The organism is Pseudacidovorax sp. NFM-22 (genome assembly GCF_021401245.1).
Lineage (GTDB): Bacteria > Pseudomonadota > Gammaproteobacteria > Burkholderiales > Burkholderiaceae_C > Xenophilus.
The window spans coordinates 1,062,274-1,118,753 of sequence record NZ_JACBFY010000002.1 but is presented as its reverse complement, the minus strand read 5'-3'; the positions used below and the strand labels follow the sequence as shown (position 1 = coordinate 1,118,753).

50 protein-coding genes (2 of these 50 only partly in view) are annotated in these 56,480 nt (G+C 71.3%); 13 read left to right on the top strand and 37 right to left on the bottom strand.

The annotated features are described in order from the left end of the window. The 11 genes from L0984_RS10725 to L0984_RS10675 form a co-directional block, all read right to left on the bottom strand. On the bottom strand, positions 1–465 hold the 5' portion of the coding sequence (locus L0984_RS10725) for a HutD/Ves family protein (protein ID WP_234193666.1). The gene continues 111 nt to the left of window position 1, outside the view; the window shows 465 of its 576 coding nt (coding positions 1–465); its start codon is at positions 463–465; the stop codon falls past the left edge of the window. Positions 466–771: 306 nt separating this feature from the next. Next, positions 772–1,437, bottom strand: coding sequence for an amino acid ABC transporter permease (locus L0984_RS10720; RefSeq protein WP_234193665.1), 666 nt, complete (start codon positions 1,435–1,437; stop codon positions 772–774). Positions 1,438–1,463: 26 nt separating this feature from the next. Further along, positions 1,464–2,213, bottom strand: a complete 750-nt coding sequence (locus L0984_RS10715) for a transporter substrate-binding domain-containing protein (protein WP_234193664.1) — start codon at positions 2,211–2,213, stop codon at positions 1,464–1,466. A gap of 85 nt (positions 2,214–2,298) precedes the next feature. After that, positions 2,299–3,060, bottom strand: coding sequence for an IclR family transcriptional regulator (locus L0984_RS10710; RefSeq protein ID WP_234193663.1), 762 nt, complete (start codon positions 3,058–3,060; stop codon positions 2,299–2,301). 117 nt (positions 3,061–3,177) lie between these two features. Next, positions 3,178–4,908 (bottom strand): urocanate hydratase, encoded by a 1,731-nt coding sequence (gene hutU, locus L0984_RS10705; RefSeq protein ID WP_234193662.1) that lies wholly within the window; start codon positions 4,906–4,908, stop codon positions 3,178–3,180. A gap of 40 nt (positions 4,909–4,948) precedes the next feature. Then, positions 4,949–6,496: a histidine ammonia-lyase gene (hutH, locus tag L0984_RS10700; protein ID WP_234193661.1), complete on the bottom strand. Its 1,548-nt coding sequence runs from the start codon at positions 6,494–6,496 to the stop codon at positions 4,949–4,951. Positions 6,497–6,554: 58 nt separating this feature from the next. Continuing rightward, entirely contained in the window at positions 6,555–7,340 is a 786-nt protein-coding gene (gene hutC / locus L0984_RS10695; protein ID WP_083715921.1) for a histidine utilization repressor, read from the bottom strand. Continuing rightward, a complete protein-coding gene (locus L0984_RS10690) occupies positions 7,337–7,657 on the bottom strand; it encodes a hypothetical protein (RefSeq protein ID WP_234193660.1) in 321 nt (106 codons plus the stop codon). The genes hutC and L0984_RS10690 overlap by 4 nt, the downstream gene beginning before the upstream one ends. A gap of 714 nt (positions 7,658–8,371) precedes the next feature. Then, a complete protein-coding gene (locus tag L0984_RS10685) occupies positions 8,372–9,175 on the bottom strand; it encodes an ABC transporter ATP-binding protein (RefSeq protein ID WP_234193659.1) in 804 nt (267 codons plus the stop codon). Further along, complete coding sequence (locus L0984_RS10680; RefSeq protein ID WP_234193658.1) at positions 9,172–9,987, bottom strand: ABC transporter permease; 816 nt, start codon at positions 9,985–9,987, stop codon at positions 9,172–9,174. Before L0984_RS10680 ends, L0984_RS10685 begins: the two co-directional genes overlap by 4 nt. Beyond that, positions 9,988–10,953, bottom strand: a complete 966-nt coding sequence (locus L0984_RS10675) for an ABC transporter substrate-binding protein (RefSeq protein WP_234193657.1) — start codon at positions 10,951–10,953, stop codon at positions 9,988–9,990. Positions 10,954–11,363: 410 nt separating this feature from the next. On the opposite strand from L0984_RS10675, the gene recQ reads away from it, so the two are divergent. Beyond that, a complete protein-coding gene (gene recQ, locus L0984_RS10670; RefSeq protein WP_234193656.1) occupies positions 11,364–13,304 on the top strand; it encodes a DNA helicase RecQ in 1,941 nt (646 codons plus the stop codon). Between the two features lie 140 nt (positions 13,305–13,444). Here recQ and L0984_RS10665 read toward each other — a convergent pair whose 3' ends face one another. Then, complete coding sequence (locus tag L0984_RS10665; protein WP_234193655.1) at positions 13,445–15,016, bottom strand: S41 family peptidase; 1,572 nt, start codon at positions 15,014–15,016, stop codon at positions 13,445–13,447. A 147-nt stretch (positions 15,017–15,163) separates the two neighbouring features. Beyond that, entirely contained in the window at positions 15,164–17,488 is a 2,325-nt protein-coding gene (locus tag L0984_RS10660) for an ATP-binding protein (RefSeq protein WP_234193654.1), read from the bottom strand. A gap of 181 nt (positions 17,489–17,669) precedes the next feature. Between L0984_RS10660 and L0984_RS10655 the strand changes: the two genes are divergently transcribed. The 3 genes from L0984_RS10655 to L0984_RS10645 all read left to right on the top strand — a co-directional run bounded on the left by L0984_RS10655 (position 17,670) and on the right by L0984_RS10645 (position 21,229). Next, positions 17,670–18,875, top strand: coding sequence for a threonine ammonia-lyase (locus tag L0984_RS10655; RefSeq protein WP_234193653.1), 1,206 nt, complete (start codon positions 17,670–17,672; stop codon positions 18,873–18,875). Positions 18,876–19,006: 131 nt separating this feature from the next. Continuing rightward, positions 19,007–19,159, top strand: coding sequence for a hypothetical protein (locus tag L0984_RS10650; protein WP_017759270.1), 153 nt, complete (start codon positions 19,007–19,009; stop codon positions 19,157–19,159). A gap of 216 nt (positions 19,160–19,375) precedes the next feature. Beyond that, positions 19,376–21,229 (top strand): phosphoenolpyruvate carboxykinase (GTP), encoded by a 1,854-nt coding sequence (locus L0984_RS10645; protein ID WP_234193652.1) that lies wholly within the window; start codon positions 19,376–19,378, stop codon positions 21,227–21,229. 388 nt (positions 21,230–21,617) lie between these two features. Here L0984_RS10645 and L0984_RS10640 read toward each other — a convergent pair whose 3' ends face one another. After that, the gene (locus tag L0984_RS10640; protein ID WP_234193651.1) at positions 21,618–22,124 is read right to left on the bottom strand and encodes a hypothetical protein; all 507 of its coding nucleotides are present in this window, start codon (positions 22,122–22,124) and stop codon (positions 21,618–21,620) included. Positions 22,125–22,240: 116 nt separating this feature from the next. Between L0984_RS10640 and L0984_RS10635 the strand changes: the two genes are divergently transcribed. Further along, a complete protein-coding gene (locus L0984_RS10635; RefSeq protein ID WP_234193650.1) occupies positions 22,241–23,224 on the top strand; it encodes a LysR family transcriptional regulator in 984 nt (327 codons plus the stop codon). 66 nt (positions 23,225–23,290) lie between these two features. Here the strand turns inward: L0984_RS10635 and L0984_RS10630 are convergent, their stop codons facing one another. Then, positions 23,291–23,464, bottom strand: coding sequence for a hypothetical protein (locus tag L0984_RS10630; protein ID WP_234193649.1), 174 nt, complete (start codon positions 23,462–23,464; stop codon positions 23,291–23,293). 145 nt (positions 23,465–23,609) lie between these two features. Between L0984_RS10630 and L0984_RS10625 the strand changes: the two genes are divergently transcribed. Together L0984_RS10625 and L0984_RS10620 are read left to right on the top strand one after the other, a co-directional pair. Continuing rightward, positions 23,610–24,437: a metallophosphoesterase gene (locus L0984_RS10625; protein ID WP_234193648.1), complete on the top strand. Its 828-nt coding sequence runs from the start codon at positions 23,610–23,612 to the stop codon at positions 24,435–24,437. A gap of 47 nt (positions 24,438–24,484) precedes the next feature. Next, the gene (locus L0984_RS10620) at positions 24,485–24,691 is read left to right on the top strand and encodes a hypothetical protein (RefSeq protein ID WP_234193647.1); all 207 of its coding nucleotides are present in this window, start codon (positions 24,485–24,487) and stop codon (positions 24,689–24,691) included. Between the two features lie 62 nt (positions 24,692–24,753). Here the strand turns inward: L0984_RS10620 and L0984_RS10615 are convergent, their stop codons facing one another. The 17 genes from L0984_RS10615 to L0984_RS10535 all read right to left on the bottom strand — a co-directional run bounded on the left by L0984_RS10615 (position 24,754) and on the right by L0984_RS10535 (position 43,883). Continuing rightward, complete coding sequence (locus L0984_RS10615) at positions 24,754–25,560, bottom strand: crotonase/enoyl-CoA hydratase family protein (RefSeq protein ID WP_234193646.1); 807 nt, start codon at positions 25,558–25,560, stop codon at positions 24,754–24,756. A gap of 165 nt (positions 25,561–25,725) precedes the next feature. Then, positions 25,726–26,616, bottom strand: a complete 891-nt coding sequence (locus tag L0984_RS10610; protein ID WP_234193645.1) for an SDR family oxidoreductase — start codon at positions 26,614–26,616, stop codon at positions 25,726–25,728. Next, positions 26,613–27,428, bottom strand: a complete 816-nt coding sequence (locus L0984_RS10605; protein ID WP_234193644.1) for an enoyl-CoA hydratase/isomerase family protein — start codon at positions 27,426–27,428, stop codon at positions 26,613–26,615. The genes L0984_RS10610 and L0984_RS10605 overlap by 4 nt, the downstream gene beginning before the upstream one ends. 2 nt (positions 27,429–27,430) lie before the next feature. Next, entirely contained in the window at positions 27,431–28,612 is a 1,182-nt protein-coding gene (locus tag L0984_RS10600; RefSeq protein ID WP_234193643.1) for an acyl-CoA dehydrogenase family protein, read from the bottom strand. 190 nt (positions 28,613–28,802) lie between these two features. Next, on the bottom strand, positions 28,803–30,365 hold the full coding sequence (locus tag L0984_RS10595; protein ID WP_234193642.1) for an acyl-CoA synthetase: 1,563 nt from the start codon (positions 30,363–30,365) through the stop codon (positions 28,803–28,805). 19 nt (positions 30,366–30,384) lie between these two features. Next, complete coding sequence (locus L0984_RS10590; protein ID WP_234193641.1) at positions 30,385–31,467, bottom strand: CaiB/BaiF CoA transferase family protein; 1,083 nt, start codon at positions 31,465–31,467, stop codon at positions 30,385–30,387. Positions 31,468–31,590: 123 nt separating this feature from the next. Then, entirely contained in the window at positions 31,591–32,505 is a 915-nt protein-coding gene (locus L0984_RS10585; RefSeq protein ID WP_234193640.1) for an acyl-ACP thioesterase, read from the bottom strand. Further along, the gene (locus L0984_RS10580) at positions 32,502–34,151 is read right to left on the bottom strand and encodes a long-chain-fatty-acid--CoA ligase (protein WP_234193639.1); all 1,650 of its coding nucleotides are present in this window, start codon (positions 34,149–34,151) and stop codon (positions 32,502–32,504) included. The genes L0984_RS10585 and L0984_RS10580 overlap by 4 nt, the downstream gene beginning before the upstream one ends. Positions 34,152–34,190: 39 nt before the next feature. Beyond that, positions 34,191–35,405, bottom strand: a complete 1,215-nt coding sequence (locus L0984_RS10575; RefSeq protein ID WP_234193638.1) for an ABC transporter substrate-binding protein — start codon at positions 35,403–35,405, stop codon at positions 34,191–34,193. Positions 35,406–35,536: 131 nt separating this feature from the next. Continuing rightward, positions 35,537–36,361: an enoyl-CoA hydratase-related protein gene (locus tag L0984_RS10570; RefSeq protein ID WP_234193637.1), complete on the bottom strand. Its 825-nt coding sequence runs from the start codon at positions 36,359–36,361 to the stop codon at positions 35,537–35,539. Between the two features lie 39 nt (positions 36,362–36,400). After that, a complete protein-coding gene (locus L0984_RS10565) occupies positions 36,401–37,408 on the bottom strand; it encodes a branched-chain amino acid ABC transporter permease (protein ID WP_234193636.1) in 1,008 nt (335 codons plus the stop codon). Positions 37,409–37,413: 5 nt separating this feature from the next. Further along, positions 37,414–38,286 (bottom strand): branched-chain amino acid ABC transporter permease, encoded by an 873-nt coding sequence (locus L0984_RS10560; protein ID WP_076505272.1) that lies wholly within the window; start codon positions 38,284–38,286, stop codon positions 37,414–37,416. A gap of 7 nt (positions 38,287–38,293) precedes the next feature. Next, positions 38,294–39,019: an ABC transporter ATP-binding protein gene (locus tag L0984_RS10555; protein WP_234193635.1), complete on the bottom strand. Its 726-nt coding sequence runs from the start codon at positions 39,017–39,019 to the stop codon at positions 38,294–38,296. Next, positions 39,003–39,845: an ABC transporter ATP-binding protein gene (locus L0984_RS10550; protein ID WP_234193634.1), complete on the bottom strand. Its 843-nt coding sequence runs from the start codon at positions 39,843–39,845 to the stop codon at positions 39,003–39,005. The genes L0984_RS10555 and L0984_RS10550 overlap by 17 nt, the downstream gene beginning before the upstream one ends. Positions 39,846–40,138: 293 nt before the next feature. Beyond that, positions 40,139–41,323 (bottom strand): acetyl-CoA C-acetyltransferase, encoded by a 1,185-nt coding sequence (locus L0984_RS10545; protein WP_234193633.1) that lies wholly within the window; start codon positions 41,321–41,323, stop codon positions 40,139–40,141. A 119-nt stretch (positions 41,324–41,442) separates the two neighbouring features. Beyond that, entirely contained in the window at positions 41,443–43,428 is a 1,986-nt protein-coding gene (locus L0984_RS10540; protein ID WP_234193632.1) for an FUSC family protein, read from the bottom strand. Then, positions 43,425–43,883, bottom strand: coding sequence for a MarR family winged helix-turn-helix transcriptional regulator (locus L0984_RS10535; protein ID WP_234193631.1), 459 nt, complete (start codon positions 43,881–43,883; stop codon positions 43,425–43,427). Before L0984_RS10535 ends, L0984_RS10540 begins: the two co-directional genes overlap by 4 nt. A 185-nt stretch (positions 43,884–44,068) precedes the next feature. On the opposite strand from L0984_RS10535, the gene L0984_RS10530 reads away from it, so the two are divergent. Then, positions 44,069–44,326 (top strand): type II toxin-antitoxin system Phd/YefM family antitoxin, encoded by a 258-nt coding sequence (locus L0984_RS10530; RefSeq protein WP_076505261.1) that lies wholly within the window; start codon positions 44,069–44,071, stop codon positions 44,324–44,326. Further along, entirely contained in the window at positions 44,323–44,739 is a 417-nt protein-coding gene (locus L0984_RS10525; RefSeq protein WP_234193630.1) for a type II toxin-antitoxin system VapC family toxin, read from the top strand. The genes L0984_RS10530 and L0984_RS10525 overlap by 4 nt, the downstream gene beginning before the upstream one ends. 15 nt (positions 44,740–44,754) lie before the next feature. Here L0984_RS10525 and L0984_RS10520 read toward each other — a convergent pair whose 3' ends face one another. Both L0984_RS10520 and fadB read right to left on the bottom strand, forming a co-directional pair. Beyond that, complete coding sequence (locus L0984_RS10520; protein ID WP_234193629.1) at positions 44,755–45,549, bottom strand: SDR family NAD(P)-dependent oxidoreductase; 795 nt, start codon at positions 45,547–45,549, stop codon at positions 44,755–44,757. Between the two features lie 62 nt (positions 45,550–45,611). Then, complete coding sequence (fadB, locus tag L0984_RS10515; RefSeq protein WP_234193628.1) at positions 45,612–47,762, bottom strand: fatty acid oxidation complex subunit alpha FadB; 2,151 nt, start codon at positions 47,760–47,762, stop codon at positions 45,612–45,614. 148 nt (positions 47,763–47,910) lie between these two features. Here fadB and L0984_RS10510 point away from each other — a divergent pair, with 148 nt between their 5' ends. The 4 genes from L0984_RS10510 (at position 47,911) to L0984_RS10495 (ending at position 53,513) form a co-directional block, all read left to right on the top strand. Continuing rightward, positions 47,911–50,583, top strand: coding sequence for a LuxR C-terminal-related transcriptional regulator (locus L0984_RS10510; protein ID WP_234193627.1), 2,673 nt, complete (start codon positions 47,911–47,913; stop codon positions 50,581–50,583). A gap of 156 nt (positions 50,584–50,739) precedes the next feature. Beyond that, the gene (locus tag L0984_RS10505) at positions 50,740–51,567 is read left to right on the top strand and encodes a crotonase/enoyl-CoA hydratase family protein (protein WP_234193626.1); all 828 of its coding nucleotides are present in this window, start codon (positions 50,740–50,742) and stop codon (positions 51,565–51,567) included. 114 nt (positions 51,568–51,681) lie between these two features. Continuing rightward, positions 51,682–52,911, top strand: a complete 1,230-nt coding sequence (locus L0984_RS10500; RefSeq protein WP_234193625.1) for a nucleoside recognition domain-containing protein — start codon at positions 51,682–51,684, stop codon at positions 52,909–52,911. 92 nt (positions 52,912–53,003) lie between these two features. Continuing rightward, complete coding sequence (locus L0984_RS10495; RefSeq protein WP_017758556.1) at positions 53,004–53,513, top strand: flavin reductase family protein; 510 nt, start codon at positions 53,004–53,006, stop codon at positions 53,511–53,513. 174 nt (positions 53,514–53,687) lie between these two features. Here the strand turns inward: L0984_RS10495 and L0984_RS10490 are convergent, their stop codons facing one another. The 3 genes from L0984_RS10490 to L0984_RS10480 form a co-directional block, all read right to left on the bottom strand. Then, positions 53,688–55,085: an aldehyde dehydrogenase family protein gene (locus L0984_RS10490; RefSeq protein ID WP_234193624.1), complete on the bottom strand. Its 1,398-nt coding sequence runs from the start codon at positions 55,083–55,085 to the stop codon at positions 53,688–53,690. A 165-nt stretch (positions 55,086–55,250) separates the two neighbouring features. Next, a complete protein-coding gene (locus L0984_RS10485) occupies positions 55,251–56,189 on the bottom strand; it encodes an isopenicillin N synthase family dioxygenase (RefSeq protein ID WP_234193623.1) in 939 nt (312 codons plus the stop codon). A 79-nt stretch (positions 56,190–56,268) separates the two neighbouring features. Next, on the bottom strand, positions 56,269–56,480 hold the 3' portion of the coding sequence (locus L0984_RS10480; protein ID WP_234193622.1) for a GntR family transcriptional regulator. Its footprint extends 508 nt past the window's final position; 212 of the gene's 720 nt are visible here — the last part of the coding sequence; its start codon lies off the right edge, out of view; the stop codon is at positions 56,269–56,271.

Sequence of the window (56,480 nt, the reverse complement as noted above, 5' to 3'; positions counted from 1 at the left end):
GAGGGGCGCCGCCGCGCCGGTGCGCCAGGTGCCCGAAACGGCCAGCAGCAGCCCGTGCGGCGCGCCGGCCAGGCGCACGGCGCCCGCGTGCACCGTCAGCGTGGCCTGCCAGCGGCCGCGCCGCGTCATCAGGTTGAAGTCGGTGGAGGTGCCGCCCAGCCGGGTGCAGGCGATGGCCGCCTCGCCGGGAAAGGCGAAGGGCTGCAGCGGCACGTCCAGCCGGTGGTCGAGGCCCTCGCCGGCGAGGTGCAGGCCGTTGCCGGCCAGCAGCAGGATGCGGCGGTCGATGCCGGCGAAGGTGGAGAAGGGGCCGTCGGCGTCGACGGTGGCCACCGAGCAGCGCCAGCCGAAGTCCTCCAGCCCGGCGCCGGGCGGCCAGCAGGCGATCTCGCGCGTGCTGCCGCCGCCGTTCTTCCACGGCATGGCGGGGAGCTGGTCGAGGGTGAAGGTGTGCAAAGTCGTCATGGAGATTGGTGATGTATCCGCGTGCGGGCCTGTCAGATCAGCTTTCCACGACGCTGTGCGCCACTCTCATCGCATGAATCTGGCGCGGTGACAACGATCGAACGGCCGCGGAGCAGGCCATGCCAGGGCACCCACGGAACTGGCTTTGCCAGGCCGTGGGGTGCGCCCCCCCTCCAAGCCGAAGGCGCCAGAGAGGGGCTGAGGGCCGCGGCTCCGAGCCTGCCTGCGCAGGCTTGGACGTGCCCGAAGAGCAGCCGCCTCTGGCGGCCGCCTTGAGCCGCGCAGCGGCATGGGGGGTGTTTCATCTCAATGCACCCCGCCCTGACGCAGCCGGCGCTCGAAATGGCGCAGCACCAGCGTCACCGTGCCGGTGAGGGCGAAGTACACGGCGGCGATGGCCAGGTACACCTCCAGCGAGCGGTAGGACACGCTGATGATCTTCTGGCCCTCGTGCATGACGTCGTGGATGGTCAGCAGCGAGACCAGGGCCGAGTTCTTGATCAGCGCGATGAACTCGTTGCCCAGCGGCGGGATCATGCGCACCACCGCCTGCGGCAGGATGATGTGGCGCATCGCCTGGACCGGCGTCATGCCCAGCGACTGGGCGGCCATGGTCTGGCCGCGGTCGATGGACTGGATGGCGCCGCGCACGATCTCCGACACATAGGCGCCGCTGTACACGCCCAGTCCCAGCACGCCGCACAGGAAGGCCGGCAGCAGCAGCCCGAAGTGCGGCAGCCCGAAGAACAGGATGAACAGCTGCACGAGCAGCGGCGTGCCGCGGATCACCGCCACGTAGGCGGTGCACACGCTGTAGAGCCAGCGGCGCTGCGGCCGCAGCCGGCCGATGCCCACCGCCAGGCCCAGCACGCAGCCCAGCAGCAGCGCGCAGGCGGTGATCTCCACCGTCACCAGCGTGCCACGCAGCAGGTCGGGCCAGCCGGCCCAGACCGGCGAGAAATCCAGATCCATCGTCGCGTCCTGTGGTCAGCCGCGCGTCACTTCGACGCGGGGAACCATTTCTGGACGATCGCGGCGTAGCTGCCGTCGGCCTTCATGCGGGCCAGGGCGTCGTTGACCGCCTTGGTGAGCTCGGGCGTGTCCTTGCGGATGGCCATGCCGTATTCCTCGGTGGTCAGTTGCTCGGGCAGCACCTTGAGGCCGGGGCGGGTGCGCACATACTGGTAGGCGGCGGGCTTGCCGGTGACGGCGGCGTCGCTGCGGCCCACTTCCACCAGGTTGAACATCTCCTGGTTCTTCTCGACCTCCAGCAGCTGGGCCTGCGGGTACTTCTCCTTGAGGAAGCTCACCGACTTGGTGCCCACCTGCACGCTCACCTTGCGGCCGGCCAGGTCGGCGGGCGACTTGACGGTGCTGTTGTCCGCCTTGGTCATCACCACCAGGCCGCCGGCGTAGTAGGGCACGGTGAAGTCGACCACCTTGCGGCGCTCGTCGGTGATGTAGATGGCCGAGACGGCCATGTCGGCGCGGCGCGAGACCAGCGCCGGAATCAGGCCCTTGAAGTCGATGTCGATCCATTCCACGGGCCGGCCCAGCTGCTTGCCGATGGCCTCGACCATCTCGGTGTCGAAGCCGGTGCGCTTGCCGTTCTCGATGTACTCCATGGGCGGGAAGGTGGCGTCGGTGGCCACGCGCAGCGGCTCGGCGGCATGGGCGGCGGTGCCGGCCAGGGCAAGGGTGCCGACGAGGGCGAGCAGCAGGCGACGGGGCAGGGGGCGGGACATCATGGAAGCACTCCGGGAACGTTGGAAGGGAGAAGAACGGAAGGCGCAAGAAAGAGGGGAAGCGGGCTCGCTGGCGGTGGGGTCCTGCTCAATGCAGCAGCAGCCGGCGCGAGATGCGGGCCGCGGCCACCACGGTCATCTGCACGAGCGCGGCCTCCTGGTGCTGCGCACGCAGGATCGGGGCCATCAGCGTGAGCACGCCGGCCGCCTGGTGCGAGGCGCCCATCAGCGGCACGCTGCAGCCCCAGACGCCGTCGTCCACCTCGCCGGCGCTCAGCGCATGGCCGGCCTGGCCGATGGCGTGCAGCTCGGCCTCGGCGGCGGCACGCTCGGCGGTGCCGGCGCCGTACTGCGCATCGAGCACTGCGGCCCGCGCGGCCGGCGGCAGGTGGGCCAGCAGGCACTTGGCCGAGGCGCCCGCGCGCAGCGGCACGCTGCGGCCCTTCTCGAAGGAGCAGCGCAGCGACTGGTGGCTCTCGACCATGTCCAGGCAGATGGCCTGGTCGTTCACCGCGACGATCAGGCCGACGCTCTCGTGGGACTGGCGGGCCAGCTCTTCCATGGTGGGCCGGGCCTGGCGCATGAGCTCTGAGGCCAGGTCGAAGCCCAGCGCCATCTGCAGGCTGAGCGGCCCCGGGGCATAGCTGCCCTCACGCTCGATCACGAAGCCCCAGCGGCGCAGGCGCGCCAGCTGGCGATAGAGGGTGCTGCGCGTGAGCCCCGTGTGGGCGATCAGTTCGGCCGCCGTGAGCGGCCGGCCCTGCCGCGCCAGCACGGCCAGCACCTGCAGCACGCGGTCGGCGGCAGGGACGGCAGCAGCAGCAGCAACGGGGGGCGCAGGCGAGGCCATGCGTCCAGTATCAAAAAAAGCCATCGCGAAGTGCACCACCCGGTCCCACGCGGTGGGACTGGGCGGCGGTTTTTGTGGCGCCGTCTTTCTTCCCGCGCGCCGGAGCGCGCCAGTCGCTCAGCGCACCATCGGCAGGTTGAGGCCGAACTTCTTCGCGGTGGCCACGGCCAGCTCGTAGCCGGCGTCCGCATGGCGCATGACGCCCGAGGCGCAGTCGTTGACCAGCACGCGCGCCAGGCGGCGCTCGGCGGCCTCGGTGCCGTCGCACACGATCACCATGCCGGCATGCTGCGAATAGCCCATGCCCACGCCGCCGCCGTGGTGCAGGCTGACCCAGGTGGCGCCGCCGGCGGTGTTGAGCAGGGCATTGAGCAGCGGCCAGTCGCTCACGGCATCGGTGCCGTCCTTCATGCCCTCGGTCTCCCGGTTGGGGCTGGCCACCGAGCCGGTGTCCAGGTGGTCGCGGCCGATGACGATGGGCGCCTTGAGCTCGCCCTTCTTCACCATCTCGTTGAAGGCCAGGCCGGCGATGTGCCGCTCGCCCAGGCCCAGCCAGCAGATGCGCGCGGGCAGGCCCTGGAAAGCGATGCGCTCGCGCGCCATGTCCAGCCAGCGGTGGGTGTGTTTGTTCTCCGGAAACAGCTCCTTGATCTTGGCGTCGGTCTTGTAGATGTCCTCCGGGTCGCCCGACAGCGCCACCCAGCGGAAGGGGCCCTTGCCCTCGCAGAACAGCGGCCGGATGTAGGCGGGCACGAAACCGGGGAAGTCGAAGGCGTTCTTCACACCCTGGTCGAAAGCCACCTGCCGGATGTTGTTGCCGTAGTCCACCGTCGGGATGCCCATGGCCTGGAAGTCCAGCATGGCCTGCACGTGCACGGCGCAGCCTTCGGCGGCGGCCTGCTTGAGCTGCGCGTGCTGGGCCGGGTCCGCCGAGGCGGCACGCCACTGCGGCACGCTCCAGCCCACCGGCAGGTAGCCGTTGATCAGGTCGTGGGCCGAGGTCTGGTCGGTGACCAGGTCGGGCCTGGGGCCGCCGGCCTTGGCGCGGCGCACCAGCTCGGGCAGCACCTCGGCCGCGTTGCCGAGCAGGGCGATGGAGACGGCCTCCTTCTTCGCCGTGTGGTGGGCGATGAGAGCCAGGGCGTCGTCGATGTCCCGGGCCTGCTTGTCCACGTAGCGCGTGCGCAGGCGGAAGTCGATGCTGCTCTGCTGGCACTCGACGGTCAGCGAACACGCGCCCGCCAGCGTGGCCGCCAACGGCTGCGCGCCGCCCATGCCGCCGAGGCCTGCCGTCAGGATCCATTTCCCCGACAGATCGTTGCCGTAATGCTGGCGGCCGGCTTCGACGAAGGTCTCGAAGGTGCCCTGCACGATGCCCTGGCTGCCGATGTAGATCCAGCTGCCAGCGGTCATCTGGCCGTACATGAAGAGGCCCTTGCGGTCCAGCTCGTGGAAGTGCTCCCAATTGCCCCACTTGGGCACGAGGTTGGAGTTGGCGATGAGCACCCGTGGCGCGTCCGCATGGGTCTTGAACACGCCCACCGGCTTGCCGGACTGCACCAGCAGCGTCTCGTCCTCGCCCAGCTTCTTCAGCGAATCGAGGATGGCGTCGAAGCATTCCCAGTTGCGCGCCGCGCGGCCGATGCCGCCATAGACCACCAGGGCCTGCGGGTTCTCGGCCACCTCGGGGTCGAGGTTGTTCTGCAGCATGCGGAAGGGGGCCTCGATCAGCCAGTTCCTGCACGACAGCTCGGTGCCGCGCGGGGCGCGCACCACGCGGCTGGGGTCCACGCGCGGATCGGCGAGAGCGGTGGCGGTGCGGGCGATGAAGTTCTCGGGGGCGTTCATGGCGGTGCTCCTTGAAAGGTCGGGGTGTCGGTCGGTCGGTTCAGGCGAGGTGGCTGGGCAGCAGCGCCAGCAGCGGGGAGGGCAGTTCGGCGGCCAGTGCCCACTGGCGCATGGCTTCGATGTCCGGCGCCAGGTAGCGGTCGCGCTCGACGAAGGCGACCTGGCGGCGGATGCGGGCGATCTCGGCTTCGACGGCGACCGAGCTGCGCGGCGTGGTGTCGTTGCGTTTCAGTTCGATGCCCTGCGCGGCGGCCATGGCCTCGATGCCGATGACGACCGCGGTGTTGTTGACCATCTCGCCCAGCCGGCGCGCCGCGAAGGTCGCCATGGACACATGGTCCTCCTGGTTGGCCGAGGTGGGCAGGCTGTCCACACTGGCGGGATGGGCGAGCGACTTGTTCTCCGAGGCCAGGGCCGCGGCCGTGACCTGCGCGATCATGAAGCCGGAGTTGAGCCCACCGTCGCGCACCAGGAAGGGCGGCAGGCCCGACAGGCCCGTGTCCAGCAGCAGCGCGATGCGGCGCTCGGCGATGGCGCCCACCTCGGCGACGGCCAGCGCGAGGATGTCGGCCGCGAAGGCCACCGGCTCGGCGTGGAAGTTGCCGCCGGAGATGACCTCGCCGGTGTCGCAGAAGAGCAGCGGGTTGTCCGAGGCGGCATTGGCCTCGGTCACCAGCACGCGGGCGGCATGCGTCAGGTTGTCCAGGCAGGCGCCCATCACCTGCGGGATGCAGCGGATGGAATACGGGTCCTGCACGCGACCGCAGTCGGCATGGCTGGGGATGATGGCGCTGCCTTCGAGCAGCGTGCGCACGGCGGCCGCCACGGCGATCTGCCCCGGCTGGCCGCGCGCGGCATGGATGCGGGCGTCGAAGGGCTTGATGGAACCCTGGATGGCCTCCAGCGACAACGCGCCCGACATCAGGGCCGAGGCGAACACGTTCTCCGCGCCGAAGAGGCCGGCGAGCGCCAGCGCCGTCGAGACCTGCGTGCCGTTGAGCAGCGCCAGGCCTTCCTTGGGGCCGAGCACGAAGGGCTCGATGCCGATGCTGCGCATGGCTTCGGCGCCGCCGACGACGCGGCCGTCCGCCAGGCGCGCCTGGCCTTCGCCGATGAGCACGCAGGCCAGGTGCGCCAGCGGCGCCAGGTCCCCCGAGGCGCCCACCGAGCCCTTGGCCGGGATCAGCGGCGTGACGCCGGCATTGAACATCGCCAGCAGCGCATCGACCAGCGCCGGCCGCACGCCCGAATGCCCGCGCGCCAGGCTCACCGCCTTGGTGGCGATCACCAGCCGCACCACCTCGGCCACCAGCGGCTCGCCCGTGCCCACGCTGTGCGACAGCACCAGGTTGCGCTGCAGCTCGGCCAGGTGCTCGTGGCCGATCCTGGTGCTGGCCAGCTTGCCGAAGCCGGTGTTGATGCCGTAGACCACGTCGTCGTGGTCCACGATGCGCTGCACGGCGGCCTGCGCGGCCTGCATGCCCGCGCGCACGCTGTCATCCAGCGCGAGCGTCAGGCCGCCCTGGTGGATGCGGCGCAGGCTGGCCAGGTCGACCTGGCCGGGATGGAGGGTCAGCAGGGGGGTCATGGCGGGTTGTCTATACAGGTTGTGGCGTGCGAAGGCGAAGCGGTTGGGCAAGGGGCGTTCAGCCCCAGCCGGGATTGCCGTCGGCGCGGAAGCGGCTGCCCAGCCGGTAGCGCGAGGCCGGGTGCAGGCAGCGCACCAGCGTGATGGGCGTGCCGCGGGACCAGGTGCGGCGGGTGAGCAGCAGGCAGGGCTCGCCCACGTCCATGGCCAGGCGCGCGGCCTGCTCGGGCGTGGGCAGCACGGCATCGACCAGGTGCTCGATCTGGTCGAAGGGCACGTGGCGCACCAGGTATTCGCTGGGCGGCATGAGCGAGAAGTCCTGGTCCAGGAAGGCCGGCACCATGCGCGGGCTCACCCAGCGGTCCTCCAGCTGCACGGGGGTGCCGTTCTCCAGGTGCAGGCAGAGGCAGTGGAAGAGCGATTCGCCCAGGCGCACGTCGAGCCAGGCGGCGATGTCGGCGGGCGCGGCGATGCGCTCGGCCGCCAGCAGCTCGAAGCCATAGTCGTGGCCGCGGCCGCGGATCTCGCTGGCGATGTTGGCGATCTGCAGCAGGGTGGACTGCGGCTTGGTCTCGGCGACGAAGCTGCCCACGCCGGCCACGCGCTTGACGCGGCCTTCGTCCACCAGCTCGCGCAGGGCGCGGTTGGCGGTCATGCGCGAGATGCCGAACTGCGCGACCAGCTCGTGTTCCGACGGCAGGCGGTGGCCGGCGGGCCATTCGCCACTCTGGATGCGGCGGACGATGTGTTCCTTGACCTGCTCGTAGAGGGCCAAGGACGGGTTGCTCGGTGGGGCGCTGACGGGGCGTCGGTCGCGCGGTGCCTTGGCGGCGGTCGTCGTCATGCGCGGCCTCCGTCGTGATGCGGCTTGCGGGTCTGGCCGCGGCTGGCGCTGACAGCGTCGATCAGCGTGTGCACGGCTTGGCGCTTGATGTTCATGCCTGTGCCTGTGCCTTCAGCGATGCCGATGCCGATGCCGATGCCGATGCCGATGCCGATGCCGTTGCCGTTGCCGCAGCGATGGTCAGGACGGTGCGCCAGAGCGGCCGGCAGCCCGTGGGCGGCGGTGCTTCGGTGGCGCGGTCGGCGCTGCGCGCCGACTCCCCTGCGGTGCTCGCGAAACCGGCCCGCGGCATAACTCGCGACGTTCACTGCGTTCACTCTGCTCGGACAAATGCCGCGAGTCAGATCACGAAGCAGGCCTGTCCTTCGGCAGGCCTGCGGCCGGCTCCGCTGCGCTCCTCGGCGCGCCACAGGCGCACCACCGCCCACGGGCTGCCGACCACTCTGGAATGGGCCGTGCGGTCGTGCACGCCGATCCAGCCGAAGCTGGCTGTTGCTCCCTCTCCCTCTGGGAGAGGGCTGGGGTGAGGGCCTGCGGCGCTGCTGAGGGTCCGACCTCAACGAGGCGCTGGGCGGCCCCTCACCCAACCTCTCCCCAGAGGGGAGAGGAGTGAAAGCCCGAGGCCAGGCCGAAGCCGAAGCCGAAGCCGAAGCCGAAGCCGAAGCCGAAGCCGAAGCCGAAGCTGAAGCCCGGTCAGAAAACCGGGCACGCGGTTCCCCTTCCCCGATACCGACGCAACGTCCCCAGCGCGCGGGGCCGGGGCCGGCTGGCGCGGGCGATTTGCGGGGTGGCGAGAAGCGCAGGCCGGGGCGAGGCACGCCTGCCGAAGGACAGGCGTGCTTCGTGAACTGACTCGTCGCAGTTGTTTGAGCGGAGCGCGCCAGCGCGTAGCGAGTTCTGCGACGCGAGCCCCGGCCGAGCATCGCAGCGGAGTCGGCGCGGCCGACCACCCCGCCATGAGCCCGCGGCAGCCGGCCCCGGCCACGCGCGCCGCCCCCGACATCACCCTGACTGCGCCGCACAACCATCGCTCAGTGCTCCGCCGCCGCCATCGACTCCGCCCGGATCTCTTCCGTCAACCGTGCCTTCAGCTCCATGAATTCCGGCGTCGTCTTGAGCGTGTAGTGGCGCGGATGCGGCAGGTCCACCGCGATCTCGGTCTTGATGCGGCCCGGCCGGGCGCTGAACACCGCCACCCGGTTGGCCATGAAGATCGCCTCGTCGATGTCGTGCGTGACGAACAGCACCGTCTTGCGCTCGGCCTCCCAGATGCCCAGCAGCAGCTCCTGCATCAGCACCCGCGTCTGGTTGTCCAGCGCGCCGAAGGGCTCGTCCATCAGCAGCATCTTGGGGTCGTTGGCCAGCGCGCGCGCGATGGCCGTGCGCTGCTGCATGCCGCCCGAGAGCTGCTTGGGATAGTGCCGCTCGAAGCCCCGCAGCCCGACCTTGGCGATGAAGTAGGCCGCGCGCTCCTTCTGCTCGGCCTCGGGCAGGCCGCGCTCGCGCAGGCCGAAGCGGATGTTCTGCTCGATGTCCAGCCACGGAAAGAGCGTGTAGCTCTGGAACACCATGCCCCGGTCCGCGCCCGGCCCGGTCACCGGCCGGCCGTCCAGCAGCACCTGGCCGCTGGTCGGAAAGTCCAGCCCCGCCACGATGCGCAGCAGCGTCGACTTGCCGCAGCCCGAGGGCCCGAGGATGGTGACGAAGTCGTTCTCGCGCACGTCGAAGTCCACCGGCAACAGCGCCTGCGTGGACTGCCCCCGCGCCCCGGTGAAGGTGCGCGAGACGCCGCGGATGGCCAGCTGCACGCCGGCTTCTTGCACGTTGCCGCTCATAGCGAAGCCCAGGCGAACAGCCGCCGGTTGACGGCCTTGAACAGGAAGTCCGACACCAGCCCGATCAGGCCGATGACGATGATGCCGAAGATGATCTGCCCGGTGTTCAGCAGCGCCTGGCTGTCGGTGATCATGTGGCCGATGCCCGAGGACGAGCCGATGAGCTCGGCCACGATCACGTAGGTCCAGGCCCAGCCCAGCACCAGGCGCAGCGTCTCGGCGATGCCCGGCGCCGCGCCCGGGATCAGCACCCGCCGCACGATGCCGCCGCCGTCGGCGCCCAGGGTGTACGCGGCCTCGACCAGGTCCTTGCGGGCGCTGCCCACCGTCACCGCCACCATCAGGATGATCTGGAACACCGAGCCGATGAAGATCACCAGCAGCTTCTGCGCTTCGCCGATGCCGGCCCACAGGATCAAGAGCGGAATGAAGGCCGAGGCCGGCAGGTAGCGGCAGAAGGAGACGAAGGGCTCCAGGAAGGCTTCCACCGGCTTGTAGGCGCCCATCAGGATGCCCAGCGGCACCGCGATGACGGCCGCCAGCAGGAAGCCGCCGAACACCCGCCACACCGTCATGCCGATGTCGCCGATGAAGCCGTACTCGGTGAACAGCAGCACGGCCTCCTTCACCATCGTGACCGGGCTGGCCAGGAAGGTGGGCGACACATAGCCGCCCAGCGTGAAGAAGGCCCACACCGCCACGAAGAGCACGAAGAAGGCCACGCCCAGCAGCCAGCGCGTGCGCGGGCCGACGGGCTCGAGCGGGGTCATGACGGAACGGCGGGGCACGGACGCGGACTCACGCAAGGGCATTTACTTGATGTACGACGCGTCGTAGGTGGCCTTGAGGTCCTCGGGCGCCTTGCGGATCACGCCGGCCTCCAGCAGGATCGGCACCGACTCCTTCATGAACTGCTCCAGCTCGCCGGAGAAGAACTTCTGGTTGGCGGCCTTGTCCTGCCAGCGCAGGTACTTGGACGAATTGGCAAACGCTTCGCCGGTCTGCTTGACCGCGGAGCCCATGATCTCGTTGGCCTTGGCGGGCTCGGCCTTGATCATCTCCAGCGCCTCGAAGTACGACGCGGTGAGCGCCTGCGCCGCCTTGGCGTTGGCCTTGAGCCAGGTGGGCGCGCAGCCCACGGTGTCCATCACCATCGGGTAGTCGAGCGTGGTCGCGAGGATCTTGCCGGACTGCGGCGCGTTGCGCACCGTCGACAGGTACGGCTCGTAGGTCATGGCGGCGTCGTTCTGGCCCGCCACGAAGGCCTGGGCGGCAGCCTGCGGCGCCAGCGTCACGGTCTTCACGTCCTTGAGCGTCATGCCGTTCTTGCTGAGCATCCAGGCCAGGCCGAAATAGGGCGCGGTGCCGGGCGCATCGACGCCGATGGTCTTGCCCTTGAGGTCGGCGAAGGACTTGACGTCATTGCGCACGGCGATGCCGTCGGCGCCGTAGGACTTGTCCATCTGGAAGATCTGCACGATGGGCACGCCGTTGGCGTTCCAGGCCACGTGCGTCTCCACCGTGGTGGCGGCGCACTGGATGGCGCCCGAGGCCAGGGCCAGGTGGCGGTCCTTCTGCGGGATCATCTTGATCTCCACGTCCAGGCCGTTCTTCTTGAAGATGCCGGCCTTGTCGGCCAGCGTGAGCGGGGCGAAGCCCGTCCAGCCGGACATGCCGAGCGCGATCTTCGTCTCCTGCGCGGCGGCGGTGCCCGCGGCGCAGGCGAGGGCGGTGGCGGCAGCCACCAGCGATGCGATCTTGAAGACGGTCTTGGCCATGGGGCCCTCCTGTGGTGTGAATGGCGGAACAACGGACATCGGTGCGGGCGACCTCGCCAGCCGGGGAGCGGGGCGCAGTCTGAGCCTGGCCGCCATACCTGTATATACAGGACAACCCGCAGCGCTGTTTCATTGGGAAGAAGACACGCGAAGGGGGAAGGTCCCGCTTCGGTGCATCGGCCTCGGCCATGCACCAAAATGCTGTCTATACAGGCAGTGGCGGACGCAAGTGCCCATCCGATTGCAGAAGGCGTGCCAGCCTCCACCGGCTTGACGCCGCCCCCGGCCCTCCCGCGTCGGCCTGAGACAATGACGCCCTGGCGCGCGGGAGGCGCGCCGCACGCGCCCCACGCCGGCGCGTCGCTGCCATCCACCCGCCCGCCTGCCCCCCGCCACCGCCCGCACCGACCGTGTCTTCCACCCATTCCATCGACTCCGGCAGCACCGCGCCCCTGGCCATCCTGCGCGAGGTCTTCGGCTACGAGGCCTTCCGCGGCCCGCAGGCGGCCATCGTCGACCAGGTCACGGCCGGCGGCGACGCGCTGGTGCTCATGCCCACCGGCGGCGGCAAGTCGCTGTGCTACCAGATCCCGGCCATCGCCCGCGCACGCGCCGGCCATGGTGTGAGCATCGTGGTCTCGCCGCTCATCGCGCTGATGCACGACCAGGTCGGCGCCCTGCACGAGGCCGGCGTGAGCGCCGCCTTCCTCAATTCCACGCTGGACTGGCAGGAGGCACTGGATGTCGAGCGCCGCACCGCCCGCGCCGAACTCACGCTGCTCTACGCCGCGCCCGAGCGCGTCAACACGCCGCGCTTCCTGGAGCTGCTGGACGGCCTGGCCGCGCGCGGCAAGCTGGCCCTGTTCGCCATCGACGAGGCCCACTGCGTGAGCCAGTGGGGCCACGACTTCCGCCCTGAATACCGGGCGCTGGCCGTGCTGCACGAGCGCTACCCGGCCGTGCCGCGCATCGCGCTCACCGCCACCGCCGATGCGCTCACGCGCGCCGACATCGTCGAGCGGCTGCAGCTGCAGGACGCGCGCCAGTTCGTCAGCAGCTTCGACCGGCCCAACATCCGCTACGCCATCGTCGAGAAGAAGGACGCCAGCACGCAGCTGCTGCGCTTCATCGAGCGCGAGCACGAGGGCGAGGCCGGCGTCGTCTACTGCCAGTCGCGCAAGCGCGTGGAAGAGGTGGCGCAGATGCTGGCCGACGCCGGCGTCAACGCGCTGCCCTACCACGCAGGCCTGGACGCCGCCGTGCGCCAGCGCCACCAGGACCGCTTCCTGCGCGAGGAAGGCATCGTCATGGTGGCCACCATCGCCTTCGGCATGGGCATCGACAAGCCCGACGTGCGCTTCGTCGCCCACCTGGACCTGCCCAAGAACATCGAGGGCTACTACCAGGAGACCGGCCGCGGCGGCCGCGACGGCCTGCCTGCCGATGCCTGGATGGCCTACGGCCTGCAGGACGTGGTCAACCAGCGCCGCATGATCGACGAGAGCCCGGCGGCCGAGGAATTCAAGCAGGTGATGCGCGGCAAGCTCGACGCACTGCTGGCCCTGGCCGAGGCCACCGACTGCCGCCGCGTGCGACTGCTGGCCTACTTCGACGAGACCTACGGCATGCCGCCCGATGCGCCGGAGGGCGAGGAGCGCGTACCGCTCATGCACTGCGGCAGCTGCGACAACTGCCTGTCGCCGCCCGCGGTGTGGGACGGCACGGACGCCGCGCGCAAGCTGCTGTCCACCATCTACCGCGTGCAGCAGCAAAGCGGCATCGGCTTCGGCGCCGGCCACATCATGGACATCCTGCGCGGCAAGACCACCGACAAGGTCAAGCAGTTCTTCCATGAACGAATCAGCACCTTCGGCATCGGCGCCGAGTACAGCGAGACGCAGCTGCGCGGCGTGCTGCGCCAGCTGATCGCCATCGGCGCGGTGGAGGTGGACGCGGAGAAGTTCAACACCCTGCGCCTGACCGACGGCTCGCGCGCGGTGCTGCGCGGCGAGGTGCCGGTGCGGCTGCGCGAATCAGTGTCGCAACCGGCCCAGCGCCGCAGCCGGCGCGAGCGCACGGGCGGCGGCGCCAGCGCCGCGGCACCGGCGGCGGCAGCGGCGCTCGACACCGCGGGACAGGCCCGCTTCGCGGCCCTCAAGGCCTGGCGCGCCGAGGTGGCCAAGGCCCACAACCTGCCGGCCTACGTCATCTTCCACGACGCGACCCTCGCCGCCATCGCCGAGCGCGCGCCCGGCTCGCTGGAAGACCTGGAAGGCGTCAGCGGCCTCGGCGCGAAGAAGCTGGAGGCTTACGGCGAGGAAGTGGTGCGGGTCATCGCGGGCGTGAGATAGAAGGAACCCCCCAAGCCGCTTCCATGCTCCGGGCGGCCGCCAGAGACGGCTGCTCTTCGGGCACGTCCAAGCCTGCGCAGGCAGGCTCGGAGCCGCGGCCATTCGATCCTGGCCGCTACGTGCAACCGGCGTGTGTTCGTCTAGAACCCGCGATCCGCCGGCAGCACGATCCGGTTCTCCAGCCAAGGGGCGCGCGGCCCCAGCACCGCCTGGTCGGGCGAAGGGCCGGTGCCACTGCCCGCGGCCGCCGAACGCGAGCTGGCCACCAGCGCCGTGGCCGGCACCGGGCAGCGGCCGTCCTGGCGCAAGGCAAGGGCCGCCGCCAGTCTTCCTTCCGCCGGATCGCCCAGCGCATGGCTGAAGTCGTCCGCCACGCTGCAGGTGGGCGCGAAGCCGTCCGCATAGTCGCCCTGGCCCTTGGCGTTGACGCCCTGGAACTGGATGGCGAAGTAGGTGGTGCCGCAGTTGTCCTGCGGATAGAAGCCGTAGGGCTTGCCGCAGGTGGCGCCGCCCACCAGCGCCACGTTCACGCCGATGCCGCGCAGGCCGTTGACCACGGACTCGCTGGCCGAGCAGGTATCGCCACCGGCCAGCACCAGCACGCGCGGCAGGTTCAGCCGCGGCAGCGGGCTGCCCGAACGCGGGCCGTACTGCGCCGTCGCATAGAAGGGCACCCGGCTGGCGGCGTCGGACGTGCCGAAGGGGTTCTTGCGGTTATAGACCAGCCGCTCGAAGGTCTGCCCCGTCGTGCTGCCGGCCGGCGCGATCATGCTGGCCAGCTCCGAGGCGATGCCCAGCAGACCGCCGCCGTTGTAGCGCATGTCCAGCACCAGGTCGGCCACGGCGGCGTCGCGCAGGCCGGCGATGGCGTCCATCAGCTGCGCCTCGGCCGCCACGCTGTGCTGGTTGAACTGCAGATAACCCACGTTGCCGCTGGCCGTGGCGATGGTCTTCACGTTCATCACGGCGCTGCTGGCGATGTCGGCGGCCGTGAGGCTGAGCGTGACGTCACTGCCGGCCAGGGTGCGCAGGCCCAGCTGGTGCACGTCGCCTGCCTTCTGGGGCGCCAGCCCGGCATTGAGGCCATCCACGTTGCTGCCGTTGGTCACGTCGATGCCGTCGACGGTGCGCAGGCGCATGCCGCGCGTCACCCCGTCCGCGGCGGCGGGCGAGTTGGGCTCCACGTAGGCCACGCGCACGTCCCGCGGCGGCACGCTGGAGAGGTAGGCGAAGTGGATGCCGTAGCCGACCTCCTGGCCGTTGTTTGCCAGGCCCTGGTAGGCGGCGGTGTCGTAGGTGAAATGGAAGCGGTCCTTGGGCTTGCCGCTGGCGGTGAGCGCCGAGGTCTTGAGCACCGCGAAGTAGTCGATGGGCGTCGCGTAGTTCGCCGCCGGGAGGGTGGGCACCTCGTCGTACCAGAGGTAGGTGTCGTCGATCCAGGAGCGCACCCAGCGCTTCTCGTCGAGCAGGGTCCCGGCCATGTCGGCGCTGCCGCTGCGGGGCTTGGCGCACCGGCCCGCCACGGAGGCCACGTCCACGATGTCCGGATCGCCGGCCTGGACGGCGGGCGTGGACGCCGGGGCCGCCGGACTGCTGGCGGGCAGAGCCAGCGGCAGCGCGCCGCCACCGCCTCCACCTCCGCCGCCGCCACAGGCACTCAACACGGTCACGATCGCGCCGGCCAGCAGCGCCCCCATCCCTCGTCGCATCATGGATCGTCCTCGGTGTGATGGGCACGCGGCCCCCCGGCGCGCATGCCGGCGTCGATGCTAGCGCCCCCGCGCGACAGTTCGCGCGCCCAGGAGGTGGGAATGAATCCGGCGGGGCCGAGCGGGCGTGGCGGGCTTGCCCGCCCCTTCTCAGTGGACGAAGCCCATGCCCCGCGCTTCGCGCACCTCGGGCTTGAGGCGGTGCTCGGCTTCCAACTGCTCCAGGAATTCCTCGGGCGTGAAGGCGGCGGCGAGGATCTCCACCTGCCGCTTCACGGCGGCGAAGTCGCCGGGGCACAGCTGGTCGAGCCGCGCCAGCCGCGCCGCGGCCTCGGGCGTGAGCGCCTCGGCCTGGCCGGCCAGCGCCTCGTTGACGAACATGCGCTCGCGCTGCTCGGCCGTGAGCGGCTTGAAGCGGATCTTGAAGGTGAAGCGCCGCAGCGCCGCCTGGTCGATGCGGTCGAGCAGGTTGGTGGTGCAGACGAAGACGCCCTGGTAGCGCTCCATGCCCTGCAGCATCTCGTTGACCTCGGTGACCTCGTAGGTGCGCTGGGCGCCGCGCCGGTCCTGCAGGAAGGAGTCGGCCTCGTCCAGCAGCAGCACCGCCTTCTCGGCCTCGGCCTCGCGGAACATGGCGGCCATCTGCTGCTCGGTCTCGCCGACGTACTTGCTCATCAGGTCGCTGGCCTGCTTGATCATCAGCGGCCGGCCCAGCGCACGGGCGATGTGCTCGGCCAGCGCCGTCTTGCCGGTGCCGGGCGCGCCGTAGAAGCACAGCGTGCCGTGGCCGCGGGCCTTGAGCGCCTCAACGATGCGCGGGATCTCGAAGCGCGTGTCGACGTTGAGCATGCCCAGGTCCCAGGTCGTCACGGCCAGCCGCTCGGCAGGCGTGCCGGGGCTGCGGCCCAGGGCCTGGTCGGCATTACGCAGTTGGCGCTCGATCAGCGCTTGGGCATCGGCGCCGCCCTCCGCCGCCAGGCCGGCGAAACGCACCGCGGTGCGGATCTGCGCCGGCGTGAGGCCGCGCCGCTCGGCCAGCCGGCCGGCAAAGGCCTCGGACACCTCGACACCGGCCAGGGCCTTGCGCACGATCTGCTCGCGCGCGCCGGGCGGCGGCGACTTCAGCTCCAGGTGGTAGGCGAAGCGCCGGCGGAAGGCCGGGTCGATCTGCTCGATGCGGTTGGTGACCCACAGCGTGGGCACCGGGTTGGTCTCCAGGATCTGGTTGACCCAGGCCTTGCCATTGACGCTGCCGCTGGCGGCCGGCGCGGCGATCTGCTCGGCGCGGGCCATGAACTGCGCCGCCTCGGTGCTGATGGGCGGGAACACGTCCTCCACCTCGTCGAACAGCAGCGCCGACTGCGCGCTGCCCTTGAGGAAGACCTGCGCGATCTGCAGCGAGCGGTAGCGGTCGCGGCCCGAGAGCGAGTTGCCGTCGCGGTCGGCGTACTCGACCTCGAACAGCTCCAGCCCCGCGGCCTGCGCCACCACCTTGGCCAGCTCGGTCTTGCCGGTGCCGGGTGGGCCGTAGAGCAGCACGTTCACGCCCGGCTCCTTGCGCGCGACGGCGGCGCGCAGCAGCGTGATCAGCATTCGGGCCTCGTCGCCGACGAATTCGAAGTCGTCCAGCGCCAGTTCGCTCTTGGTGGAAGGCCGCGTGAACACGGCCATCAGCTCGCTCTGGTCGCGGTACTCGCGCATGAGCACCGGCGGCAGCTTCTCGCTGACCTTCATCAGGTCGGCCAGGTCGGTGATGTTGTGCTCGGAGATGAGGTTCTCGACCAGGCCGATGCGCTCCAGCCGCGAGCCGGCGCGCAGCGCCTCGCCCACCTCGCTGGGGCTCACGCCGGCCACTTCGGCCAGGGCGGCATAGGCCTCGGGCGCGTTGCTGACCTTGAACTCCACCAGCAGCGAGCGCAGGTCGCGCTGGTAGCGCGCCAGCGTGCCGTAGAGCAGCAGTGCGCGCTCGGCCTTGTTCAGCTGCAGCAGCCCGGCCAGGGCGTCGATGTTCTTCTCGACCAGCGTGGACTGCTTGCGCAGCGTCTGTGCGAGCCAGTCGCGGGTCAATGCCAGCACGGCCAGCAGGTCCTTGGGCTGGTCCTTGGCGTATTCGTCGAGGTGGAAGAAAAGCGTGCCTTCTTCGTAAGGGCCGCGCCAGTGGCCGTGGCGTTCGAGCAGGGCGCGGTTGTCCAGCGTCTGCACGTCCTTCCAGACCTCGTTGCCCTCGCAGCGCCGCGCCAGGAAGGCCCGCAGCCGCTGCAATACCGACGCAGGCCACACCAGGTGGCGGCCGGTGAGCGAGAGCAGGCCGTTGAGGTCGCGCCGCACGTTGAAGCGCGGGCCCTGCTGCGCGGCCAGCGTGAGGACGAAGTGCGAGCACATCAGCTCCAGCACCGGCGCCTCGCGCAGGCCGGGCGAGGGCAAGGCGGCACCGCGCTGGGCGGTGCTGGCGTCGAGTCCTGAGCGGCGGGCCATGGCAGGGTTTCCTCGGAGATGGAGCGGCGACCATAGCGCAGTCCGATGCAATGCGGAAGTGCGGGGCCGCGAAAGCCCGGGTCGGCTGCGCATGGGCGCCGGCCCCGCTGCGGGGGCGCCCTCGGCGGCAGGCGCGCGTGCGGCGGACGCCTGCCTGCAGGGCCGCGCCACAATGCCGGCCATGGTCTCCCTCCAAGACATCGAAGCGGCCGCCCGGCGCCTCCAGGGTCAGGTGCTACGCACGCCCTGTGTGGAATCGCGCACCCTGTCGGACATCGTCGGTGCGCAGGTCTTCCTCAAGTTCGAGAACCTGCAGTTCACCGCCTCCTTCAAGGAGCGCGGTGCCTGCAACATCATGGCGCAGCTGGCCGCCGCCGACGTGCCGCCCAAGGGCGTGATCGCCATGTCGGCCGGCAACCATGCGCAGGGCGTGGCCTACCACGCGCAGCGGCTGGGCATTCCCGCGACCATCGTCATGCCGCGCTTCACGCCGGGCGTGAAGATCGAGCGCACCCGCGGCTTCGGCGCGAACGTGGTGCTGTTCGGCGATTCGCTGGAGGCGGCACGCGCCCATGCCTACGAGCTGGCCGAGCGCGACGGCCTGGCCTTCGTGCATCCCTACGACGACGACGCCATCATCGCGGGCCAGGGCACGGTGGCGCTGGAGATGCTGGAGGACGTGCCCGAACTGGACACGCTGGTCGTCTCGGTCGGCGGCGGCGGCCTGCTGGCCGGCATGACGGTGGTGGGCCGGGCGCGCCGGCCCGGGCTGCAGATCGTGGGCGTGCAGACGGCGCGCTTCCCGGCCATGGTCAACGCCGTCAAGGGCACGCAGCACATCGCCGGCACCAGCACCATCGCCGAAGGCATCGCCGTGGGCACGCCCGGCGAGCGCACCCGCGAGATCATCGCGTCGATGGTGGACGACCTGGTGCTGGTGGACGAAGGCGACATCGAGCAGTCGGTGCTGATGCTGCTGGAGATCGAGAAGACGCTGGTGGAAGGCGCAGGTGCCGCCGGTCTGGCGGCGCTGCTGCGGCATCCGGAGCGCTTCCGCGGGCGCAAGGTGGGGCTGGTGCTCTCGGGCGGCAACATCGATCCGCTGCTGCTGGCCGCGATCATCGAGCGCGGCATGGTGCGCGCCGGCCGCCTGGCGCGCCTGACGGTGAGCGCGCGCGACGTGCCCGGCATGCTGGCCCGCATCACCGCCACCGTGGCCGAGGCCGGCGCCAACATCGACGAGGTGCACCACCAGCGCGCCTTCACGCTGCTGGCGGCGCAGAACGTGGACATCGAGCTGGTGCTGCAGACCCGCGGCCGCGAGCACCTGGCCTCGGTCATCGCGGCGCTGCGCAACGCCGGCTTCGAGGCCGAGGAAATGCGCTAGTCGCGGGATAGCGCAAACCCACTGCTGGAGCGCCTCGGCAGGAGAAACCCCGAGTCCCACTCGCTTTCCTGGGAGAAGGGGTGCTTGTTAACATCTTTCTCCTTGTCCGCTTAGAAAAGAGACGCTCGCCCATGTCCACTCCCACGCCCGTCGAGCCCGGCCACGATGCCATCATCGAGAAAGACGCGGTGGAAGGCATCGTTCCGCTGATGCCGATCGTGCTGCCCATTGCTGGCGGCATCCTGATGCTGCTGCTGGCTTCGATCGCGGTGTACCTGGCCTGAGTGCCGAGGGCGTGCATGAATCCGGCCTGAGCGCCATGCCGGATTCCTCCATGCCTTCCGACGGACGCGCGGGCTTCTCGCCGCGCGCTACCCGCCGCCTGCGCCGACCGCGACCGCGGAATCCCTGACCGAAGACGTTTTCTCCAACGACGTTCACGCCGCGCGCCCCGCGACGAGCGTCGTTCGAAAAGACAGTTTTCTTTTCAGGAGTTCACCATGAGTCCCAGCAATCTGCAGGCCCCCGACTACGTCAAGAATCCCAAGCTCGTCGCCTGGGTGGCCGAGATGGCGGCCCTGTGCAAGCCCGAGCGCATCCACTGGTGCGACGGCAGCCAGGAAGAGTACGACGCCCTGTGCAACCAGCTCGTCGAGGCCGGCACCTTCAAGCGCCTGAACCCGGCCAAGCGCCCCGACTCCTTCCTCGCCTGCTCCGATCCGAGCGACGTCGCACGCGTCGAGGACCGCACCTTCATCTGCAGCGAGAAGAAGGAAGACGCCGGCCCCACCAACAACTGGATGGCCCCGGCCGAGATGCGCGCCACGCTGCAGCCCCTGTTCGACGGCTGCATGAAGGGCCGCACCCTGTACGTGGTGCCCTTCAGCATGGGCCCGCTGGGCTCGCCCATCGCCCACATCGGCATCGAGCTGTCCGACAGCCCGTACGTCGCCGTGAACATGAAGATCATGACCCGCATGGGCCGCGACGTGTACGACGTGCTGGGCGCCGAGGGCGAGTTCGTGCCCTGCGTCCACACCGTGGGCGCGCCGCTGCAGGCCGGCCAGAAGGACGTGGCCTGGCCCTGCAACAAGACCAAGTACATCGTCCACTACCCGGCCACGCGCGAGATCTGGTCGTACGGCTCGGGCTACGGCGGCAACGCGTTGCTGGGCAAGAAGTGCTTCGCGCTGCGCATCGCCTCCAACATGGGCCGCGACGAAGGCTGGCTGGCCGAGCACATGCTCATCCTGGGCGTGACCAGCCCCGAGGGCAAGAAGTACCACGTGGCCGCCGCCTTCCCCAGCGCCTGCGGCAAGACCAACTTCTCGATGCTCGTACCGCCGGCCGGCTTCGAGGGCTGGAAGGTCACGACCATCGGCGACGACATCGCCTGGATCAAGCCCCAGGCCGACGGCAGCCTGCGCGCCATCAACCCCGAAGCGGGCTACTTCGGCGTGGCACCGGGCACCAACTTCAAGACCAACCCCAACTGCATGGCCAGCCTCGACAAGAACGTGATCTTCACGAACGTCGCGCTGACCGACGACGGCGACGTGTGGTGGGAAGGCATGGAGGCCGACGCCCCCGGCAAGGCCATGCCCGCACACCTGATCGACTGGCAGGGCAAGGACTGGACGCCCCAGATCGCCCGCGAGACCGGCGCCAAGGCCGCCCACCCGAACGCCCGCTTCACCGTGGCCGCCACCAACAACCCCGCGCTGGACGAGGCCTGGGACGACCCCAAGGGCGTGAAGATCGACGCCTTCATCTTCGGCGGCCGCCGTTCCACCACGGTGCCGCTGGTGACCGAAGCCCGCAACTGGACCGAAGGCGTCTACATGGCCGCCACCATGGGCAGCGAGACCACCGCCGCCGCGGCCGGCCAGCAGGGCGTGGTGCGCCGCGACCCCTTCGCCATGCTGCCCTTCATGGGCTACAACATGAGCGACTACTTCCAGCACTGGCTGGACCTGGGCCGCAAGCTGCAGGCCTCGGGCGCCAAGCTGCCGCACATCTACACCACCAACTGGTTCCGCAAGGGCGACGACGGCAAGTTCGTCTGGCCCGGCTACGGCGAGAACATGCGCGTGCTCAAGTGGATGATCGACCGCATCGAAGGCCAGGGCCAGGGCGACGAGCATGTCTTCGGCGTCAGCCCGCGCTACGAGGACCTGAACTGGACCGGCCTGGACTTCAGCCGCGAGCAGTTCGACAAGGTCACCAGCATCGACAAGGCCGCCTGGCAGGCCGAGCTGAAGCTGCACAGCGAGCTGTTCGAGCAACTGGCCCATCACCTGCCGGAAGAGCTGCCGCAGACCAAGGCGGCCATCGAGCAGCGCCTGGCGGCTTGAAATAAAGCACCCCCCATGCCGCTTCGCGGCTCCCCCCTCCCTTGCGCCTTCGGCTTGGAGGGGGGCGCACCCAGCGGCCTGGCAAAGCCAGCTCCGCGGGTGCACTGGCATGGCCTGCTCCGCGGCCGTTTGATCTTTGGTGGCGTGTGCGGGCTCTCTCGCGGCTTCGGCTTGGAGTTGGGCGCCCGCCGTCCGGCAAAGCCAGTTCCGCGGATGCCCTGGCATGGCCTGCTCCGCGACCTTTCGATTCGGATGCCCGAGATGCTTGGCTGCGCCCGCTGTCCTGCACCCAGCGCATCAGCCCCCGCGGCAGCAGACGCAAAAAAACCGCCCGAGGGCGGTTTTTTCATGGGTGCTCGCCACCTTTGGCGGGCGGGCCAGGCTGCGCTCAGTAGTAGCGGGCCAGGTGGTTGGCGGTGGCCTGATGCACGCGCATCTTGGTCTGGGCCGGCACGGCGCTGTCGATCGCCGAGACCGACTCGGCGCGGCTGATGGCCGCCTGCAGGTCGTTCATGATGCGGGTGTCGCGGTGTGCGGCTGCCAGGAAACGCTCGTCGGCGCGGGCAGCGGCCTGGGCACGCTGCAGGCTGTTCCAGCGCTCGACCAGGCCGATGGCCAGGTTCTGCGCTGCACCGGCGGCGTACAGCGACAGGCCGCCGAACACCAGGGCCCACAGCACCATCCAGGCAGCCAGCAGGCTGCCGTCGGTGATTTCGGCGACGAAGCGCTCGGCCACCACCAGCGCAGCGGCCAGCAGGGCGGCGACGACCATCATGAGCGCGCCGCCGCGGGCCTTGAAGCTGCGGCCGGCATCGCGGATGTAGGCTGCGGTTTCCTCGGCGCGGCGCACGCCGGGGTGGGAGACGGGTTGGTCGACGTGGACGAAGGTGGTCATGGCAATCCCCTCCTAGGGAAGAAAACGGTGGGCAACAGTGCCGATGGACTGAATATTAGGGTTTGCCCCAGTGTTCTTCCACTTTATAGTGGTGATGCTCTTCATTCATTGGAATGATGAACATCAACTTTCGCACACTCGACCTGAACCTGCTGCGCGTCTTCGACGAGGTGATGGCGGAGCGCAGCCTCACCCGCGCCGCCCGCAACCTCTCGCTGACCCAGCCGGCGGTCAGCAATGCGCTGCGACGCCTGCGCGAGACGCTCGGCGACGAGCTGGTGCACCGCGCCGGCAGCGGCGTCGAGCCCACGCCGCGGGCCCTGGCCCTGTGGCCGGTGGTGCGCGACGCCTTGCGCCACATCCAGCACGCCATCGCGCCCACGGCCTTCGAGCCGGCGCAGGCGGACGACAGCTTCGTGCTGGCCATGGCCGATGCCACGGCCACCGAGCTGATCCCCGGCGCCGTGCGGCTGCTGGAGGCGGAGGCGCCCGGCGTGTCGCTGCGGGTGGTGCCCTTGAACACGCGCGATCCGCGCGGGCTGCTCGACAAGGAATCGGCGGACCTGGCCATTGGCCACTTTCCGGCCGTGATGGCCGACCTGACCGCCCGCACGCAGGCCGGCGAGGCGGTGCCCTTCGAATCGCACCGGCTGTATGTGGGCCGCTATGTGTGCGTGATGCGCAGCGGCCATCCTCTGGCCGCGCAGGAGCTGACGCTGGACGCCTTCTGCGCCGCGCGTCACCTGCTGGTGAGCTTCTCCGGCCGGCCCTGGGGCTTCGTCGACGAGGCGCTGGAGGCCATCGGCCGTCGCCGGCGCATCGTGCTGACGGTGAACCAGTTCTTCACGGCCGGCAAGGTGGTGGCCGATTCGGACCTGCTGACAGTCCTGCCGCGCCATTTCGTGAGCAGCACCGGCGTGAGCGACGGGCTGGTGGTGCGCGAGCTGCCGCTGACTCTGCCGCTGGTGCATGTGGATGCGCTGTGGCATCGGCGCATGCAGGCAGCGCCGGGCCACACGTGGCTACGCGACCTGATCGTGCGGGCCGCGGGCGACGCCTTTGCCCGCACCCTGGCGGAATACGTGCTGCCGCGGGCCTGAGCGGCGTGCAGCCGTGGCCAGTCGCCGATCCGGCTGGCGCTCATCCGGCGTACGCCGGGCGATGGCTCAGCGGACGACGCGCAACCAGGCGGAGGCGGCTTCGCGCAGTTCCTGCGCCTGGTGGGGATCCAGCCCGGCCATGGCGTCGGCCGACTCGAAGAGATCGGCGGCGGGGCTGGCGGGCACGGGCGCGGTGGTCGGTTGCATCCAACGGGACCAGAAGGTGAGCAGGGGAGACATGATGTTTTCGCGGCTCCACGCCGCGTGTGTGACGATGGGTAGAAGAATAGGGTTTTCCCTAGTTTTCACAACCTCATCTCCATGCATTCCACGCATGGTGCCGGCGCGACCGCGACATGGGCAGTGAATTTCTACACTGGTGCGCATGAAGATCCAGCTGCTGTCGGACCTGCACCTCGAGACCTATCCCGAATTCGTCGCCCATCCCGCGCCCAGTGCCGAGCTGCTGGTACTGGCCGGGGACGTGGGTTCCTACCAGCGCGGCTCGCAGCTGACCGACCGGGATTTCGGCCTCGGCCGCTTTTCCCCGAAGCGGGGCTGGCCGGTGCCGGTGATCTACGTGCCCGGCAACCACGAGTACGACGGCCTCGATTTCGACGAGACCCATGCCCGTCTGCGCGAACACTGCGAGGCGCTCGGCATCGTCTGGCTGGAGCGTGAGACGCATGTGCACGCCGGCGTGCGCTTCGTCGGCACCACGCTCTGGGCCGACTTCGATGCCCTGGCCACGCCACAGGACGACACGGTCGCCCGTGTCCGCAAGCGCGGCAAGGCCATGCGCTCCGCCGATTTCTACCTGGCCAAGGCCGCCACCACGCGCGGCGGCCAGCCCTTCATGGCGGCCGAGCTGCGTGCGCAGGCCCTGGCTTGCCAGGAGTGGCTGCGGAAGGCGCTGGCCCAGCCCTTCGACGGTGTGACGGTAGCCATCACTCACTTCGCGCCCTCGCTGGCCAGCGCCGATCCGCGCTACGGCCTGGCGCCGGGCACTGCCGGCTTCTGCAATGCGCTGGACGAACTGCTGCCCCTGGCCGACGTCTGGCTGCACGGCCATCTGCACTGCGCCTTCGACTATGTGAAGTCGGGCTGCCGCGTCGTCGCCAACCCGCGGGGCTACGAGGAGAAGGGCGAGCAGGCCGGCTTCCTGCCGCTGGGCTGCGTGGAACTGCCTGCGCAGCCGCGGAGTCGACCATGAAGCGGCCGCCACCTGCTGCCGGCCACCCTCATCCAAGGAAGCATTCGATGACCCCACGATTCGCCCCAGGCGCCCGCCCCGCTACCTTCACCCTGGCCCTGATGCTGGGCCTTGCGGTCCTGGTCACCGGCTGCGCGAGCGGCGGCGGCACCGCCAGCGGTGGCAGCACGGCCTCCACCGGCGGCAGCGGGGTGGAGGTGTTCGGCACCATCGACGCCGGCGTCAGCGGCGTGCGAAACAAGTCGGGCCGCTGAGCGGCGGGACGCCACCCTGCGGATCGGCCGGGAGCGCTCCGAGCGGCGAAGCGCGAAGGAGATCAGTCCTCGAACCTCGCCGGGCGCTTTTCCATTCCCGCACGGACGGCTTCCACCTGCTGCGGGCTGCCGATGAGCGCCTGCTGCTCGCGGGCTTCGGCCAGCAGCAGTTCCTCCGGCGTGGCGTGGGCCGTCAGGCGCATCAGCCGCTTGGCCGCGCGGATGGCGCTGGGGCTGCTGGTGGCGATCTGACGCGCCAATGCACGCGCTTCAGTCAGCGGATCGGCGCTGACCCGCGTCGCCAGGCCCAGCTCGGCGGCCTCGGCGCCGCCCACCACGCGGCCGGTGTAGACCAGCTCGCGCAGCCGGTCGCCGCGCACCAGGGGCGCCAGCAACGCGCAGCCCGCCATGTCGGGCACCAGGCCCCACTTGATCTCCAGCACCGACAGGCGCGCATCGGCCGCCACCAGGCGCATGTCCGCGCCCGCCGCCAGCTGCAAACCGCCGCCGTAGGCCACGCCGTGCACCGCGGCGATGACCGGCACCGGCAGTTCCTGCCAGCCCCAGCAGACCTGCTGGAAGCGATTGGCGATGCCGTGGGTGCGCGGCAGCAGGTCGGTGAAGCCGCCGGCGGGTTCGCCGCCCGCCATGCCGGCCATGCTGCCCATGTCCAGCCCGGCGCAGAAGGCACGGCCTTCGCCGTGCAGCACCACGGCGCGCAGGCCGGGCTCGATCTGCAGGCGCGCCAGGGCATCGAGCAGGGCGTCGAACATGGCCGGGTCGAGCGCGTTCATCTTGTCGGGGCGGGCGAGGGTCACCTCGGCCACGCCGCCGTCCATGTCGATCCGCACGCGGTTGGGGGAAGTCATCGAAAAAAGTCTCCTGTAGAAGGCCCGTCGGCGAGCCACTGCGAGTCAGTTGGCCAGGGACCGTTCGGGCTGAGCTTGTCGAAGCCTGGGCACAAGCCCTTCGACAGGCTCAGTACAGGCAGCGCAGGGCGAACGGGTGGCGGTCAGGCATTGCTGCGGCGGGCTTTACGCCGTCCGCTGCGCGCGATCCGCGGCGTTGCGGGAGGCGATGGACTCGCGCGCCTTCGCCCAGTCCTGGTCGCCCCAGGCGGCCAGGCTGGCGAAGTTGCCGCCGGTGGCCTGATATTGCCCGCCATCGATGGCAATCGTCTGTCCCGTGAGGTACTCGGCGTGCCGGCTCATCAGGAAGACCGCCAGGTTGGCCAGTTCGGGCATGCGGCCGGCGCGCTGCATGGGGTTGCCCTCGGGCTTGTGCTCGCCGCCTTGCGGATTCAGGCGCGCACTCATGCCCTCGGTGGGAAAGAGCCCCGGCGCGATGGCGTTGCAGCGGATGCCGCGGTTGCCCCATTCCACCGCCAGCGACTGCGTCATCGCATGCACGCCCGACTTGGCCATGGCCGAGGGCACGGTGAAGGCCGAGCCGTTCCACACCCAGGTGGTGAGGATCGACAACACGCTGCCGCGCTGCCCCGCCGCCAGCCAGCGCCGGCCGCATTCCAGCGTCATGTTGAAGCTGCCCCGCATCACGATGTTGGCCACGGCGTCGAAGGCGCGCATCGACAGGTCCTCGGTGCGGCTGACGAAGTTGCCGGCCGCGTTGTTGACCAGGCCGGTGAGCGGACCGCCGTCGGCCCAGATGGCGTCGAGCATGGCCTCGATGGCCTCGGGCTGTCGCACGTCGCAGGCATGCCCCGCCGCCTTGCCGCCGTGGGCCGCCATCAGCTCGCGTGCGGTCTCTTCCACCACCGGGCCGCGGCGGCCGCAGAGGTAGACCTCGGCGCCCAGCATCATGAAGGCCTCGGCCATGACGCGGCCCAGGCCGGTGCCGCCGCCGGTCACGAGGATGCGTTCGCCGGCCAGCAGGCCGGGCTTGTACATGAGGTCGTCGAGGGTCATGGGTTTGAAGGCAAAGGAGCGCCGTAGCGCGGTTCGCGCCGCTCGAGGAAGGCGCGCACGCCCTCCTGGAAGTCGGGCGTCTGGGTGCACAGCACCTGGTTGCGGTCTTCGAGGGCCATGGCCGCCTCCAGGCTGGTGGCATCCACCGCATGGCCCAGCGCGTCCTTGGTGAGGGCCAGGCCCAGCGGCGTGGCGCGCAGCATGTCGGCGCACAGGCTGCGCGCCTCGGCCTCGATCTCGTCCATCGGTCCCACGCGGCTGACCAGGCCCAGTTGCTGGGCGCGCCCCGCGTCGATGAAGCGGCCGGTCAGCATGTATTCGGCGGCCACCGAGCTGCCGACCATGCGCGGCAGGAAGTAGCTCACGCCCACGTCGCAGGCCGACAGGCCGATGCGGATGAAGGCGGCGTTCATGCGGGCATCGGGCGTGGCCAGGCGGATGTCCGAGGCCAGCGCCAGCGCGAAGCCGCCGCCGCTGGCCGCGCCCTGCACCAGACTCACGATGGGCTGCGGGCAGCGCCGCATGGCGACCATGATGTCGCGGATGCCGCGCTGGCGCTGCAGCATGGTGGCGGCATCGGGCAGGCGGTCGAGGTCCAGCGCCTGCAGATCCAGCCCGGCGCAGAAGGCCCGGCCCGCGCCGCGCAGCACCACCACGCGGGCGGCAGACTGCAGCGTCAGGCCCTGGAAGTACTGGCGCAGCGCCAGCACCAGCGTGTCGTCCAGCGCGTTCAGGCGCTCGGGGCGGTTGAGCGTGAGCCAGGCGACGCCGGCTTCCTCGCGCACCTGCAGCACATCGTCGGCGGCGGCCATGGTCACAGCGCCCGCGAGATGACTTCCTTCATGATCTCGCTGGTGCCGCCATAGATGCGCTGCACCCGCGCGTCGGCATACATGCGCGTGACCAGGTATTCGTTCATGAAGCCGTAGCCGCCATGCAGCTGCACCAGCTCGTCGAGCACGCGGCCCTGCGCCTCCGAGCCCCAGAGCTTGGCCATGGAGGCGGTGGCGGTGTCCAGCTCGCCGGCCACGATGCGTTCGACGCAGCGGTCCATGAAGGCACGGCCCACCATGATCTGCGTGGCCACCTCGGCCAGCTTGAACTTGGTGTTCTGCATCTCGGCAATGGGCTTGCCGAAGGCCTTGCGCTCGCGCACGTAGTCCAGCGTGGCGGCATAGGCGCCCTCCATGCAGGCGACGGCACTGACGCCGATGATCAGCCGCTCGTAGGGCAGGTCGCCCATCAGCTGATAGAAGCCCTGGCCCTCCTGGCCGCCGAGCAGGCCGTCGGCCGGCACCACCACGTTGTCGAAGAAGAGCTCGGAGGTGTCCTGCGCCTTCATGCCCATCTTGTCGAGCACGCGGCCCACGCGGAAGCCCTCGCGCTGCATGCCCGGCGCGTCGTCGCCCGTGGGCGCCGCATCGGTCTCCACGATCAGGATCGAGGTGCCGCGCGCGCCCTGCGTGGGGTCGGTCTTGCAGACGACCAGGATCACGCCGGCCAGGAAGCCGTTGGTGATGAAGGTCTTGCTGCCATTGAGCACGTAGTGGTCGCCCTGCCGCTCGGCACGGGTACGGATGCCCTGCAGGTCCGAGCCGGCGCCGGGCTCGGTCATGGCGATGGCACCGATCAGCTCGCCGCGGGCCATGCGCGGCAGGTACTGGCGCTTCTGCGACTCGGTGCCATGGTTGAGGAAGTAGTGCGCCACGATGGAGTGCACCGAGTTGCTCATGCCGGAAAGGCCGCGGCGCGCCATCTCTTCATAGATCACCGCCTCGTGCCGGAAGTCGCCGCCACCGCCGCCGTACTCTTCGGGGATGTCGGTGCACAGCAGGCCCAGCTCGCCGGCGCGGCGCCAGAGCGCATGGCCGACGTGGCCGCGATGTCGGGCGGCCTCGTCCTGCGGCTGCATCTCGGATTCGATGAAACGCACGGCGGTGTCGCGCAGCGCCTCCAGCTCTTCGTTGCTCCAGGAGCGGGTCAGGTTCAGGGGCATGTGTTGTCTCCTTCGGAACGCAGCCGATCGCACCGGCCGCGCGATAAGTCAGTTCTCCGTGGCGCGACGCGCCACCCGCATGGCATGAAACCGCGCCGTCGGATGGATCGGGTCGCCGGCGTGGGCGTTGCTCCCTCTCCCGCGAGGGGAGAGGGGCTCTGGCAGCGCGGCGTCGACAGGTCGCTTCACTTCAGTTCACGTTGCGGCTGCGGCCGGCCCAGAAGGGGGCACGCAGCTCGAACTTCTGCAGCTTGCCCGCGGCCGACAGCGGCAGCGCGGCGCGGAACTCCACCGAGCGCGGGCACTTGTAGCCGGCGATGTGCGCGCGGCAGTGGGCGATGACCTCGGCTTCGTCCAGCGACTGGCCCTCGCGCAGCACCAGCACCGCATGCACCCGCTCGCCCCAGCGCTCGTCGGGCACGCCGATGACGGCGCACATCGACACCTGCGGCAGCTGGGCGATGGCGTTTTCCACCTCGGCCGAATACACGTTCTCGCCGCCGCTGACGATCATGTCCTTGAGCCGGTCGACCACGAAGAGGTAGCCGTCGGCATCGAGCCGGCCCATGTCGCCGGTGTGCATCCAGCCGTCCCGCAGCGCCGCGGCCGTCTCGGCCGGCTTGTTCCAGTAGCCCTGCATGACCATGGGGCCGCGGGCGGTGATCTCGCCGACCTCGCCGGGCGGCAGCTCGCGGCCTTCGCCGTCGACGATGCGCACCTCGGCGATGGGCACCGGCCGGCCGGCGGCGCGCAGCAGGCGCTCGCGCTGCGGGCCGGGGCGGTGCTCCTCGGGGCCGAGGGTGACGACGGTGGGCGCCAGTTCGGTCATGCCGTAGGCCTGGGCGAAGTCGGCGCCGGGCAGGGCGGCCATGGCCTGCGCCAGCAGCGTCGCGTCGATGGGTGCGGCACCGTAGAGCATCAGCTTGAGGCTGGAGAGGTCGAAGTCGGCGAAGCGCGGATGCTCGATCAGCCGCTTGATCATGGTGGGCACGAGGAAGATCTCGTTGGCCCGGTGCGCCTGCACCGCCGCCATGATGGCCACCTCGTCGAAGGCCGGCACGATGACCTGCGGCACCAGCCGCTGCGCCATCAGCAGCGACAGGCCGCAGCCCGCCACATGGAACATGGGCGAGACCACCAGCCCCACCTTGACCCCCACGCGCGGCACCCCGCTCGCGTTCGACAGGGCATTGATGTACAGGTTGTCGTGGCCCAGCATCACGCCCTTGGGCCGGCCGGTGGTGCCGCCGGTGTACATGACGGCGGCCAGGTCGCCGCCGCCGCGGCGCAGGTCGTCGCGCGGCGCGGCCTCGGCCAGCAGGGCCTCGTAGTCCAGCGCGCCCGCGGGCGGCGTGCCGCGGCCGCAGAAGATCACCGTGCGCAGGCTGCGCGACAGCTGGCGCAGCTGCGGCACCAGCGGGGCGAAGGCATCGTCCACGATCAGCACGCGGGTGTCGCAGTCGTCCAGCGAATAGGCGACCTCGTGCGGATTCCAGCGGATGTTGACCGGGTTGACCACGGCGCCGGCCCACCAGCAGCCGTAGAAGTACTCCAGGTAGCGCACCGAATTGAGGGCCATCATGCCCACGCGGTCGCCCGGCACCACGCCCAGCGCCGCCAGCGCGCCGGCCAGGCGCTCGATGCGGCCCGCCAGCTCGGCCCAGCTGCGGCGCTCGTCGCCGCAGATCGCCGCGGTCTCGCCCGCCTTCTCGCGCCGGCCCTTGTGGATGGATTGGGTGAGGGACATCGTCATCGCGGTCTGCTCTCGCCCTTCACACCCTGGCGCCCCAGGCGGCCAGCACCTCGTCCAGGCTGGCGGCCTGCGGTGCGGCGGGCTCGGTGGGCGTGCTGCGCGAGAAGCGCGGTGCCGGCGCGGGCTGCACCACGCCATCGACCTCGGTGAAGGTGCCGCGGGCGCGGTTGTGGGCATGCTGCGGCGCCTCGTCCCAGTCCAGCACCGGGGCGAAGCAGGCGTCGGTGCCTTCGAGCAGCGCGCACCATTCGTCGCGGGTGCGGGTGCGGAACACATCCGCCAGCCGCAGCTTGAGCAGGGGCCAGCGGGCCGGGTCCATCTGGCCGTCGAAGAGCGGATCGTGGATGCCGCAGCGCTCGCGCAGCTCGGCATAGAACTGCGGCTCGATGGCACCGATGGCCACGTACTTGCCGTCGGCGCAGGCATAGGTGTCGTAGAAGTGGGCGCCGCCGTCCAGCATGTTCTCGCCACGCTGGTTGCTCCACTGGCCCTTGGCCTTGAAGCCGTACATGAAGGCCGAGAGCAGGGCGGTGCCGTCGGTCATGGCGGCGTCGATGACCTGGCCGCGGCCGCTGCGGCCGGCCTCGTGCAGCGCGGCCAGCAGGCCCACGGCCAGCAGCATGCCGCCGCCGCCGAAATCGCCCACGTAGTTGAGCGGCGGCACCGGCGCCTCGCCCGCGCGGCCGATGGCATGCAGCGCGCCGCTGATGGCGATGTAGTTGATGTCGTGGCCAGCCGCCTTGGCCAGCGGCCCGTGCTGGCCCCAGCCCGTCATGCGGCCATAGACCAGGCGCGGGTTGCGGGCCAGGCAGTCGTCGGGGCCCAGGCCCAGGCGTTCCATCACGCCGGGGCGGAAGCCCTCCACCAGCAGGTCGGCCTTGTCGATGAGGGCCAGCGCCGCCGCCTGGCCGTCGGGGCCGCGCAGGTCGATGGCCACCTGGCGGCGGCTGCGGGTGGTGATGTCCTGCGGATCGGGCGCGACGCCGGGGCGGACGATGCGCAGCACCTCCGCGCCCAGGTCGGCCAGCAGCATGGCGCAGAAGGGGCCGGGGCCCAGGCCGGCGAACTCGACCACCCGGACGCCGTGGAGCGGACCTGCCATCGCGTTGTCTCCTTGTGTGTGCATGGCGCGGGCCGGCCTTGTCGCCGGTCCCTGCCCCGATGATGGCGCAGCCGGCGCCGCACCCGGAATCGTCGGAACGGACGAAAGTGCCGCGCCGCTGCTTCAGGCCGCCGGCAGCAGCGCGGCCCAGCGTTCGCGCACCGCATCGGGCAGCGTCGCCGGCCGGTGCGTGACGGGGTCGATGGCAACCAGCACGGCCTCGCTGTCGGCCTGCAGCAGCGCGCCGTCGAACAGCCGGCAGCGCAGCACCACCGAACTGCGGCCCAGCGCCTGCACGCCGGTGCGCAGGCCCCAGGTGACCGGCACGGGCGTGGCGCGGTGCACGCGCAGGGCGATGTGGGCCACCATCACGTCGACGCCACCCGTGAGCGGCAGCCGGCTGGGGTCGGTGCCGCCATCGAGCCACCAGCGGGAGCGGCCATGCTCCAGGTAGCGGGCCAGCGCCACGTCGGACAGCAGTCCTTCGGCATCGACGTCGGCATACCGGGTGGCCAGCAGTTCCTCGATGGCCTGGGTGGCCGGCGCACCGAAGGCCGCATGCGCCTCCGCAGGCAAGGTGCGCGGCTGCTCGTGCAGGCGCAGCTGCTGCACGAGCGCCGCGGGCAGGGGCACGCGCTCGCCGTCCTGCCAGGCCGCCAGCTCGGTGTGCTGCAGGCCGATGCAGCGGCCCTGCTGGAAGAGGGCGGTGGCGATGTGGGCCGCCTCGGCATCCACGCACAGCAGCGCCACGCCGGCCTCCAGCGCCGCGGGATAGGCGCCTTCGGCCAGAAAGTCCGTCCAGAGCCCGGCAGGGCGCAGGCGCAGGCCATCCGGCGCCGCCTGGGGCAGCACGGCGTCGAGCCAGCGCATCCGGGCCTCGATGTGCAGCCCGATCACCGCGGCATTGTTCAGGTGCCGCAGCAGGTCCAGGTCGGCATGGCGCGGCGCCAGGACCGTGTGCCACCCATAGGCCTCGCGCGTCGGGCGCCAGGCCTGCCGGCGCATGGCTTCGTGAGGAGGGGCGGCGGCACCGCTCATGCCGTGGGCAGCCGGTAGTCGCGGTACTGCTCGCGCAGCCGCGTCTTGAGCAGCTTGCCCGTGGCCGTGTGGGGCAGCTCGGGCACCACCACCACGTCGTCGGGCAGCCACCACTTGGCGATGCGGGTGGACAGGAAGTCGAGCACCGATTCCTTGGTGGGCTGGTGGCCCGCGCGCGGCACCACCAGCAGCAACGGACGCTCCTGCCACTTGGGATGGGCCACGCCGATGATGGCCGCCTCGGCCACGCCCGGATGGCCCATGGCCGCGTTCTCGACGTCGATGGACGAGATCCACTCGCCGCCGGACTTGATCACGTCCTTGGCCCGGTCGACCAGCTGCAGGTAGCCGTCGGTGTCGATGGTGGCGACGTCGCCGGTGTTGAAGTAGCCCTCGTCGTCCATCGGCGAGCCGCCCTCTCCTTTGAAATAACCCGAGGCGATCCACGGACCGCGCACGCGCAGGTGGCCGCGCGACTGGCCGTCCCAGGGCTGCACCTCGCCCATGTCGTCGACCAGCTTGAGGTCCACGCCCCACACGCCGCGGCCCTGCTTGAGCTTGACCTTGACCAGCTCGTCCTCGGCCATGCTGTCGTGCTTGGGCAGCAGCTTGCTGATGACGCCGATGGGGCTGGTCTCGGTCATGCCCCAGCCCTGCACCACCTGCGCGCCGAACTGCTTCTCGAAGCGCTCCAGCATGGCGCGCGGCACGGCGGCGCCGCCGATGCCGATCATCTTGACGCCGAGCTGGCGCGGATCGATCTCGGGATGCGCGTCCAGGTACTGGAAGAGCATCAGCCACACCGTGGGCACGCCCTGCGAGAAGGTGACCCGCTCGTCCTTCATCAGCGTGTAGACGCTCTCGCCGTCCATGTGCGGCCCCGGGAACACCAGCCGCGTGCCCACCATGGCCGCCGCATAGGGCGTGCCCCAGCCGTTGGCATGGAACATGGGCACGATCAGCATCACCGTCTCGCGCGAGCTGATGCCGAAGGTGTCGGGCGCCAGCTCCATCAGCGTGTGCAGCATCGTCGAGCGGTGCGAATAGAGCACGCCCTTGGGGTTGCCGGTGGTGCCCGAGGTGTAGCAGAGCGAGGACGCGGTGCGCTCGTCGAAGTCGGGCCAGTCGTAGTGCTCGCTCTGGGCGGCGAGCAGCTCGTCCCAGCAGCGCAGGTCGGGCAGGTCCAGCGCGGGCATGTGCTCGCGCGAGGTCATGCAGACGTAGGTCTTCACGGTCTTGAGCTTCGGCGCCAGCTTCTGCACCAGCGGCGCGAAGGTGACGTCGAAGAACAGCACGCGGTCTTCGGCATGGTTGGCGATGTACTCGATCTGCTCCGGAAAGAGCCGCGGGTTGACGGTGTGCAGCACGGCGCCCGTGCCCGAGACGCCGAAGTACAGCGCCAGGTGGCGCCAGCTGTTCCAGGCCAGCGTGGCCACGCGATCGCCGCGCTGGATGCCCAGCGACTGCAGCGCGTTGGCGATGCGGCAGGCGGCGTTGCGCACGCCCAGCCAGTCGGTGCGGTGCGTGCCGCCCTCGGGCAGGCGCGAGACGATCTCGGTGCGCGGATGGAAGCGCGCCGCATGCTCGATGAGCGACGAGATCAGCAGTGGGCGGTCCTGCATCAGGCCGAAGAGGGGTTCGGACATGGCGGTGTCTCCTGGATGCGGTGGCGATGCGGTGGTGGCTCAGCTGCCGAGCAGCTCGCCGAAAGGCACGTAGCGCGTGCCGTCGAAGCGCACGGGCTGCATCTTCTTGATGGGGAAGAAGTCGTCGGCGCCGGTGCTGAGCGTGATGCCGGGGTAGAGCATGGGCAGCGCCATCTTCAGGCTGGCGGCCTGCTTCATGACGTTGGCGCGGGTCAGGTCGTCGCCGCAGCGGCGCAGCACCTCGGCCAGCGTCTGGGCCTGCGAATAGCCGATGACGTTGAGCGAATCGTTCGGGTCGCCCGCCGGGTGGTACTGCTTCATGAAGGCCAGGTAGTCGGCCAGTTCGCGCGTGCCCTGGTTGCTCGGGTCGGAGGGCTCGCGCAGGTAGGTGGCGGTGATGATGCCCTGCGCGTTGTCGGCACCGGCCGGCTTGATGACCGAGCTGATCGACAGCGACACGCTCACCAGGTAGTGGGCCGGCTTCCAGCCGATGTCGGCCGCCTTGCGGATGGACTGGGCGGCGAACTTGGGCGTGGTGATGTTGATGAAGGTGTCGGCGCCCGAGCCCTTGAGCGCGACCATCTGGCTGTCCACCGTCGGGTCGGTCACCTCGTAGGTCTGCTGGCTGACGATGAACTGCTTGGCCTTGTCGCCGAAGCCGTCCATCACGCCCTTGAGGTAGTCCTTCCCGAAGTCGTCGTTCTGCATCAGGATGCCGACCTTGGCATTGGGCCGGGTGGCCATGATGTGGCGCGCGAAGATCGCACCTTCGAGTTGGTAGGTGGGCTGCCAGCCCATGGTCCACGGGAAGTTCTTGGGGTCGCCCCAGCGCGTGGCGCCGGTGGAGACGAACAGCTGCGGCACCTTGCGCTGGTTCATGTAGCGCTGCACGGCCTGGTTGTGCGAGGTGCCCAGCGCGCCGAACATCAGCAGCACGCCGTCGCGCTCGACCAGCTTGCGGGTCTGCTCCACGCTCTGGGCGGGGTTGTAGGCATCGTCGGCCGACAGGTAGGTGATCTTGCGGCCGTTGATGCCACCTTCGGCGTTGAGCTTGGCGAAGTAGGCCGCATGGGTCTTGCCGATGGTGCCGTAGGCCGAGGCCGGGCCGGAGTAGGGCACGAAGTTGCCGACCTTGATCTCGGTGTCGCTGGCCCCGGTGTCGTACTTCTTCTGGGCCTGCGCGGCAGGCGCCAGGGCCAGCAGCGAGAAGGTGGCAAGCGCGGCCCCCAGGCCGCGTGCGATGGAAAGGCGCATGGTTGTCTCCTGGTTGTCGTCGGCCCGTTCTGTGTGGTGTGGGCCTTGGTGCGGGGTCGCGAGGCGATGGTAGGAATCGCCTCTGCCGGTGCCCATCGTCGGTTCCGACGATTGGGCGGGCGCATGGGGAATCAGCCTGCGCTGCGCGGCGGAAACGCGGGCTCGCGCTTCTGCACGAAGGCGCGCACGCCCTCCGCGAAGGCTGCGCCGTCGATCAGTTCGCGCTGGCGCTCGGCCTCGTAGTGCAGCTGGTCGGCCAGGCTGCCGGTGGCGGCGGCGTCCAGTGCGCGGCGCGCCTCCATCGCGGCATGCGCGGGCAGGCGGGCCAGGCGGTGGGCCAGGGTGAGGGCCTCGTCCTGCAGGGCGGCATCGTCCACGCAGCCCCACACCAGGCCCCAGTCCAGCGCCTGCTGGGCCGACAGGCGCTCGCCCAGCAGGGCCAGGCCCATGGCCCGTGCACGGCCCAGCCGGCGTTCGATGAACCAGGTGGTGCCCAGGTCGGGCACGATGCCCAGCCGGGGCAGGAAGGGCAGGAAGAAGTAGGCCGCGCGGGCCATGAGCGTGAAGTCGCCCGCGAGCGCAAGGCCCGCACCGGCGCCCGCCGCCGCGCCGTTGACGGCGCAGACCAGCGGCATGGGCAGGGCCTGCAGGTCGAGGATCAGCCGGTTGGACAGCGCATGCATGGTGTCCGCCGTGTGCGCGCCCAGCGTGCGCCCGTCGCCGGCCGGCACGCCGCCCATGGACTGCAGGTCGGCCCCCACGCAGAAGCCCTTGCCCTCGCCGGTGAGCACCACGGCGCGCACGCCGGCATCGGCCGCCAGCTCGGCCAGCCGCGCACGCAGCTGCTGCTGCAGGCCGATGCCCAGCGGGTTCAGGCGCGCGGTGTTGCACAGCGTGAGCACGGCCACCTCGTCGTGGCGGTGCAGGCGGAGCACGGTGTCGGTGTCGGCGGTCATGCAGTTTCCTTGGGCGTTGAAGGTCGAGGCGTAGAAGATTCAGCCACCGCGGGCGAGCCGGGCCCGCAGCCGGTGCAGCAGCCCCATCACCCCGCCGGGCATCACGAACATGCAGAGGATCAGCACCACGCCATACACGGCCCAGGGCGCGGACTTGGACACCTGCTCGGCCAGCCCCGGCACGAAGAGGATGAACAGCGCGCCGAACAGCGCCCCCCACAACGTGCCCACGCCGCCCACCACGATGCCCACCAGCAGCGAGATCGACAGGAAGAAGGTGAAGGAATCCGGCGCCACGAACTGCACCGCGATGGCCGCCAGCGCGCCGCCCACGCCGGTGTAGCCGGCGGAGACGGCGAAGGCCATGGACTTGGCATGCGCGTTGTTCACCCCCATGGCCTCGGCCGCCATGCCGTGGTCGCGGATGGCCCGCAGCGCCAAGCCGCTGCCGCTGTCGATCAGGTTGCGCGCGCCCCAGAACAGCAGCACCGCCACGGCCAGCGCATAGAGGTAGAACCACTGGTCGGCATCCAGCGGCAGGCCCCAGGGCGCCTCGGGCTTGGTCAGCACGATGCCGCCCACGCCGCCGGTCCACGCCTCCAGATGCTTGTACTTGAGCAGCTGCGGCATGGCCACGCCCAGCGCGAAGGTGGCCAGCGCCAGGTACAGGCCTTCGAGCTTGAGCGCCGGTCGCCCGAAGAGGTAGCCCACCCCCAGGCTCACGACGCCCGCGGCCGGCACCGCCAGCCAGTAGGGCACGCCCGCGCGGTCCATGAGGATGCCGGCCGCATAGGCGCCGATGGCGAAGAAGGCGCCATGGCCCAGCGAGATCTGGCCGTTGTAGCCGGTGAGGATGTTCAGCCCCACCAGCGCCACCGCATAGGCCAGCACCATGGTGGCCTGGAAGAGCTGGTAGCCCTGCGCGATGAAGGCCAGGGCCACGCCGGCCACGATCAACGCCAGCGCGAAGACGGACGAGGGCGAGAGCCGCCGCCTCGCGGGCGCCGCCTTCAGCGGCACGGCCTCGGAAGTGAGCACGGTGGACATGACGTTCAGACCCTCTTCACGATGCGCCGCCCCATCAGGCCGGCCGGGCGCACGATGAGCACGCCCACGATCAGCACCAGCGCCACCGAGAGCTTGAGCTCGGTGCCCACCACATAGCTGCCCATCAGGTTCTCCAGCACGCCCACCAGGAAGCCGCCGACCACCGCGCCCACCGGGTTGTCGATGCCGCCCAGCAGCGCGCCGGCAAAGGCATAGAGCAGCACGCCGGTCATCATGTGCGGATCGAGGAAGACCACCGGCGCCACCATCATCCCGGCCACCGCGCCGATGGCGCCGGCCAGGCCCCAGCCCAACATCAGCATGCGGCCCACCGAGATGCCCACCAGCCGCGACGAGGCCGGGTTCTGCGCCGCAGCCCGCATGGCCAGGCCCAGCGGCGTGAGGCGGAAGAAGGCGAAGAGCAGCGCCACCAGGGCCAGCGCGACGGCGATGGCGCCCACCTCGTGCGCGGACATCAGGGCACTGGCGTACCAGGCATCCTTGGGGAAGGGGCTGGGAAATTCCTTGATCGTGTAGCCGAAGAGCCAGCCCGCCAGGCTGTGGAAGACCACCAGCAGCCCGATGAAGACCACCACCTGCGCCAGGTCGGTGGCCTTGTGCATCGGCCGGATGATGGCGAACTCCACCGCCGCGCCCACCACGAAGGACAGCGCCACCGTGGCGAAGAAGGCCGCCCAGTAGGGCAGCCCCGCCTGCATCAGCGACCAGGCGATGAAGGTGGAGAACATCGCCATCTCGCCCTGGGCGAAATTGATGTGGTGCGTGGCCTGGTAGATCATCACCAGCGCCAGCGCGACGGTGGCGTAGATGCCGCCGGTGGCCAGGCCGGCGAAGAGCTGGTGCAGAAATGCGTCCATGGTGTACTCAACCTCCCAGGTAGGCGCGGCGCACCGCGTCGTTGCGGCCCACGTCCTCGCTGGCGCCGTGCAGCACGATGCGGCCCGTCTCCAGCAGGTAGGCGGTGTCGGCCAGTTCCAGCGCCAGGCGCGCGTTCTGCTCGACCAGCAGGATGGCCATGCGCTGCTCCTGGTTGATGCGCCGCATGATGGCGAAGATGTCGCGCACCACCAGCGGCGCCAGGCCGAAGGAGGGCTCGTCCAGCAGCAGCAGGCGCGGCTCGCCCATCAGGGCGCGGCCGATGGCCAGCATCTGCTGCTCGCCGCCGGAGAGGGTGCCGGCCTGCTGCGCACGCCGCTCCTTCAGCCGCGGGAAGTAGGCATAGATGCGTTCCAGCGCCTCGGCCATGGCCGCGCGGCCCGGATGCCGCGGCCGGGCCTGGGCGCCCAGGCGCAGGTTCTCCTCGGCCGTGAGGTGCGCGAAGGTGCCGCGGCCGTCGGGCACATGGCCCACGCCCAGGCGGGCGATCTGCTCGGTGCTGCGGCCGTCGATGCGCTCGCCGGCCAGCCGCACCTCGCCGCGCACCGCGACCATGTGCCGGCAGACGGCGCGCAGCAGCGTGGTCTTGCCCGCGCCGTTGGCGCCCAGCAGCGCGGTGACGCGGCCTTCGGGCACGTCCAGGTCGATGCTGTGCAGCACGGCGGTGGGGCCGTAGGCGGCATGCACGCCGCGCAGTTCAAGCAGCGCGGGCATGGCGCACCTCCGTCTCGGCAGCACCGCCGTCGTCGCCCAGGTAGGCACGGATCACCTCGGGATGGCGGCGCACCGCCTCGGGCGTGCCCTCGGCGATCTTGCGGCCGAAGTTGAGGGCGACCACCTTGTCGCTCACCCGCATGACCAGGCCCATGTGGTGCTCCACCAGCAGCACCGTCAGGCCCAGCCGCGCACGTAGCGCGAGGATCAGGTCGCCCAGGCCTTCCAGCTCCTCGTGGTTGAGGCCGCAGGCCGGCTCGTCCAGCAGCAGCAGCCGGGGACGCGCGGCCAGGGCGCGGGCCAGCTCCACCCGCTTCTGGGTGCCGAAGGGCAGGTCGCCGACGCGGCGGTCGGCCACGGCGCCCAGGTCGAGCAGGGTGATGAACTCCTCGGTGCGCGCCTCGGCTTCGGCCTCCAGTTGCCGCACGCCGGGCAGGCGCAGCGCGTCGCGCAGGAAGCCCGCATGCTGGTGCGTGTGCGTGCCCACGCGCACGTTCTCGCGCACCGTCATGCTGGCGAAGAGCGCCAGGTTCTGGAAGGTGCGGCCGATGCCCAGCGCCGCCATGCGGTGGCGCGGCAGCGTGGCCAGCGAGCGACCGGCGAATTCGATGCGCCCGGCCTGCCAGCCATACAGCCGCGAAAGGCAATTGAACAGCGTGCTCTTGCCCGCGCCATTGGGCCCGATCAGGCCGCAGACCTGGCCGGCGGCCACGTCGAAGCCCACGCCGTCCAGCGCCACGATGCCGCCGAAGCGCACCGACAGCCCCTCGATGCGCAGCAGGGGTTCGGCGGCGGCGGCGTGTCTGTCTCCGAAGTCCTGGGTCATGGAAGTCCTGCCCTGGTGTTGTGATGGAAGGGCCGGCGCGCGCCACTCCGCGCCCGGGCTTCGACAGGCTCAGCCTGAACGATCCAGGGTCACCGAGCGTGCATCTCCCGTGGAGATGGCCCGGCCGCGGCTCAGAAGGTGTGAATGAATCCGGCGTGGCCGAGCGGGCTGCGAAAACGCGGCCAATCCAGGCGCAAAGCGCAGCCATAGCTCGGGCTATGGCGAGCATTTGCAACGCAGAGTGGGCGTGTTTTGGCAGAACGAGCGGACATGGCGGGTTCGTTCACACCTTCTCAGAGCCGCTCGACGATGGTCACGTTGGCCATGCCGCCGCCTTCGCACATGGTCTGCAGACCGTAGCGGCCGCCGCGGTCGTGCAGGGCATGGATGAGCGTGGTCATCAGCTTGGTGCCCGAGGCGCCCAGCGGATGGCCCAGGGCGATGGCGCCGCCGTTGACGTTGAGGCGCGCCGGGTCGGCGCCCGTCACCTGCAGCCAGGCCAGGGGCACGGGCGCGAAGGCCTCGTTGACCTCGAACAGGTCGATGTCGTCGATCTTCATGCCCGCCTTCTGCAGCGCGCGCTGCGTGGCGGGGATGGGCGCCTCGAGCATGATCACCGGGTCGTGGCCGATCATGGTCATGTGGTGGATGCGGGCGAGCGGCTTGACGCCCAGCGCCTTGAGGCCGCGCTCGTTGACGACCATCACGCCCGTGGCGCCGTCGCAGATCTGGCTGGCGGTGGCCGCCGTGCAGCGGCCGCCCTCCTGGATCAGCTTGACGCCGGCGATGCCCTCCAGCGTGGCGTTGAAGCGGATGCCTTCGTCGACCGTGTGCGGCTGGCCCTCGCCCTCGGCGCCGCCTTCGGCGCTGCGGGCTTCGACTGCCAGGATCTCTTTAGCGAAGCGGCCCTCGTTGGTGGCCGCGACGGCACGCTGGTGGCTCTGCAGCGCGTAGACGTCGAGCTGCTCCTTCGAGAGGCCGTACTTCTTGGCCATCATCTCGGCGCCCATGAACTGGCTGAACTCCACGCCGGGGTAGCGCTTCTGCATGGCCGGGCTCATGTAGCCGCCCAGGCCCGCCTTCAGCGGCAGGGCGTTGGGCGTGAACATCGGCACGCGGGACATGCTCTCCACGCCCGCGGCGATCACCACGTCCATGCTGCCGCTCATCACGGCCTGGGCCGCGAAATGCAGCGCCTGCTGCGAGGAGCCGCACTGCCGGTCGACCGAGGTGCCGGGCACCGACTCGGGCAGCGACGAGGCCAGCACCGCATTGCGCGCCACGTTGGTGGCCTGCTGGCCCACCTGGCTGACGCAGCCCATGATCACGTCCTCGACCAGGGCGGGGTCGGCATCGGCGCGGCGCACCAGTTCGTCGATCACCTGTGCTGCGAGGTCCACCGGGTGCCAGCCCGAGAGTCGGCCGCCGCGCTTGCCGCCGGCGGTGCGGGTGGCGGCGACGATGAATGCTTCTGCCATGGGGTCTCCAGTCTCCAATGCGGTTCGTCGGAAGTCCGCGTGGATTCTGGGCGGCGAAGGCGGCGGCGTCGCTCGTCCGAAGCGACGAATTTCGAGGGCCGCGGACCGCGGCGGCCCCCTCAGACGGCCCGCGCCAGCACCCGGGCGGCGTGCTGCAGCGCCGAGGCCGGCGCATGCCGGGCGGGCGGGGGGCCGAGCCGCAACGCATCGCGCGCCAGCAGGCGGCCCCGGCGGTGGGCCTGGGCCGGACTGCGCATGGGCCGGGCCAGCCGACGCAGCCAGGCCTGCGCACGGCGACGGTCGGCAGGCGGCAGCGTGTCCTGCGCCAGCAGCTGCCCGAGCGCGAGCACCGCCTGTCCGGTGGCCAGCACGGCCAGGCCTTGGCGTGCGCCGTGCTCCGGCGCCAGGCCGGCCGCATCGGCGCAGCGGACCAGGCGCAGCACGCGGTGCTGCAACCGGGCCCGCCACACCTCGGCCCGTCGCCAGGCCTGCGGCTGCGCGGCCATGGCCGCGACCTCCGCCTGCATCAGCGCCGACAGTTGCGCATAGCGACGCCGCCCGCCCGGCGGAAAGACGAGGCGGAAGGCCGCCAGCGCCACCAGCGGCCCGGCCACCACGGCGGCCGCCTCGGCCAGCCCCGTCGGCCAGGAGAACGCCCGGGCATGCATGGGCTGCAGGAGCAGCAGGCCAACGAGGTTGAAGTCGAAGCCGAAGCGCGCCGTGCGCGGATGCGCCAGCACGAAGGCGCCGGCCAGCACCAGCGGCAGGCACATCAGCAATCGCCCGAGCGCGCCGTCCACCCACGGCCAGAGCAGGGCCTGCACCGCCAGCGCCGCGGCGGCACCGAGCAATTGGCCGCAGAAGACCGAGCGCATGATCCGCGCCGGGTCGTCGGCGGTGGAAAAGAGCGTGGTCATCACCGCCACGCCGAGCATGAGCAGCGGCGCCGCGGCCCAGCCGGTCGCCAGCCACAGCGCACCGATGAGGCCGAGCGTGAGCACGGAGCGCAGGAAGGTCTCGCGGGCGGCGATCCAGTCGCGGTGCAGCACGACGGTCGGCTCGAAGGCGGCCGGCGGCTGTGCGCCGGATGGCGCGGCGCTGGGCTCCCGCGCGCCTGCGCCACCGGCAGGGCTTTCGATGCTGCCAGCCGCCGCGCCAAGGCGACGCAGCACCGCAGCCAGTTCGGCGTCCTGCGCTTCGGCGACCGTGGCGGCCTGAAGGAGCGAAGGGCCCACCGACCGGCCGGCGGCGGCGGCATCGAGGGTGGCCTGCAGGGCATCGGCCAGCGCGGCGCCATCGGCGCGTGCGGGCGCCTGCGCCCCCGGCCACCACAGCAGCAGGCCGACCTGGGCGGTCAGCGCCTGGCGCAGCGCGCGCACCTCGCGGCGGGAATCGAGGCGGCCGGCCACCTGCAGCTCCAGCCCTTCCTCCAGCCGTGCCAGTTCCGCCAGCTGGGTGTCGCGCGCCGTGTGCGCCGGCAGCGCCCCGGTGCGCGCCCAGGCGGCCAGTTCGCGCAGCCGCTCCAGGCAGAGCGTGCGCGTGCGCAGGTGCAGCGCATCGGCCGGCGGCCGGGCCGCGAAGCGCAGGCTCACGGCCAGTGCCACCACCACACCCAGGCCGATGGTCAGCAGCCGGTCCAGCCCGAAGGCGGCGATGTGCGTGGGATGGCTGGCATCGAGCAACGCCACCATCGCCGCCGAGTAGCCGGCCAGCAGCGTGCCATAGCTCGCGAAGCCGCGCAGCAGCTGCCCCGCGCCGGCGCACAGCCCGGCCCACAGCGCCAGCCCGGGCACCAGCACCGCCGGCGAGCCCTGGCCCAGGGCCACCAGCGCCACGCCATAGGCGGCACCGGCGGCCGTGCCCAGCAGGCGGAACAGGCTCTTCTCGATCAGGTGGCCGCGCAGCGGCTGCGCCGCGATCCACACGGTCATGGCCGCCCATTGGGGATGGTCCAGGCCCAGCAGGCCTGCCAGCAGCAGCGCCACGCCCGAGCCCGCCGCGGTGCGCAGGGTGAAGGCGAGGCGAGCGGGCTCGAAACCGAGGCGGCGCGCGAGGCGGTCGAAGGAAGGAGCGCCGGCGGCCGGAACGCCCGGGCGGGCCGTCATGCCCCGGACTCCATGGCCGCGATGCCTTCGCCGATGCGGTCGAAGCCATCGAGCAGCGCCTGCAGCTGCGCGTCGTCCAGCCCGGCGAGCATGCGGCCTTCCACCCGGTCCAGCACCGTCTGGATGCGCCGCACCACCGCGCGCCCGTCGCGGGTCAGGAAAAGCCGCCAGGTGCGGCGGTCCTGCGGATCGTCGCGGCGCTCGATCCAGCCGGCGCGGGCATGCTGGTCCAGCAGCCGCACCAGGCTGGAGCCGTCGATGCCGATGCGCTCGGCCAGCTCCCGCTGCGTGAGCCCCCCGCCTGCCTCGGCCAGGTACATCAGCGGCGGCCAGCCCGCATCGGTCAGGCCCAGGGCGGCGAGTTGCGCGTCCAGCGCCCGGCGCCAGCGGCGGGCGAGCACGACGAAGCGCATGCCGAAGCGCTGGCGGGGCAGGGCGGGGGAGTCGTCGTCCATGGGGTGGATGATAGGCGAATCGTTTGGATTCCAACGATTTGAAGGGGATCGATCCGGACTCCGGGCCGGCCGCCCGCCGATGGGCGAAAGTCCCGCCGAGAAACGGGCCGCGAGGTCGGTCGTTTGACAGTGCGCCGCTCCGCTGACAGACTAGTTGTCTGACCAGTTCAACAGGGAGCTTTTCGATGCACACATGGCCCGTTCAGGACGCCAAGGCGCGGTTCAGCGAATTCCTCGACGCCTGCCTCGAGCAAGGCCCGCAGATGGTGACCCGCCGCGGCGCTGAGGCGGCCGTGCTGGTGCCGGTGCAGGAATGGCGCCGGCTGCAGTCGGCGGCACGTCCGTCGCTCAAGCAGTTGCTGCTGTCGGACGTCGGCCGCACCGATCTGCTGGTGCCCGCGCGCGGCCAGGCGCGCAGGCGCAAGGTGGAGCCGCAGCGGTGACGCAGGGCTACCTGCTCGACACCAACGTCGTCTCCGAACTGCGCCGCCTGCGCCCGCACGGCGGGGTGGTCGCCTGGCTGAAGTCCCTGGACGATGCGCAGCTGCATCTTTCGGCGGTGACGCTCGGCGAGATCCAGGCCGGCATCGAGCTGACGAAGGAACAGGACGCAGCCAAGGCCCAGGAGATCGAGGCATGGCTGGCGCAGATCGCCAGCGCCTACAACGTCCTGCCCATGGACGCCGCGGCCTTCCGGGCCTGGGCGCGGCTGATGCACCGGAAGTCCGACACGCTCTACGAAGATGCCATGATCGCCGCCACCGCCCAGGTCCATGGCCTGACCGTGGCCACCCGCAACGTGGCGGACTTCAAGGCGCTGGCCGTGGAGGTGTTCAACCCCTTTGCGCCATCCTGAGCACTGAAGCGCCGGCTACCGCGGCGCCATCCGTATCGCTCCATCCAGCCGCACGCACTCCCCGTTGAAGTAGCCGTTGGTGATCATCGTCTCCGCCAGGTGCGCGTACTCGGCCGGGTTGCCCAGCCGCTTGGGAAAGGGCACCGAGGCCGCCAGCGCCGCCTTGACGTTGTCGGGCGCGCCCTGCAGCAGCGGCGTGTCGAAGATGCCGGGCAGGATGGTGTTGACGCGGATGCCCTCGCCCATCAGGTCGCGGGCGATGGGCAGGGTCATGCCCGCGACGCCGGCCTTGCTGGCCGAATAGCTCGCCTGACCCATCTGGCCGTCCACCGCTGCCACCGAGGCGGTGTTGACGATGGCGCCGCGCTCGCCCGAACCGTGCTCATCCACCAGGGGTTCCAGCGCCAGCATGCCCGCCGCCGACTTGGCGATGCAGCGGAAGGTGCCCACCAGGTTGATCTGGATGATCCGGTCGAAGTTGGCCAGCGGAAAGTGCTTGATCTCGCCCGTGGCCTTGTCGCGGCTGGCGGTCTTGACGGCGTTGCCGGTGCCGGCGCAGTTGACCAGCACGCGCTCCTGCCCGTGCGCGGCACGGGCCTTGGCGAAGCCGGCATCGACCGAGGCCTCGTTGGTCACGTCGACGGCGCAGAACAGGCCGCCGATCTCGCGGGCCAGGGCCTCGCCGGCCGCTTCGTTGAGGTCGAACAGCGCGACCTTGACGCCGTGCGAGGCCAGCCGCCGCGCGGTGGCGGCCCCCAGGCCGGAAGCACCGCCGGTGACGACGGCGGCGATGGTGGCATCGAGTTGCATGAGGGGACTCTCCTGTGTCGTGGTGAAGGGCGCCTGCAGTGGCGGCAGGCGAAGGCGTGTGTTCAGAGCGGGTGGAAGCGCCGCTGCTGCGCCGCCATCTGCCGCAGCAGTTCGGGCGGCGCATAGGCGGGGCCGTGCGCGGCATGGGCCTCCAGCCGTCGCAGCAACTCGGCCGCACCCAGCCAGTCGGCGTACTGCAGCGGCCCGCCCAGCCAGGCCGGAAAGCCCACGCCCAGCAGCAGGGCCATGTCCAGCTCGGCGGCGCTGGCGACGCTGCCTTCCTCCAGCGCGGCGATGGCCTCGGCCAGCAAAGGCAGCATCAGCCGCTCCACGATGGCTTCGTCGGCCATGGGCGTGAAGCCGCCGGGCGACAGGTCGGCCAGCAGGGCCTGGGCGGCGGGGTCGGCGCTGCGGCGGGGCTTGCCGGCGGCGTCGCGTTCGTAGCGGTAGAAGCCGGCGCCGCTCTTCTGGCCGAGGCGGCCGGCGCGCACCATGCGGTGCACCGGGTTGGCGTCGATGGCGCGCATGCGCCCGGGATGGCCGGCGGTGATCACGTCGCCCACATGGGCGCCCGTGTCCATGCCCACCACGTCGTTGAGCCAGGCCGGGCCCATGGGCCAGCCGAAGGCCTCCATGGCGCGGTCGATGGCGGTGAAATCCACGCCCTCGGCCACCAGTTCGTTGAAGGCATTGAAGTAGGCGGTGAGCACGCGGTTGACCAGGAAGCCCGGGCCGTCGGCCACCACGATGGGCGTCTTCTTCATGGCCAGGGCATAGGCCACCGCGGCGGCCACGGCGGTGTCGCTGGTCTGCGGCCCGCGCACGACCTCGACCAGCGGCATGGCCGGCACGGGGTTGAAGAAATGCAGGCCGACCAGGTTCTGCGGCCGGGCCAGCGGCTTGGCGATGTCGGCCAGGCGCAGGCTGGAGGTGTTGGTGGCGATCAGCGCATCGGGCCGCAGCTGCGGCTCCAGCGCGGCCAGCACCTGCTGCTTGACCTCCAGACGCTCGACGATGGCCTCGACCACCAGGTCCGCCGCGTCCAGGCCCGCATCGTCCAGCTGCGGCGTGATGGCGGCCAGCACCGCGTCGGCCTTGGCCTGCGCGAGGCGGCCGGTCTGCACGCGGCGGCCGAGCTGTTTGGCGGCCTCGGTCATGCCCAGATCGAGCTGGTCGGCGCGGATGTCCTTCATGCGCACGGGAATGCCGGCCAGCGCGCTGCTGAAGGCGATGCCGCCACCCATGATGCCGGCGCCGAGCACGGCGGCCCGGGGCGGCGCCTTTGCACCGGCGGCCTGCTTCTTCGCCGCCTTGCGCACGGCCTGTTCGTTGAGGAAGGTACGCACCAGCGAGGCCGCCGCCTGCGTGCGTGCGACGCGGCCGAAGGCCTCGGCCTCCAGCCGCAGGGCCTCGTCGCGCGGCTGCGAGGCGCCCTCGGCCATCATGGCCAGGGCCATGGGCGCGGCGGGCTGGTGGCGGCCGAGGCGCGGAGCCAGCTCGGCCAACACCTGCTGCGCCGTGGCCGCGAAGGCCTCGGCATCGCCGGGCAACGCCGCGTGCTTGCGCGCGACCTGGGCGCGCCAGTCCACCTCGCCGGCGACACAGCGGCGCAACAAGGCGAGGGCCGCGTCGCGCAGCGCCTCGGGCTCGGCCACGGCATCGACCACGCCCGCGGCCTGGGCGGTGCGCGCATCGGCCGGCGTGCCGGTGGCGACCCAGCGCATGGCCGTCGCCAGCCCCGCCACGCGGGCCAGCCGCACCGTGCCGCCGAAGCCGGGAAAGAGGCCGAGCTTGACCTCGGGCACGCCCACCTGGGCGGCGGTGGACATGACCCGCAGCGTGGCGGCCAGCGCCAGCTCCAGCCCGCCGCCCAGCGCATAGCCGTTGATGGCGGCCACGGTGGGCACGGGCAGGTCTTCCAGCGCGACGAAGACATCGTTGCTGCGGCGCACGCCGGCCGTGATGGCCTCGGCGCTCTGCTGGAAGGTGGCGCCGAATTCGGTGATGTCGGCGCCGACGATGAACACGTCCTTGGGGCTGGTGATCAGCACGCCCTGCAGCCCGGTGTCGGCCGCGAGCACGGCCACCGCCTCGCGCAGCTCGGCGACGGTACGGGCGTCGAACTTGTTGATGGCCTCGCCGCGGCGGTCGAAGACGAGCTCCACCAGCCCGTCGGCCAGGGGTTGCAGGCGGATGCTGTTTCCTTCGAACACGGTGTTGTCTCCTGGGTGTCTCGGGCCTGAAAGCCGGGGGCAGTCTAGGAATCGCCCCTTCTTGCGGCCATCGTCCAAACCGACGAAAGTGGCCGGCCGCCACCGCGCGGCCCCTTGTCACTCCGCGCCACGCGCGCCGCCTCGTCCCATGTCCGCCCCGTCGCCTTCCGTGCCCGTCCAGCCCGCCAAGCTCAGCCCGCCCGCGCCACCCGCGGCGCAGGTGCTGCGGCAAGCCATCGCGCGGCAGGTGCACGAGGCGGCCCGCGCGCGGCTGCTGCTGGTGCGCGCGCCGGCCGGTTTCGGCAAGACCACGGCGATGCGCCAGATGCGGGACCGCTTCGAGGCCGAGGGCATCGCCACCGCCTGGCTCACCCTGGATAGCGCAGACAACGACGTGCCGCGTTTCCTGCAGGGCCTGGGCGCGGCGGTGCAGGCGCTGGGCATCGAGCCCGCCCCGGGCAGCGGCCTGGGTGACCCGATCGCGGCCCTGGGTCATGACGCACTGCCCTTCGCGCTCTTTCTCGACGACTTCGAGGTGCTGCAGTCGCCTGCCGTCATCGGGCTGGTGCGGCAGCTGCTCGACGGCCTGCCGCGCCAGGGCCAGTTGGTGATCGGCTCGCGCAGCTTGCCCGACCTGGGCCTGGGCCGGCTGCGGGCCCGCGGCCAGTTGCTGGAGATCGATGCCGCCCTGCTGCGCTTTTCGGCCGCCGAGGCGGAGGAGTTCTTCCGCCTGCGTGGCGAAGCCCTGCCGCGCGACACGCTGGAGCGCCTGCTGGCCAAGACCGAGGGCTGGGCCGGCGCGCTGTGGCTGGCCTCGCTGGCACTGCAACGGCATGGCGCCGCGGGCAGCGACTTCGTCGAGCGCTTCTCGGGCTCCGACCGCGCCGTGGCCGATTACCTGGCCGAGGACGTGCTCGCCCAGCAGAGCGAGGAGGTGCGCGACTTCCTGCTGCGCACCAGCGTGCTGCGCGTGCTCGACGCGCAGGTCTGCGCCGCCGTGGCGCCGCGGGCCGACTGCGCGGCGCTGCTGGCGCAGCTGGAGGCCGGCCATCTCTTCCTGGCGCCGCTGGCCAGCGATGCCCGCAGCTACCGCTACCACAGCCTGTTCGCCGACTTCCTGCGCGGCCAGCTGGCGCGCGAGCGGCCCGGCGACGTGGCACGGCTGCACCTGGCGGCCTCGGGCTGGTACGAGGCCCAGGGCCGGCCGGTGCCCGCCATCGACCATGCCATCGATGGCGGGGACCATCCGCATGCGCTGGCCCTGCTCGCGCGCCATGCCGAGCGCTTTCTGGAGGAAGGCCGCATGCGCCTGCTCGACCGCTGGTTCGCCGCGCTGCCGCCCGAGCAGCTGGCCGGCCAGCCGCTGCTGCAGATGGTGGCCACCTGGGCCGAATGCTTCACCCGCGGACCCTGGCAGGCGCTGCAGCGGCTGCAGGCCAGCGGCTGCGAGACCAGCGAGGACGCCGCCGTGCGCGCCCACGTCAACGGCCTGCAGCCGCTGCTGCTGGCCATGATGGACCATCCCGAGGACGCCTACCCCGTCGGCCATGCCAACCTGCGGCGGCTGCCCACCTGCCGCGCCTTCGCCGACAGCGCGCTGGCCAATGCCATGGCCTACATCGTTTCGGTGATGGGCGAGCAGCACGAGGCCCATCGCCTGCTCGACGCCGCGCGCCGCAGCCAGGCCGGCAGCATCTTCAACCGCATGTACACCGAGGCCATGGAAGGCGTGCTCGACCTGGCCGAGGGCCGGCTGCGCCAGGCCGCCGCGCGCTTTCGCGTGGCCCTGTCCGCCACGCCGCGCAGCGCCTCGTACAACCCCACGCAGGGCAATGCCTGGGCCGGCGTGCTGCATGCCGGCGTGCTGTACGAAGGCGACGACCTGGCCGGCGCCGAGCACCTGCTGAGCGTGTACCTGCCGCTGGCCCGCGACGTCGGGCTGCCCGACCACGTGATCGCGGCCTACCGCATGCGCGCGCGCATCGCCTTCCTGCAGGGCGACGTGGACAGCGCCTTCCAGCTGCTGACCGAGCTGGAATACCTGGGCCACGACCGCCAGCTGCCGCGCGTGGTGGCCAGCGCCAAGCTGGAGCATGCGCGCCTGCTGATGCTGCAGGGCAACCGCGATGCCGCTGCCGACATGCTGGAGCGCGCCGACGATGCCGCCGTGTGGGACCGCGTGCGCCGCCTCAACCTGCCGGCCCACCCGGTGGACGACATCGCCATCGGCCGCTGGCGCTGGCAGCTGCGCTTCGGCGACGCCGAGGCCGTGCGGCAGGCGCTGGCCCCCGCCATCGCCGAGGCCGACACGCTGGCCCGGCGGCACCGGGCGCTCAAGCTGCGCGTGCTGCTGGCGCTGGCCCAGGCGCGCGCAGGTGCCGCGGCGGAGGCGCAGGCGGTGCTGGCCGTCGTGCTGGCCGAGACGGCGCGCGAAGGTTTCGTGCGGCTGCTGCTGGACGAGGGACCTGCCTTGGCGCCGCTGCTGCGCGCCCTGCAGGCCGACCGTGCCCGGCTGGACGAGGCCGGGCCCATCTATGCCGACCATGTGGCGCGCCTGGCCGCCGCCTTCGGCGAGGTGCACGAGGACGAGTCCGCCGCCGGCGACGCCCCGCCCGCACCGCTGGCCGAGCCGCTGACCCGCAAGGAGATCCGCGTGCTGGAGCTGCTGGCCGCCGGCTACTCCAACGCGGCCATGGCCGAGAAACTGTTCGTCTCGGACAGCACCGTGCGCACGCACCTGCGCAACATCAACCTCAAGCTCGGCGCCCGCAGCCGCACGCAGGCCGTGGCGCTGGCGCGGCAGGCGGGGGTGGTGCGGTAGGGCGTCGCCGAGGACGCGCTCATGGGAATGCGAACGCATGGCAGGCGCGCCGCTCTGCCCTTCGACGGGCTCAGGGCGAACGGAACAAGTCTTCTTGCCGGGTGCCACCATCAGCACGGCGCCGGCCGCGGTCCTTTTCGAACAGGAGTCCTGCCCATGACCGATCGCTCGTCATCCCCGCCGCCAGCCAGCGTGCACTACGCCGCCGACGGCCCCGTCTGCACCATCACCCTCGACCGCCCGCACAAGCGCAACGCGGTCGACGGCGCCACCGCCGAAGCGCTGCGACATGCCTTCGAACGCTTCGAGGCCGACGACGCGCTGCGCGTGGCGGTGCTCACCGGCGCGGGCGGCCACTTCTGCGCCGGCGCCGACCTGGCGGCCGCCACCGACCCCGAAGCGCGCAATGCGCTGGATGCCCGCGGGGAGGGCCCCGGCCCCATGGGCCCGACGCGCATGGCGCTGGCCAAGCCGCTGATCGCCGCCATCGAGGGCTATGCCGTGGCCGGCGGGCTGGAGCTGGCCCTGCTGGCCGACCTGCGCGTGGCCGCCGACGACGCCGTGATGGGCGTCTTCTGCCGCCGCTGGGGCGTGCCGCTGATCGACGGCGGCACCGTGCGGCTGCCGCGCCTGATCGGCATGGGCCGGGCGATGGACCTGATCCTCAGCGGCCGGCCCGTGCCTGCCGACGAGGCGCTGGCCATGGGCCTGGTCAACCGCGTCGTGCCGCGCGGCAGCGCCCTCACCGCCGCCCAGGCCTGGGCGCGCGAGCTGGCGGCCTTTCCCCAGCAATGCATGCGGGCCGACCGCCGCTCCGCCTATGCGCAGTGGGACCTGCCGCTGGACGAGGCACTGCGGCAGGAGGGCGCGAACGGCGTGCCGGTGTTCTTTGCCGAAGGTGAGGCGGGCGCTGCGCGCTTTGCGGCGGGGGCGGGGCGGCACGGGCGCTTCGGCGAGGCGCCGCCGGCCAGCGACCCGGCCTGAGCCTGGCGCAGCGCCGAGGGCCGCTGCGTCATAGGCCCAGAGGCCCAGAGGCCAAGGCGCCTCCTATGATGCCCCGCTCCTGCCTATCCTCCGCCCCCGGCGCGCCTCCCACCCATGCTCAACGGCCTGTGGCTGTCCTTCTTCCTCGTCGCCGCCGTGGCGGGCTTTTCGCGCTGGCTGGTGGGTGGCGACGCGACGGTCTTCGCCGCCATGGTCGAGGCGCTGTTCGCCATGGCCAGGCTGTCGGTGGAGATCATGCTGCTGCTCTTCGGCACGCTCACGCTGTGGCTGGGCTTTCTGCGCATCGCCGAGGCGGCCGGCCTGGTGGCGCTGCTGGCGCGGGCGCTGGGACCGCTGTTCCGGCGGCTGATGCCCGAGGTGCCGGCGGGCCATCCGGCGCTGGGCCTCATCACCATGAACTTCGCCGCCAATGCGCTGGGCCTGGACAACGCGGCCACGCCCATCGGCCTGAAGGCCATGCGCGAGCTGCAGACGCTCAACCCACGGCCCGACACGGCCAGCAACGCGCAGATCCTGTTCCTGGTGCTCAACGCGTCCTCGCTCACGCTGCTGCCGGTGACCATCTTCATGTACCGCGCGCAGCAGGGCGCGGCCGATCCGACGCTGGTCTTCCTGCCCATCCTGCTGGCGACCAGCGCGTCGACGCTGGTGGGGCTGTTGTCGGTGGCGCTGGTGCAGCGCCTGAAGCTGTGGGACCCGGTGGTGCTGGCCTACCTGCTGCCCGGCGCGGCGCTGCTGGCGGGCTTCATGGCGCTGCTGGCCACGCTGTCGGCGCAGGCGCTGGCGCAGCTCTCGTCGCTGACGGGCAACCTGGTGCTGTTCGGCGTCGTCATCGCCTTCCTCGTGGTCGGTGCGCTCAGGCGGGTGGCGGTGTACGACCGCTTCGTCGAGGGCGCCAATGAAGGCTTCGACGTGGCCAAGGGCCTGCTGCCCTACCTGGTGGCCATGCTCTGCGCCATCGGCCTGCTGCGGGCCTCGGGCGCGCTGGACCTGCTGCTGGACGGCATCCGCTGGTGCGTGGCGCAGACGGGCTGGGACACGCGCTTCGTCGATGCGCTGCCGACCGCGCTGGTCAAGCCCTTCTCGGGCAGTGCGGCGCGGGCGCTGCTGATCGAGACCATGAAGACCCACGGCGTGGACAGCTTCCCCGCCCTGGTGGCCGCCACCATCCAGGGCAGCACCGAGACGACCTTCTACGTGCTGGCGGTGTACTTCGGGGCGGTGGGCATCCAGCGGGCGCGGCACGCGGTGGGCTGCGCGTTGCTGGCCGAGTTGGCCGGTGTCGGCGCCGCGGTCGCCGTCTGCTACTGGTTCTTCGGGTGAGGCGCCGGGCCTGCCCGACCCTGTCACCGCCCCCGGCAAGCGGCCTGCGGGACAATGCCGGCCGACCGCCTCCCGCCACCAGGCCCTCTTCCGTGACCGCACCCCTCCAGGCCCAAGCGCCCGACTTTTCCGCCGCCGAGTTCCGCGCCGCCCTGGGCATGTTCGCCACCGGCGTGACCATCATCACGGCGCGGGCCGCGGATGGACGGCTGGTGGGCTTCACGGCCAACTCCTTCAACTCGGTGTCGCTGACGCCGCCGCTGGTGCTGTGGAGCCTGGCGCGCAGCGCGGGTTCGATGCCCGACCTCAGCGCGGGCTCGCACTACGCGGTCAACATCCTGGCCGCCAGCCAGAAGGCGCTGGCCGAGCGCTTCGCCGCACGCGGGGTGGACCGCTGGGAGGGCGTGGACTGGGCACCGGGCGTGGCCGGCGCGCCCGTGCTGGAGGGCTGCGTGGCCAGCTTCGAATGCTTCAACCGCAGCCGTTATGAAGAGGGCGACCACGTCATCTTCGTGGGCGAGGTGGAGCGCTGCGCCCACCGGGCCGGTGTGGCGCCGCTGCTGTTCCACGGCGGGCGCTTCTATACCGAACATCCGCTCTAGGGATGCGCTTCACGGATGCGCGCGCCGATTGGTGAAGCGCATCCCCAGGGCGTCGAGGGTCGGGCGAAGGCGCCTTTGGAGCGGGCTTCGACAGGCTCAGCCTGAACGGCCCCCGGGGCTCCAAAAGCTGCAGTGAAACGCCGGCCGGCGTCCTGGCTGGCGTCCGGGCCGGCGTCAGCCGCGCCGGCGCATCGCGGCCAGCAGCCGCTCGGTGCGCGGCCCGTAGGGCGGATGCAGCAGACCGCCCAGCGACCAGCGCGACTGCGCCAGCACCGCCTTCTCGTGCGTGAAGCGCAGGAAGCCGGCCTCGCCATGCGAGGCACCCCAGCCGCTGTCGCCCACGCCGCCGAAGGGAAGACGGGGATGGGCAATGTGCACCAGCGTGTCATTGACGGTCACGCCGCCGCTGGTGGTCTGCTGCAACAACACATCGCGCGCCGCGCGGTCCTCGCCGAACCAGTACAGCGCCAGGGGCCGCGGACGGTCGTTGATGAAGCGCACCGCCTGCGGGGCGTCCTCGCAGGCCAGCAGGGGCAGCACCGGCCCGAAGATCTCTTCCTGCATCAGAGCCATGTCGGGCGTGACGCCCAGCACCAGGCGCAGCGCCATCTGCCGCGCGTCGACGCCGTCGGTGCCCAGCACCCGCACGCGGGCGCCGCGCGCAACGGCCTCGGCCACCAGGCGTTCCAGCCGCTCGGCATGGCGGGCATCGATCAGCGCCGTGTAGTCGGGATTGCCGCCCACGGCCGGGAACATGCGCTGCACGGCCCGCTCGAGCGCGTCCGCCAGCGCCGTGTGCATCGCTGCCGGCGCGAGCAGGTAGTCGGGCGCGATGCAGGTCTGCCCCGCGTTGAGCAGCTTGCCGTGGGCGATGCGTGCCGCCGCCTCGTCGATGCGGCAGGACGGGTCGATGACGCAGGGCGACTTGCCACCCAGCTCCAGCGTGGTGGGCGTGAGGTTGGCCGCCGCCGCCGCGGCCACGTGGCGGCCCACGGCGGTGGAGCCGGTGAAGAAGAGATGGTCGAAGGGCAGTCCGGCGAATTCCGCCGCCAGCGCGGCGTCGCCGTTGATGACGCAGAACTCGTCGGCCTCGAAGTGGCGCGCCACCAGCTCGGCCGTGAGCGCCGAGGTGCGCGGCGTGCGCTCGCTGGGCTTGAGCATCACCCGGTTGCCCGCTGCCAGCGCCGAGGCGGCCGGGCCCAGCGAAAGCAGCAGGGGATAGTTCCAGGGCGAGAGCACGCCCACCACGCCCAGCGGCTGGCGCTGGATCCAGGCGCGTGCCGGCTGCAGCGTGAGCGGCGTGCGCACCCGCCGCGGGCGGGACCAGGCGCGCAGGTGCCGCAGCGCGTCGGCCACGCCCTCGCGCAGCAGCAGCATGTCGGCGATCTCGGTCAGTGGAGCGGAACGCACGCCGAAGTCGGCCTGCACCGCCTGGGCGAGCGCCGCGCCATGCTGCTGGAGCAGGCCGCGCATCCGTAGCAGGCGATCGCGGCGCAGCGGGAGCGCCGCCTCCGGCTGGGCGCGGCTCGCGGCGTGCTGGGCGTCGAACAGGGCGTGGAGCGCAGGCGTCATGACAGGGGACCGTGTCGAAGAAGGTGCCGCATCATGCCGCGTGCCGGCCGGCCGCGGTGGCCGGCCGCGGCCCGCGCCGCTGCGCTCGGCAGCGTCAGCCCCCGCGGGAGGGGCTGGAGCCAGGCCGCGCCGCTGCGGCCCGGCGGCAGCCGACGCATGCGCCTGTCAAGCCGCCGGCACGGTCGCGGCAGCACCGTAGGTGGCCGCGAAACGGGCCTGCAGGTAGGCCTGCGTCGTGACGGGCGCATGCCGCGGCGTCTCGCCCGGCGGCACGCAGCTGGGGATGGCGCTGACCAGCGCATCGGGGTTGGGGTCGAGGAAGAAGGCGATCGAGTAGCGCTCGGCCGCCGGCCGTACGACCCGGTGGGGCGTCGACAGGTAGACGTCGTTGGTCCAGCGCATCAGGCAGTCGCCGATGTTGCAGACGAAGGCGCCGGGCAGCGGCGGCACGTCGATCCATTCGTCGCGGGCACGGCCCTGCACCTGCAGGCCCGAGACACCGTCGGTGGCCAGCAGGGTGACGTTGCCGTAGTCGGTGTGGGCCCCGGCCCCCACGCCGGCGTCGGCCGCCGCGCCGGCGGGATAGTGCAGCAGGCGCAGCGTGGCCAGGGGCTGGTCGATCTTGTCGGCGAAGAAGTCCTCGGGCAGGCCCAGGTCCAGCGCGAAGGCCGCATGCAGCCGCGTGGCGGCGGCGAAGACCGCATCGAAGTAGGCCTGCACCGGCGCGCGCCAGCCGGGCAGGGCGGGCCAGGCATTGGGCGGGCGCGTGGCCTCGTCGGTCCAGATGAGGTTGAAGGCCTCCTTCTGGTCGGCGCCGCGCTTCTCGTCCAGCGCCTCCACGCCCATGCCCACGTAGCCACGGTTGTGACTGAGCGTGGCATAGGCCAGCGCGGCCTTGTCGGCCACCGGCTGGGCAAAGAACGCGCGGCTGGCGGCGAAGGCGCCGTCGATCACTTCGGCCGGCACGCCGTGGCCGGTGATGGCGAAGAAGCCGATGTCGCGGCAGGCGGCGCCCACCTCGGCCGCCACGCGGCGGCGCGCGTCGGCGTCGGGCGAGGCGAGGGCGGCGATGTCGATGACGGGGATGGTGGAGGCAGCGGTCATGGCGACGGGCAAAGGCGTTGAGGAAGGTCGGCAGGCAATCGTGACGCGGGGGGCCACGCAGGCAGGTTGGCGGGCCCGTCTAGCGTTGCAGGCTCAGCCGGTAGCGGAAGGTGTCGGCGCGGTAGACGGCGCTTTCCACATGCACCGGCGTGCCGGTCTGGTCATGCACGACGCGTTCCACCTCCAGCACGGGCGCGCCGGTTTCGAGCTTGAGCAGGCGGGCATCCGCCGCGCGGGCGGTGCCAGCGCCGATCTCCAGGTCGGCGCGCCCGACGGCGACGCCGCCCTCGT

Coding starts and splice junctions, on each gene's coding strand:
- L0984_RS10685 (WP_234193659.1), bottom strand. CDS start 9,175: ATGAGCGGCAACGTGCAAGAAGCCGGCGTGCAGCTGGCCATCCGCGGC.
- L0984_RS10500 (WP_234193625.1), top strand. CDS start 51,682: ATGCTCAACGGCCTGTGGCTGTCCTTCTTCCTCGTCGCCGCCGTGGCG.
- L0984_RS10660 (WP_234193654.1), bottom strand. CDS start 17,488: ATGGCCCGCCGCTCAGGACTCGACGCCAGCACCGCCCAGCGCGGTGCC.
- L0984_RS10565 (WP_234193636.1), bottom strand. CDS start 37,408: ATGTCCACCGTGCTCACTTCCGAGGCCGTGCCGCTGAAGGCGGCGCCC.
- L0984_RS10540 (WP_234193632.1), bottom strand. CDS start 43,428: ATGACGGCCCGCCCGGGCGTTCCGGCCGCCGGCGCTCCTTCCTTCGAC.
- L0984_RS10635 (WP_234193650.1), top strand. CDS start 22,241: ATGAACATCAACTTTCGCACACTCGACCTGAACCTGCTGCGCGTCTTC.
- L0984_RS10605 (WP_234193644.1), bottom strand. CDS start 27,428: ATGGCCGCCGCCGACGATGTGCTGCAGGTGCGCGAGGAAGCCGGCGTC.
- L0984_RS10520 (WP_234193629.1), bottom strand. CDS start 45,549: ATGCAACTCGATGCCACCATCGCCGCCGTCGTCACCGGCGGTGCTTCC.
- L0984_RS10590 (WP_234193641.1), bottom strand. CDS start 31,467: ATGGCAGGTCCGCTCCACGGCGTCCGGGTGGTCGAGTTCGCCGGCCTG.
- L0984_RS10505 (WP_234193626.1), top strand. CDS start 50,740: ATGACCGATCGCTCGTCATCCCCGCCGCCAGCCAGCGTGCACTACGCC.
- hutH (WP_234193661.1), bottom strand. CDS start 6,496: ATGACCCCCCTGCTGACCCTCCATCCCGGCCAGGTCGACCTGGCCAGC.
- L0984_RS10600 (WP_234193643.1), bottom strand. CDS start 28,612: ATGCCCCTGAACCTGACCCGCTCCTGGAGCAACGAAGAGCTGGAGGCG.
- L0984_RS10545 (WP_234193633.1), bottom strand. CDS start 41,323: ATGGCAGAAGCATTCATCGTCGCCGCCACCCGCACCGCCGGCGGCAAG.
- L0984_RS10655 (WP_234193653.1), top strand. CDS start 17,670: ATGGTCTCCCTCCAAGACATCGAAGCGGCCGCCCGGCGCCTCCAGGGT.
- L0984_RS10715 (WP_234193664.1), bottom strand. CDS start 2,213: ATGATGTCCCGCCCCCTGCCCCGTCGCCTGCTGCTCGCCCTCGTCGGC.
- L0984_RS10630 (WP_234193649.1), bottom strand. CDS start 23,464: ATGTCTCCCCTGCTCACCTTCTGGTCCCGTTGGATGCAACCGACCACC.
- L0984_RS10510 (WP_234193627.1), top strand. CDS start 47,911: ATGTCCGCCCCGTCGCCTTCCGTGCCCGTCCAGCCCGCCAAGCTCAGC.
- L0984_RS10485 (WP_234193623.1), bottom strand. CDS start 56,189: ATGACCGCTGCCTCCACCATCCCCGTCATCGACATCGCCGCCCTCGCC.
- L0984_RS10615 (WP_234193646.1), bottom strand. CDS start 25,560: ATGACTTCCCCCAACCGCGTGCGGATCGACATGGACGGCGGCGTGGCC.
- L0984_RS10530 (WP_076505261.1), top strand. CDS start 44,069: ATGCACACATGGCCCGTTCAGGACGCCAAGGCGCGGTTCAGCGAATTC.
- hutC (WP_083715921.1), bottom strand. CDS start 7,340: ATGACGACGACCGCCGCCAAGGCACCGCGCGACCGACGCCCCGTCAGC.
- L0984_RS10665 (WP_234193655.1), bottom strand. CDS start 15,016: ATGATGCGACGAGGGATGGGGGCGCTGCTGGCCGGCGCGATCGTGACC.
- L0984_RS10550 (WP_234193634.1), bottom strand. CDS start 39,845: ATGACCCAGGACTTCGGAGACAGACACGCCGCCGCCGCCGAACCCCTG.
- hutU (WP_234193662.1), bottom strand. CDS start 4,908: ATGAACGCCCCCGAGAACTTCATCGCCCGCACCGCCACCGCTCTCGCC.
- L0984_RS10645 (WP_234193652.1), top strand. CDS start 19,376: ATGAGTCCCAGCAATCTGCAGGCCCCCGACTACGTCAAGAATCCCAAG.
- L0984_RS10675 (WP_234193657.1), bottom strand. CDS start 10,953: ATGGCCAAGACCGTCTTCAAGATCGCATCGCTGGTGGCTGCCGCCACC.
- L0984_RS10620 (WP_234193647.1), top strand. CDS start 24,485: ATGACCCCACGATTCGCCCCAGGCGCCCGCCCCGCTACCTTCACCCTG.
- L0984_RS10570 (WP_234193637.1), bottom strand. CDS start 36,361: ATGACCGCCGACACCGACACCGTGCTCCGCCTGCACCGCCACGACGAG.
- L0984_RS10650 (WP_017759270.1), top strand. CDS start 19,007: ATGTCCACTCCCACGCCCGTCGAGCCCGGCCACGATGCCATCATCGAG.
- L0984_RS10680 (WP_234193658.1), bottom strand. CDS start 9,987: ATGCCCTTGCGTGAGTCCGCGTCCGTGCCCCGCCGTTCCGTCATGACC.
- L0984_RS10640 (WP_234193651.1), bottom strand. CDS start 22,124: ATGACCACCTTCGTCCACGTCGACCAACCCGTCTCCCACCCCGGCGTG.
- L0984_RS10710 (WP_234193663.1), bottom strand. CDS start 3,060: ATGGCCTCGCCTGCGCCCCCCGTTGCTGCTGCTGCTGCCGTCCCTGCC.
- L0984_RS10625 (WP_234193648.1), top strand. CDS start 23,610: ATGAAGATCCAGCTGCTGTCGGACCTGCACCTCGAGACCTATCCCGAA.
- L0984_RS10490 (WP_234193624.1), bottom strand. CDS start 55,085: ATGACGCCTGCGCTCCACGCCCTGTTCGACGCCCAGCACGCCGCGAGC.
- L0984_RS10535 (WP_234193631.1), bottom strand. CDS start 43,883: ATGGACGACGACTCCCCCGCCCTGCCCCGCCAGCGCTTCGGCATGCGC.
- L0984_RS10595 (WP_234193642.1), bottom strand. CDS start 30,365: ATGACGATGTCCCTCACCCAATCCATCCACAAGGGCCGGCGCGAGAAG.
- L0984_RS10585 (WP_234193640.1), bottom strand. CDS start 32,505: ATGAGCGGTGCCGCCGCCCCTCCTCACGAAGCCATGCGCCGGCAGGCC.
- L0984_RS10575 (WP_234193638.1), bottom strand. CDS start 35,405: ATGCGCCTTTCCATCGCACGCGGCCTGGGGGCCGCGCTTGCCACCTTC.
- L0984_RS10555 (WP_234193635.1), bottom strand. CDS start 39,019: ATGCCCGCGCTGCTTGAACTGCGCGGCGTGCATGCCGCCTACGGCCCC.
- L0984_RS10610 (WP_234193645.1), bottom strand. CDS start 26,616: ATGACCCTCGACGACCTCATGTACAAGCCCGGCCTGCTGGCCGGCGAA.
- L0984_RS10580 (WP_234193639.1), bottom strand. CDS start 34,151: ATGTCCGAACCCCTCTTCGGCCTGATGCAGGACCGCCCACTGCTGATC.
- L0984_RS10720 (WP_234193665.1), bottom strand. CDS start 1,437: ATGGATCTGGATTTCTCGCCGGTCTGGGCCGGCTGGCCCGACCTGCTG.
- L0984_RS10560 (WP_076505272.1), bottom strand. CDS start 38,286: ATGGACGCATTTCTGCACCAGCTCTTCGCCGGCCTGGCCACCGGCGGC.